Origin of the sequence: Aquabacterium parvum (genome assembly GCF_001447195.1) — a bacterium.
Classification (GTDB): Bacteria; Pseudomonadota; Gammaproteobacteria; order Burkholderiales; family Burkholderiaceae_C; genus Aquabacterium; species Aquabacterium parvum.
Map to the genome: position 1 here is coordinate 56557 of NZ_LFRI01000415.1, position 55944 is coordinate 112500.

Consider the following 55944-nt stretch of genomic DNA (forward strand, 5'->3'; position numbering starts at 1 on the left):
GACGGCCTTGGTGGTGGGCACCGGCACCTTGACCCGGCTGCGAAAGCGCAGGTCTATCGGATCGAGGAAGGGGATGCCCGCCACGCGGCCACGCAGGTGCCTGATGCGCGCCTCGAGTTGTTCGATCTCGATCGCGTGATCATGGTCGAGCGCGTCATCGCCCTCTTGTTTCTCCGCTCGCAGCGCAGCCATGCGCTCTTCCAGCTCTTCGATCTCGCGGCGGCTGCTGGCACCCAGCGCGATGCGCCGGCCCAGCGCACCCCGCATCGAGCGCACCACGTGCAGGTTGTTGGGCGTGCCGTCGTTGCTGAAGCCGGCGCGGTGGCTCTTCCACTCCGGCACCTCGGCCAGCGCGGTCTTGACCATGTTGGGCAAGGCCAGGTCCTCGAAGAAGACCTGCATGAACTCTTCCTTGCTCAGGCTGAAGACGAAGTCGTCCTCGCCTTCGCCGGAGTCGCTGGCATCGCCAGATCCGCTGCCCTGCCCGCCGCCGCCCTGGGGTTTTTCGATGCGGTCGCCGCGCACGTACTCGCGGTTGCCGGGGTGCACCACGTCACGCGTGCCACCGTCACCGTGGCGGAACACCGGCTCACCCAGGTCCCGTTTGGGGATGGCGATGTCCTCGCCCTTTTCGATGTCGCGGATGCTGCGGCCATTGATGGCCCGCTGCACGGCTTCGCGGACCTGGTCCTTGTGGCGGCGCAGGAAGCGCTCGCGGTTGCCGATGGATTTGTTCTTCCCCGCGAGGCGTCTGTCGATGATGTGTTGCCGTGTCATGTACGCAGTCCGCCGTTTTTATCCAAGCGGCCACCACGGATCCGGCTTCGCCGGGCCGCTGGTGGCGCCCCCTTGAGGGGGAGCGCCGGAAGGCGCTCGGGGGTGGGCCATCAGATCAAGAGCTCTTCCTCACGCGCAGGTACCACTCGCACAGCAGGCGAACCTGCTTGGCCGTGTAGCCCTTCTCGACCATGCGGTTGACGAAGTCCTCGTGCTTCTTGACCTCGTCGGCACTGGCCTTGGCGTTGAAGCTGATGACCGGCAACAGCTCTTCGGTGTTGCTGAACATCTTCTTCTCGATCACCGTGCGCAGCTTTTCATAGCTGGTCCACAGCGGGTTCTTGCCGCCGTTGTTGGCCCGCGCCCGCAACACGAAGTTGACGATCTCGTTGCGGAAGTCCTTCGGATTGGCGATGCCGGCGGGCTTTTCGATCTTCTCGAGCTCGGCGTTGAGCGAGCCGCGGTCGAAGATCTCGCCCGTGTCGGTGTCGCGGTACTCCTGGTCCTGGATCCAGTAGTCGGCGTAGGTCACGTAGCGGTCGAAGATGTTCTGACCGTACTCGGAGTAGCTCTCCAGGTAGGCCGTCTGGATCTCCTTGCCGATGAACTCCGCGTAGCGCGGCGCCAGCATCTCCTTGATGTAGGCGATGTACTTCTGCTCGGTCTCGGCCGGGAACTGCTCGCGCTCGATCTGCTGCTCCAGCACGTACATCAGGTGCACGGGGTTGGCCGCCACCTCGGTGCTGTCGAAGTTGAAGACCTTGGAGATGATCTTGAAGGCAAAGCGAGTGGAGATGCCGCTCATGCCCTCGTCGACGCCAGCATAGTCGCGGTACTCCTGGATGGACTTGGCCTTGGGGTCGGTGTCCTTGAGGCTCTCGCCGTCATAGACCTGCATCTTGCTGTAGATGCTCGAGTTCTCGGGCTCCTTGAGGCGGGTGAGGATCGCGAACTGCGACATCATCTTGAGCGTGCCCGGGGCGCACGGTGCCTGGCTCAGCGACGAACCCCTCACCAGCTTCTCGTAGATCTTGATTTCCTCGCTCACGCGCAGGCAATACGGCACCTTGACGATGTAGATCCGGTCGAGGAAGGCCTCGTTGTTCTTGTTGTTGCGGAAGGCCTTCCACTCGCTTTCGTTCGAGTGGGCCAGCACCACACCGTCGAAGGGGATGGCGCCGAAGCCTTCGGTGCCCTTGAAGTTACCTTCTTGTGTGGCCGTCAGCAGCGGGTGCAGCACCTTGATCGGCGCCTTGAACATTTCCACGAATTCAAGCAGGCCCTGGTTGGCCAGGCACAGGCCACCGGAGTAGCTGTAGGCGTCCGGGTCGTCCTGGGCGTAGGTTTCGAGCTTGCGGATGTCGACCTTGCCGACCAGCGAGCTGATGTCCTGGTTGTTCTCGTCACCCGGCTCGGTCTTGGCGATGCCGACCTGCTTGAGGATGCTCGGGTAGCGCATGACCACCTTGAACTGGCGGATGTCGCCACCGAATTCTTCCAGGCGCTTGACGGCCCAGGGGCTGAGGATGCGCTGCAGGTAACGGCGCGGGATGCCGTATTCCTTTTCCAGGATCGGGCCGTCTTCCGTCGGATCGAACAGGCCCAGCGGCGACTCGTTCACGGGCGAGCCCTTGATGGCGTAGAACGGCACCTTCTCGGCCAGCAGCTTGAGGCGCTCGGCGATCGACGACTTGCCGCCGCCCACCGGGCCCAGCAGGTAGAGGATCTGCTTCTTTTCTTCGAGGCCCTGCGCGGCATGGCGGAAGTAGCTCACCACCTGTTCGATGGCGTCTTCCATGCCGAAGAACTCTTCGAAGGCCGGGTAGATCTTGATGACCTTGTTGGTGAAGATGCGAGACAGGCGCGGGTCGTTGCGCGTGTCGATCATCTGGGGCTCACCGATGGCCAGGAGCATGCGCTCGGCGGCGGTGGCAAACGCGGTCTTGTCGCGTTTGCAGATGTCGAGGTACTCCTCGAGGGAGTATTCCTCTTCGCGGGTGCGCTCGTAGCGGGCGGCGAAATTGCTGATCACGTCCATGCTGACCTCCTCGTCAACGACCTGTCCGAATGACCTGTCTGTTCAACGCCTGAAGATCGGCCCGGTTTACCCGTCTGGTGACACCGGCGCGACCACTCAAGCATCGCCTTCACACCAAAGATCGTGGAAATCACACCTTCGAGGTGGGCAAAGAAAAGTGCCTTTTACCCACCAGACGGTGTGAACCCGTCGCCCCTATCTTGCACCTTTTTTCGGGTTTGCGTGCGGCAGCCCAACAACAAACGGTGACTGCGGGGCAACTTCAACGCATCGACTCAAGCGTTGCTGCTGGCGCGCACTTCTTCCATGCTCGTGAACCCGCACAGCACCTTCTCGATGCCGTCCTGGCGCAGCGTGCGCATGCCCTCGCGCAAAGCGTGAGCGAGCAGCATGTCGGGGCTGGCACCGGTCTGGATCAGGCGGCGTGTTTCGGCGTTGACCACCAACAGCTCGTGCAGCCCCAGGCGGCCTTTGTGCCCGGTGTGGCTGCAGTGGTCGCAACCGGGGCTGTGCCAATGCAGCAGACGCCCCTCCACCGCGAAACGTTCCTGCCATTCGGCACGCAGTGACTCGCGGGTGACGCCGGTGGGCTCCTGCCCGAAAACATGCATGTACTCGTCCAGCCATCCGTCGACCTGCTCTTCGCTGGCCGGCTCGCTGGTCTTGCAGGCCGGGCACAGGCGGCGCACCAGGCGCTGGGCCAGCACGCACAGCAGCGAGTCGGCAAAGCTGAAAGGGTCCATGCCCATGTCGAGCAGGCGGGTGACCGTTTCGGGCGCGCTGTTGGTGTGCAGGGTCGAGAGCACCAGGTGACCGGTCAGCGAGGCCTCGATGGCCGTGCGGGCCGTCTCGGTGTCCCGCATTTCGCCCACCATGATGACGTCCGGGTCAGCGCGCAGCAGCGCACGCAAGGCCTTGGCAAAGGTCCAGTCGATCTTGGGGTTGACCTGCACTTGTCGCAGGCCAGGCTGGGTGATCTCAACCGGATCTTCCGCCGTCCAGATCTTGCGCTCGGGGACGTTGATGAAGCTCAGCGCCGAGTGCAAGGTGGTGGTCTTGCCGGAGCCGGTCGGGCCCACGCACAGCACCATGCCGTAGGGGCGCTCCATGGCGGATTGCAGCCTACTCAGGTTGTTGGGGCTCAGGCCGATCTTGTCGAGCGGCATGGGGCGGGACGAGCCCAGGATGCGCATCACCACGTCTTCCAGGCCGTTGTTGGTCGGGATGGTGGCCACGCGCAACTCGATGCGGTACTGGGGCACGAAGCGCGCGAAGTTGATCTTGCCGTCCTGCGGCTTGCGGCGCTCGGAGATGTCGAGGTCGCACATGATCTTGATGCGAGCGATGACGGCGCTGCGGTAGGTGTGGGGCAGCTCCAGGTAGGGCACGAGCTGGCCGTCCTTGCGAAAGCGGATCTTGACCTTGTCGCGCCCGGCGTAGCCCTCGACGTGGATGTCGGAGACGCCCTGGTTGTGGGCCTCGACGATCATGGTGTTGATCAGGCGCACCAGGGAGTTGTCGCTCTGCTCGATGGAGCGGTCTTCCTGCAGGTCGCCATCCTGCTCACGCTCGAGGTCTTCGACCAGCCGGCCGGTGGCGGCGGAGTCGAGCTCGTAGGCCGGCAAGGTCAGCTCGTGGATGTTGAACGGCACGGCCGCCACGTCGGCACCCAGCTTGCCGTAGGCGTCGCGCAAGGCCCAATCGATCTGCGTGGACTGTGCCAGCACCGGCACGATGCGGCACTGGCTGGCGAACTCCAGCTCCGACAGCACGATGCGCTTGCTCGGGTCCTCGACGGCCACGATCAGGCTGCCATCGCGCCACATCAGGGGCACGGCGCTCACGCGCGCGGCCACAGAGAAAGGCACCTTGGTCAGCGCCTCCGGGTCGATGGGGAACTGCATCAGGTCGACCAGCGGGTAGCCCATCTTGCGGGCCAGCGCATCGATCAGGTCCTGACGGGTGATGAGGCCCAAACGGACCATCAGCTCACCCAGCGGCACGGTGCGGTCGCTTTGCTGCTGCCGCAGCGCGTCTTCGAGCTGTGCCTCGGTGATCAGGCCCAGGGCGATCAGCGCCTCGCCGATGCGGATCATGGGCATGCGGCTTTGCTGCTCGAGGGCGCCCAGCAACTGCTCCGGGCTGACGACCTGCTGGTTGAGCAGGATGTCACCCAGCTTGCGCTGGCGCATGGCGGCCTGCAGGGCCACAGCCTGGTCAACCTGCTCAAGCGTGAGCACCTCACCGGCCACCAGGGCCTCGCCCAAAGGCGGCCCCAGGTGGGTGGCCGAGATGGCTTCGCGGGGCACGAACATCCGGGTCACGCCCCCGGCCTCGTCTTCGGGCGGGAACAGGAACAGGCCGAAATTCGATTCGATCCAGCCGATGGTCTGGCCACGCAGCTCACCGCCGCCTTGCAGCTCGATGACGTACTCGGTGGCCGGGCGCTCGCTCAGCGCCTGGGTGTGCTCGCCAGCGCCCTCCAGGGGCTCGGCCAGGGGCAAGAGCGGCCGCTTGAGGCTCAGGCTGCGGAACTGACCGAAACGCAGCGGCATGGTCGTGCGAGCGGGCGGCACCTGGATGTGGGCGACCTGGTCCTCGGGCACGAACAGGTTGAGGCGCCCCTGCATGACGCGCCCGTTGAGCCCCACGATCTCGCAGGGCTCGTGGTCAAGCTGCGCCCGGGCCGTGGGGTAGCTGGCCAAGGGCGGCGTCGGCCAGCGAAACCCGACGGGTTCGGCGGCGATGGGGTCGAGGTCGTCGGACATGGTGACCCATCCTAGGCAAGCGCGAAACAGGCAAAGGATGGAACAGAGCGGGGTTTGGGGGCGTGCATTTCGGCACGGAAACCGGCAAGATCGAGGCCATGAAAGCGTCCACCGCCCTGTTGGCACGCCAGCCCGTCGGGCTCAGTTTGCGTGCACCGCACCTGGCTGACCTGCTGGGTTTGTCGCCCGCCCTGGGCTTCGTCGAGGTGCGCGCGAGCGACATCGGGGCCTTCGAAGGTGTGCCGCAGGACCGCCTGAAGGCGCTGGCTTCGCGTTGGCCCCTGGCGTTACAGGCCAGTGAAATCGGTTTGAGTGGGGAAGTCGGCCTGGTGGAGCGCCCGCTCGAGGAGCTCGACCGCCTGGCTGGCGTGCACCCCAGGCGCCTTAGCCTGCCCCTGACGCCTGAGCGAGACCCTGGGGCCCTGGCGGCGGTGGTGGAGGTGATCCAGTCGCGCCTGGGTCAGCCCGTGCTGCTGGAGCTGGGCCTGCACGCCGATGCCCTGGGCGACACCCTCAAGCTGGCGGACATCGCCCGCCAGACCCGCAGCCGCCTGACCCTGGAGCCCGACCGCCTGCTGGCCCAGGCGCTGGGCCGCGTTCGGGCCAGCCAAGGTGCACCCACCTCGGAGAGGCTCCTGTGGCAAAGGGCCACCGCTTTGGTGCTGGACACGGTCTGGTCCCTCTCGCCTTCGCAGGTCGGGCAGGTTCGCCTGGGTGGCTTCCGGGAAGGTGCTCAGCCTCAGCCGCCGTCGCACTCGCGTGTGGCCGATCGCAGCCAGCGCGTCTCGCCCTCGGGCTGGGCGCTGCTGCGGCAGGCGCTGGAACACCTGGGCCCCGTGCCGACGGTCATGGCCTGGGACTCCGACCTGCCCGGTCTGGCCGTGATGCTCGACGAGGTCAGGCTGGCTTCGGAGTTGATGGCCGAGGTGGGCGCGGACGGAGAGGAGACGCTGGAGTTGGACGACTGAGTTGATGCCTCAGAAGTCGTTCGGGCGGAACTCCAGCAACATGGGGGGCACCTTGCCGCGCTCGTCGAGCGGGAGCACCTCGGTGCGGTCGATCGCTCGCAGCACCGCCGCGTCCCAAGCCACCACACCTGACGAAGACACCAGCTTGACCGACATGATTCGCCCGTCGGGCGCACAACGCACCTCGACCTTGGCCACCGGGTTGCCCGGGATCAGTTGCTCGGTGAAAACGATGTTGGGTTTGATGCGCGCTTTGATTCGCCCCGCGTAAGCCGCGCTCGGGCCTGCGCTGGTGGCCGAGGGCACGCCCGCACCACCGGTGCCGCCGAGCTCGTTCATCATCCTGGCGATGTTGGCCTGGCGCTGCGCCTCGCGGTCGGCGGCGGCCTTGGCTTCGCGGGCCAGGCGCTCTTTTTCGGCCTTGGCTTTTTCCGCCTGCTCGGCCTTGGCCGCCTTCTCCCTGGCCAGCTTCTCGGCCTTGTCGTCTTTGACGGGTTCGGGCTTTTTCACCGGCTTGGGCGGCGTCGTGTCGAAGGTCTCCTTGGGCTGCTTGCGCGGCTTGTCTTCCTTCTTGGGCGTGCGCTCGGTGACGATGTCCGGCTTTTTGACCGGCTCGGGCTCGGCGCGCTCGACCACCTTGGGCGGAGGGGGCGGGGCCACAGGCTCGGGCTCGACCGCTTTGGGCGGGGGCGGCGGCGGGGCCACGCTTGGCGGCGCGCCACGGGGAATCTCGGACCACAACTCGGCTTCGACCGCAGGCTCGTCCTGGGTCAACTTCCAGCTCACGGAAAAGGCCAGGCCCAGCGCCAGCAGCGCGTGGGCAGCCACAGCCAGGCCCAAGCCCGGCCGCCAGCCATCGGCGTCGCGCGGGCGCCAGCCCCGGCCGCCCTTGATGAACATGGGCGCCAGCTCGTCGCCGGGCAAGGTGCCGGCCGCCGTGTGCGAACCGAATCCAGATGCCACCGGTCAACCCCCGTTGGTGCGCACAGACAGACCCACGCGCTGCACGCCGGCACGCTGCAACAGGTCCATCACCTGCACGACCGAGTCGTAGCGGATGTCCTTGCGGGCGCTGATGATGACGGGCGCGGTCGAGGGGCCTCCATCGGCCTGATCCTGGATGTCTTTCACCTGCGCGGCCATGGCGTGAACCGACACGCTCGACCAATCGCCACGGTTGACGCGGATGCGCACCTGCTCGTCGGTGTCCAGCACGACCTCGACCACCTTCTCAGGGGCCTGTTTGGCTTTGCCCATGGTGGGCAGGTCGACCACGCCGGAGGGCAGCAGCGGCGCGCTCACCATGAAGATGATCAACAGCACCAGCATCACGTCGATGAAGGGCACCATGTTGATCTCGTTGCGGGTGCGGCGCCTGCGCCCTCCCCCGCGTGCGTTGAGTTCGGCCATGCGTCAGCCTCCTCAGCGGATCTGTTGCGCGCCCAGGGCACCCGGCACGGTGGGCTGGCCAGCCGGTGCGGCGGCCAGCGGTGCGGCGTTGCGCGCCAGGATGTTGGAGAACTCTTCCATGAAGGACTCCATCTGGATGGCGATGCGGTCGATGTCGCGGGCGAAGCGGTTGTAGGCCAGCACCGCCGGGATGGCGGCGAACAGGCCGATGGCCGTGGCGACCAGGGCCTCGGCGATGCCGGGGGCCACGGTCGCCAGCGTCACCTGCTGCATGTTCGACAGGCCGGTGAAGGCGTGCATGATCCCCCAGACGGTGCCGAACAAGCCGATGTACGGGGACACAGAGCCCACCGAGCCCAGGAAGTCGAGCCGGGACTCGATGACGTCCATCTCGCGCTGGTAGCTGGCGCGCATGGCGCGGCGGGCGCCGTCGAGCAGCGTGGGCACGTCGGTGACGCGGCGCTCGCGCTGCTTCATGAACTCGCGCATGCCGGCGGCGAAGATGCGCTCTTGCGGCGAGGCCGGTCCGCCTTCGCGGCTGGCGTCCTGGAAGAGCTCCTGCAGGGTGCGACCAGCCCAGAAGGCCTGGTCGAAGTTGTCGTTGTCTTGGCGGATGCGCTTCAGACCAATCACCTTGCCAAAGATCACGCTCCAGCTGGCCAGCGAAACGCCCAGCAAGATGGCCATCACGAGCTGCACGACCACGCTGGCTTCGAGCACCAGGTGGAGGATGGACAGGTCTTGGTTCATGGGAACGGGTCTCCTTCAATCTTGCGGGGATGCCGCTGCGGGCCATGCCTCGGGCAGGCGGTCCAGGATGCGTTGGGGGATGCGGCCGGTTTTCAGGCGTGGCTCATCGCCAGGTTGTTCAGCGGGCACGGTCTGCACCCAGCCGATGCGGATGCGGCCTTCGTTGAGCAGGGTCTCGCCCCGCCAGACCTGCTGCTCGAAGGCCACCGAGGCGCGGCCGCGCTCGACCAGGGTCACGGTGACGGTGAGCACATCGTCCAGGCGGGCGGGCTGCAGGTACCGCAGCGAGGTTTCCGCCACGACGAACATGCCTTCGCCGTCTGCGCGAAGGCCTTCCTGGTCAAAGCCCAGCGAGCGCAGCCACTCGGTGCGGGCACGCTCCATGAACTTCAGGTAGTTGCCGTAGAACACGATGCCGCCGGCGTCGGTGTCTTCCCAATAGATGCGCACCGGGTGCCGGTGGTGGCACCTCACCCCGCGTGGCAGCACCAGGGCTTGCAGCGCGGTGGCGGTCGAAGTGGGCTCGGGGGCGTTCATGCCCCGGATTATCCCCGTAGATCGGACCGTCAACGGCCCTGAGGTCAGGCGAGGTCCGGCGGCACCACCGCGTGAAGCACCACCTGCTGCTGCCCATCGCGTTCGCGCGAACGCAGCCACCACACCGCCCCCTTGTGCACCGACCAAGGCTGCTCGTGCCCCGTGAGCAAGCGCGCGGCCAGCAAGCCCAGCGTGGGCTGGTGACCGATGATCAGCACAGGCTCGCGGGCGTCGGACCAACGAGCGGCCACGAGCAACTCGTCCACGCTGGCCAAGGGGTTGAGGGTGTCGACGGTGCGAAAGCGCCGCCCCAGGGCCTCTGCTGTTTGCTGCGTTCGCCGTGCCGGGCTGACCAGGATCCGGGTGGTGTCGGGCAGGCGTTGGTTGAGCCACTCGGCCATGCGGGCGGCCTGGCGCTCACCCTTGGGCGTGAGCGGGCGGGCCAGGTCACGCGCCAGGTCGAGGGCGACCGTGCCGCCGTCGTCTTCCAGCATCACCGCCTGGGCGTGGCGCCACAAGATCAGGTCCATCTCGCTGCCTCCGCCTGAAGTTGAGGGGTCAGTCCTGCGCCTGGTAGCGTGCCATCAGGGCCCGCTGGGCGCTGTGGCCACCCGGGCGATGGATGCGCTCGTAGCGCCCGTCCGAGAGCTGCTTCCAGGCATCGATGCCATCGAACAGGTAGGGCACCAGGCACTCGTCGATCACGCGCTGACGCAGGGCTGGGTCGCGCACCGGCCAGGCCACCTCGATGCGCCGTGTCATGTTGCGGTTCATCCAGTCGGCGCTGGACAGGTAGAGGGACTCTTCGTAGTCGGCCTCGCCCCAGCGGAAGTACAGCACCCGCGTGTGCTCGAGCATGCGCCCCACCACCGAGCGCACACGGATGCGGTCGGTCAAACCGGGCAGGCCCGGCGGCAGGATGCAGGCGCCGCGGATGATCAGGTCGATGTCCACGCCGGCCTCACCCGCGCTGATCAGGGCCTGAACCAGGGGCTCGTCGGTCAGCGCATTGCACTTGACGACGATGCGGGCCTTCTGCCCCGCCCTGGCCGCATCTGCACAGCGCCCGATCAGCCTGACCATGTGGTCCTGCAGGCTGAAGGGTGAGAGCTGCAGCAGGCGCGTCGACTTCATCTGCGTCATGCTCGAGAGCTGCTGGAAGACGCGGTCGACGTCGGCCGTCAGGTCGGGCTGGCTGGTGAGCACGCCCACGTCGGTGTACAGACGCGAGGTGCGCGGGTTGTAGTTGCCGGTGGAGATGTGGGCGTAGCGGCGCAGGCGGTTGCCTTCGCGGCGGGTCACCAGCATCATCTTGGCGTGGGTTTTCAGGCCCACGATGCCGTAGACCACCTGGGCGCCCAGGGCTTCGAGGCGCTCGGCCCAGTTGATGTTGGCCTCTTCGTCAAAGCGGGCCTTGAGCTCCACCACGGCCAGCACTTCCTTGCCACGGCGCACGGCTTCGAGCAGCAACTCCATCAGCACCGACTCGCTGCCGGTGCGGTAGATGGTCTGCTTGATGGCCAGCACGTCGGGGTCTTCCACGGCCTCGCGCAGGAACTGCACCACGGCGTCGAAGCTCTGGAAAGGGTGGTGCATCAAGCAGTCGTGCGAGCGCAGGTGCTCGAACAGGCCTTCGCGGGGCAGGTCAGCGGGCCAGCTGGGCTCGTAGGGCTCAAAGCGCAACTCGTCGGCATCGGCCTGGTCGATCAGTTGGGTCAGGCGCACCAGGTTGACGGGGCCGTTGACCTGGTAGAGCGCCTGCGGCGACAGGCCGAACTGCTCGAGCAGAAAATCGGCCAGGTCGGGTGGGCAGGAGCGCACCACCTCCAGGCGCACCGCCTGGCCGAACTGGCGCGTGCTCATCTTCGAGCGCAGCGCCTGGCGCAGGTCAGTCACGTCGTCTTCGTCAACGTCGAGGTCCGAGTCACGCGTGAGGCGGAACTGCGAGAAAGCCTTGATCTCGCGCCCGGGGAACAGCTCGTCGAGGTGAGCGCGGATGACGCTGGAAAGCAGCACGAAGCCCTGGTGCCCCGGCTCCATCAGCGAGGCGGGCAAGGCAATCACGCGCGGCAGCACGCGCGGGATGCGCACGATGGCGATGTCGTTGTCGCCGCCGAAGGCGTCGGTGCCTCCCAGGCGCACGATGAAGTTCAGCGTCTTGTTGGCGACCTGCGGGAAGGGGTGAGACGGGTCCAGCCCGATGGGCACCAGCAGCGGGCGCACCTGGCGGCGAAAGAAGTCGGCCACCCACTCGCGCTGGTCAGCCTGGCGGTCGGCGTGGTTGAGGATGTGGATGCCGGCTTGCTGCAGTGCTGGCGTGACCACCTCGTTGAAGATCTGGTATTGCTCTTCGACCAGGCGGTGGCACTCGCGAGCCACCTCGTGGATGTAGGCCGGCGTGATGCCGGTGCCTGGCGTGCGCGAGGCCTCCATCACGTCGGCGTAGCGCACTTCGAAGAACTCGTCGAGGTTGGACGAAACGATGCAGATGTAGCGAAGGCGCTCGATGAGCGGCACGTCTTCGCGCTGAGCCTGGGCCAGCACACGCCGGTTGAACTCCAGGATGGCCTGCTCACGGGGCAGGAGTTTGATGCGCGACGGGGAAGGAACCGGACGGAGGACGGTGTTTTTCATGCACTGATGCACCGGCACACAAACGCCGGTGTCTTCAGTTTAGAGGAGCACACCTCGCATCTTGATGACAATTGCGTGACGCGTTCGGCTCATGTTCGAACTTGCGACAGCCTCGTCAATGCGCCGCCTCCCAGTTCGGTCCAGCCCCCACCTCGGCCAGCAGCGGCACGCGCAGCGTGGCCACCGAAGCCATCAGGCGCGGCACCTCGGCACGCGCCCAGTCGAGCTCGGCCTCGGGCACCTCCAGCACCAGTTCATCGTGCACCTGCATGATGATTTTCGAGGCACGGCCTTCGGCATCCAAGGTGTCCTGCACGGCCACCATCGCCAGTTTGATCAGGTCGGCCGCCGTGCCCTGCATGGGCGCGTTGATGGCCGCGCGCTCGGCGCCGGCGCGGCTGGGGCCGTTGGGGCTGTTGATCTCGGGCAGCCACAAGCGGCGGCCGAACACGGTCTCCACATAGCCTTTTTCCTTGGCCTGCGCGCGGGTGTCGTCCATGTAGCGCTTGACGCCCGCGAAGCGGTGGAAATAGCGCTCGATGTAGGCGTTGGCCGCGCTGCGCTCGATGCCCAGGTTCTGCGCCAGGCCAAAGCCGCTCATGCCGTAGATCAGGCCGAAATTGATGACCTTGGCGTAGCGGCGCTGCTCGCTCGAGACCTCATCCACCGGCACACCGAACACCTCGCTGGCCGTGGCCTTGTGCACGTCCAGGCCCTCGGCGAAGGCGCGCAGCAGGTTCTCGTCCTGCGAGATGTGGGCCATGATGCGCAGCTCGATCTGCGAGTAGTCGGCGCTGACGATGACGTGGCCCGGCGGGGCGATGAAGGCCTCGCGGATGCGACGCCCTTCGGCCGTGCGCACGGGGATGTTCTGCAGGTTCGGGTCGTTGCTGGCCAGGCGGCCGGTCACGGCCACGGCCTGCGCGTAGTTGGTGTGCACCCGGCCCGTCTCGGGGTTGATCATCAGAGGCAGCTTGTCCGTGTAGGTGGACTTGAGCTTGGCCAGGCTGCGATGCTCCAGGATGCGGGCGGGCAGCGGGTGGTCTTCGGCGAGCTTTTCGAGCACCTCTTCGTTGGTGGAGGGCGCACCGGTGGCCGTCTTTTTGACGATGGGCAGCCCTTGTTTCACAAACAGGATCTCACCCAGCTGTTTGGGCGAAGCCAGGTTGAAAGGCTGTCCAGCCAGTTCATAGGCCTCTTGCTCCAGCGCCACGATGCGCTGAGCCAGCTCGTGACTCTGCTGCTGCAGCAGGGCCTTGTCGATCAGCACGCCATTGCGCTCGATGCGCTGCAGCACGCGCGAGGTGGGCATCTCGAAGCGCTCGTAGATGTCCTTGAGGCCCGGCTCGGCTTCGAGCTGGGGCCACAGGGCCTGGTGAACCGCCAGGGTCAGGTCACTGTCCTCACTGGAGTACAGCGCGGCGCGGTCAAGCGCCACCTGCGCGAAAGGGATCTGCTGCGCGCCCTTGCCCGCCACGTCTTCGTAGCTCAGGCCGCTGCGGCCGGTGTAGCGCAGCGCCAGGTCGCCCAGGTTGTGCTTGCGGTGCGCTTCGAGCACATAGCTCTCGAGCATGGTGTCGTGGCGGTAGCCTCTGATGGCGATGCCGTGGTTGGCCAGCACGTGGGTGTCGTACTTGATGTGCTGCCCGAGTTTGGCCTTGGCCGCGTTCTCGAACCAGGGTTTCAGGCGGGCCAGCACGTCTTCGAGCGGCAGCTGCTCTGGCGCATCCGGGCCTTCGTGGCGCAGCGGGATGTAGCAGGCCTCGCCCACCTGATCGCTGAACGACAGGCCGACGATGCGCGCGCGCATGGATTCGAGCGAATCGGTTTCGGTGTCGAAGGCCACGAGCTCGGCGGCCTCGATGCGGGCCAGCCAGCGGTCGAAGTCGGGCCAGGTGAGGATGGTGTCGTAACGGGTGTCGGGGGCCGCGGCTTCTGCTGCGACATCACCTGCGGCATCGGCCACGCCATTGGCATCACCCACGCCGTCTGCGACATCGCCCCCAAACAGGTCGCCCGTTGCGCGGTCTGCTGCCGGCTTGGCGGCCTTGGGCTTGCCCGCCTTCGCGGCAGGGCCCGCCGAAGCACTTGTGTCGGCCACCGAGGCCTTGCCCAGCAGGCGCTCCACCTCCACCTTCGCGGTGCGAAAACCATAGCGGGTGTAGAAATCAAGCAGCCCGGGCAGGTCAGGGGCCCTCATGGCCAGGGCATCGAGCACCGGCCACTCTGGCACGTGGCCAGCGAGGTCGCAGTCGAGCTTGACGGTGATGAGCTTGCGCCCCATGGGCAGCCAGTCCAGCGCCTTGCGAAGGTTCTCGCCCGCCACGCCTTTGATGCTGTCGGCCGCCGCCACGATGCCGTCGAGCGAGCCATGCTCGGCCAGCCACTTCACGGCGGTCTTGGGGCCCACCTTCTCGACACCGGGCACGTTGTCCACGGCGTCGCCGATCAGGGTCAGGTAGTCGATGATGCGCTCGGGCGGCACGCCAAACTTGGCCAGCACGCCTGGCACGTCGAGCACCTCGGGTGGCTTGGCCATGGTGTTGATCAGCGAGACCTGGTCGTTGACGAGCTGGGCCAGGTCCTTGTCGCCGGTGGAGACCACCACGCGGTGACCCGACTCGACGGCCACGCGTGCCAGGGTGCCGATGGCGTCGTCGGCCTCGATGCCGGGCACCTCGAGCACAGGCCAGCCCAGCAGCTTGACGACCTCGTGGATGGGCTCGATCTGGGTGCGCAGGTCGTCCGGCATGGAGGGCCTGTGCGCCTTGTACTCGGGGTACCACTCGTCGCGGAAGGTGGGGCCCTTGGCGTCGAACACACACACGGCGTGTTCGGCAGGGATGTGATCGCGGATCCAGCCCAGCATGTTGACCATGCCGTGCAGGGCCCCCGTCGGCGCGTTGCCCGGACCGCGCAGGTCGGGCATGGCGTGGAAGGCGCGGTAAAGGTAGCTGGAGCCGTCGATCAGCAGCAGCGTGGGTTTGGCCGATTCAGCGGCCGAAATGGAATCCGGGGCACTCATGCCCCGGATTGTGCCGCCTGCGGCCGACACTTCGGCCCAGGTTCAAGGAGGATCAGACCGAGTCGGCCCGATCAGAACTCGGCGCTGGCACCGATGCCGAACAGGTACATGCCTTCGTGACCGTTGATCACGAAGTCAGCCGACGACAGCAGCTTGATGTCGCGGTTCAAGCGGAAGGCGATGCCGGCACCAATGTAGGGCGCGTTGAGTCGGCGGTCAGCCTGCACCTCGACGTTGTTGCCGCTCAGCAGGCGCTTTTTCTGGTTGACGAAGGCCCAACCAACGCGGATCTGGTTGGTGAAGTCCTGGATGAGTTCGACTTCCCAGTTGATGCCGAGGGTGATCGCGCGGCTGCGAACGGTTTCCTTGGCGGTGCCGCCGGCGTTGATCGTGGCCTGGTTGTTGACACGCTCGGTTTCGCCGAACATGAGCAGGTTCACTTCAGCCGCCAGGCCAGGCGTCAGGCGCTTGCCGCCGAAAATCTTGCCGGCGAAGGTGTTGTTGCTGCAAGGCGCGGTGCACAAGCCGTTGGTGACCCCGATGCCGGCCGTTCCACCAGCGTATACGCCCAATTGAGGGGAGACAGGCTTGAGCTCCTGCGCCTGGGCAGAAGCACCCACCGTCATCAGCAACGCGGCGGCAGTGGAAACAAGGGCGAAGGGCAGGCGGGAGGCAGTCGCGTTCATGATGACAGTCGTTTCCTCGGTATCGGTTTGAAGGGCTGAGCCGCCCCCGCGAACGTCGATGCGGCGGGGATGACAGAATCTGCGTGAGTCTGCCACACGGACTCCTACAATCGCGGGCTTGGGCCAGCTGGAACCCTGAGGGTTTACGCCAAAGCCCCCCGGCTCCAAGGCCCCGTTTCATCGTCGCCAAAACACCCTTCTCATGGCCGTTTTCACCGAAGTCCCTCCCGACGAAGCCGCCGGTCTGCTCAAGCAGCTGAACCTGGGCACCCTGCAGTCGATGCAAGGCATCAACTCCGGCATCGAAAACACCAATTACTTCGTCAGCACCGAGCGCGGCGACTACGTGCTGACCCTGTTCGAGCGCCTGAGCTTCGAGCAACTGCCCTTCTACCTGAACCTGATGCGGCACCTGGCAGGACACGGCATCCCGGTGCCGGCGCCCCAGGCCGATGCGCAAGGCAACATCCTGCACACCGTGCAAGGCAAACCCGCTGCCGTGGTGACCCGCCTGAAGGGTCGCAACCAGCTGGCGCCCCAGGTGGCCGATTGCGCTCAGGTGGGCGCCATGCTGGCGCGCATGCACCTGGCCGGCCAGGACTTCGCCGAGCAACAGCCCAACCTGCGCGGCCTGACGTGGTGGGTGGAGACCGTGCCGGTGGTCAAGCCGCACCTCACGCCCGCGCAATCCGCGCTGATCGAGTCCGAACTGCGCTTTCAGCAGGACTTGGCGGCCAGCACCGAGTACCAGGCCCTTCCGAGCGGCCCGGTTCACGCCGACCTGTTCCGCGACAACGTGATGTTCGACGGCCCCACCCTGTCGGGCTTTTTCGACTTCTATTTCGCGGGCTGCGACACCTTCGGCTTTGACATCGCGGTGTGCCTGAACGACTGGTGCATCGACCTGTCCACGGGAGCCCTCGACGAGGCCCGCGCGCAGGCCTTCGTGAATGCCTACGACGCCGTGCGCCCGCTGACCGAGGTCGAGCAGCGCCTGCTGCCCTCGCTGCTGCGCTCGGCTGCCATGCGCTTTTGGTTGTCACGCCTGTGGGACTTCCACCTGCCGCGCGACGCCGCCATGCTTCAACCTCACGACCCCGCTCACTTCGAGCGCGTGCTGACGCTGCGCCGCAACCAGCCTTGGTCCTGGCAGCGAGCCGCCGCATGAAGCTGCGCATCAACCCCGCGTCGCAGGGATTCGCCTGGGCCCGCCAGGGCTGGCTGGTTTGTGCGCGCCAACCCATGGGTTATGCCGGCCTGGTCGGCATGGTGATCGCCGGGGCCTTGCTGGTGGCGGGACTGCCCTTGATCGGACCGATCCTCGTCGTCGCCCTGATGCCTCTGGCCTGGATGGGGTTCATGCTGGCCACGCGTCGCGTGATGCTCAAGGAACGCATCATGCCGGGCGTGCTGGTCGAAGCCGTGCGAACGCCAGACAGCCCACGGGCGGCCTTTGCCAAGCTGGGTGCAGCCTACGTGGCGGGCACCTTCGTGGTCATGCTGCTGGCCCAGCTGCTGGGCCCTGGCGCTGAAGCCCTCGCCGAGGCGCTGGAAAAGGCCCAGGACGCCGACGAGGTCATGGCCGACCCGCGCGTGGTGCAGGACATGGCCTGGCGACTGGGGCTGACCTGGCCGCTGTCGCTGCTGTTTTGGCACACCCCTGCGCTCACGTTGTGGGCTCGCATGCCCCTGGGCAAGGCCCTGTTTTTCAGTGCGGTGGCCTCCTGGCGCAACCTGGGCGCCTTCGTGGTGTTCGGGGCCACGTGGTTGCTGGCCGTGATCGCCCTGGCGGTGCTGACGCGCGTGGTGCAGCAGGTCATCCCCCTGCCCGCCCTGTCCAACATGCTGACCTTCGCCGGGGTGCTGTGGCTGGTCTCGTGCTTTTACGCCTCGCTGTACTTCAGCGTGGTCGATTGCTTCGAGGGTGCACAGCAAGAAGGCGCTGACGCCAGCCTGACGCCGGATCAAGCCGATCCATCGCCCTGAGCTTGCGGCGCCCTTGCGCCCTGGCTCAACGCGCCTCGGGCCTGGCGCGCGAGACACCGCACGCTCAGTGCGTCAAACGCTGCACCCCGGCCAGCGGACACGCGTAGATGGCGTTGCGCAAGGCGGCAATCGCTTCGTAACGCGTGAAGCTGCGGCGCCAGGCCAGCACCACCCGGCGAGTGGGCACCGGGTCCTCGAACGGGATGTACGCGATGTGAGGGTGCGGCTCGGGCGGCACCGACAACTGCGGCACCACCGTCACGCCCATGCCGGCGGCCACCATGTGCTTGATGGTCTCCAGCGACGAGCCTTCGAAACTCTTGCGGATGCCCTCGGCGTTGCTGGAAAAGCGTGCGAACTCGGGGCAGACCTCGAGCACGTGGTCGCGAAAACAATGCCCCGTGCCCAGCAACAGCATGGTTTCCTGCTTGAGCTCTTCGGCGTTGACGCGCCGGTGGCTGGCCATCGGGTGACTTCGCGGCACCGCCACCAGGAAGGGCTCGTCGTAGAGGGGCGCGACGGCAAGGTTGGTGTCCGGGAACGGTTCGGCCAGGATGGCGCAATCGAGCTCGCCAGAGCGCAGCATGTCGAGCAGGCGGGCGGTGAAGTTCTCCTGCAGCATCAGCGGCATCTGCGGCACCTGGTCGATGGCGTTGCGCACCAGGTCGGGCAGCAGGTAGGGGCCGATGGTGTAGATGACGCCCAGGCGCAGCGGACCGGCGAGCGGATCCTTGCCACGCTTGGCGATTTCCTTGATCGACTGGGCCTGCTCCAGCACCGACTGGGCCTGGCGGATGATTTCTTCGCCCAGGGGCGTGACGCTGACCTCGTTGCTGCCGCGCTCGAAGAGCTTGACGTCGAGTTCTTCTTCGAGCTTTTTGACGGCTACGGAGAGGGTCGGCTGGGACACGAAGCAGGCCTCGGCCGCACGCCCGAAATGGCGCTCGCGGGCCACGGCCACGATGTAGCGAAGTTCAGTCAACGTCATGGGGGCAGATTGTGACTCAGGCCTTGAGGTACTCGGCCTTCTGCCCCAGCCAGCGGTGGATGTGGCGCTGGGCGGCCTCGGGGTGGCGGGCCAGCAGCTGCTCGGCCACGGTGCGCACACGGCCCAGCAGGTCCTGGTCTTCGTTGAGGTCGGCGAAGCGCAACAGCGCCGCCCCCGACTGGCGCGAGCCCATGAACTCGCCCGGCCCGCGGATCTCGAGGTCGCGCCGCGAGATCTCGAAGCCGTCGGTGGTTTCGGCCATGGCGCGCAGGCGCTGTTTGCCCGAGTCGGACAAGGGCGATGCGTAAAGGAGCACGCACACGCTGGCCACGGCGCCCCGCCCCACCCGACCTCGCAACTGGTGCAACTGGCTCAGGCCGAAGCGCTCGGCGTGTTCGATCACCATCAGGCTGGCGTTGGGCACGTCCACGCCCACCTCGATGACGGTGGTGGCCACCAGGACCTGCAGCTCGGCGCTGGCGAACTGATCCATGACCGAGGCCTTCTCGGCCGCTGGCAAGCGGCCATGCAGCAGGCCGATGCCCACGCCCGGCAAGGCCTCGCTGAGGTCCTGGTGGGTCTGGGTGACGTTGCTCAGGTCGAGCGGCGGGCGCTTGGCGCTGTCGCGGCCGGCGATGGCGTCGGCCGTCTGGTCGCTGTCTTCGGTTTCGTCGATCAGCGGGCAGACCCAGTACACCTGACGGCCCCGCGCCACCTCGTCGCGGATGCGCTCGATCACCTCTTCGCGCCGGCTGTCGGCGAAGACCTTGGTGACGATGGGCGTGCGCCCCGGCGGCAGCTCGTCGATGGTGCTGACTTCGAGGTCGGCCAGGTAGGTCATGGCGAGGGTGCGCGGGATGGGCGTGGCGCTCATCATCAGCAGGTGAGGTTCGAGCTCGGTGCTCTCCAGCTTGCGGCGCAGCTGCAGGCGCTGCGCGACGCCGAAGCGGTGCTGTTCGTCGATGAGGGCCAGGCCCAGCTTGGCGAACTCGACCTGGTCCTGAATGACGGCGTGGGTGCCGACCACCAGCTGCGCCTCGCCCGACGCGACCATGGCGATCTGCTCGCGCTTGGCCTTGGGTTTGAGGCTGCCGGTCAGCCAAGCCACCTTCACGCCCAAAGGTTCGAGCCAACCCACCAGCTTGCGGAAATGCTGCTCGGCCAAGATCTCAGTGGGCGCCATCAGGGCGCATTGCCAACCCGCCTCGATGGCAATGGCCGCTGACAGCGCGGCAACCACCGTCTTGCCCGAACCCACGTCACCCTGGAGCAGGCGGTGCATGGGTTGCGGGCGCTGCAGGTCGATGGCGATCTCGCCGCACACGCGGCGCTGCGCAGCGGTGAGGTCGAACGGCAGCACGCCCAGCAAGCGCTCGTGCAAGCCGCCGGTCCTCAGGGGCAGCACCGGTGCCTTGAGGTGCGCGCGCTCGGCCTTGGACTGCAGGCGAGAGAGCTGCTGGGCCAGCAGTTCCTCGAACTTGAGCCTTTGCCAGGCCGGGTGCTGGTGCTCGGTCAGCGCTTGCAGCGAGGCATCGGGCGGTGGGTGATGCAGGAACTGCAGCGACTGCCGCAAGGTGGGCCAGCCAGCCGGCAAGGTGCCATGCGGCAGCACCTCTTCCAGCGGGGCCCGCTTGAGCGCCGCTTCGATGGCCTTGCGCAAGTAGGCCTGGGGCAGGCCCGCGCCGGTGGGGTAGACCGGCGTGAGCGAGGTGGCCAGCGGCGTGCCCTCGCTGACGATGCGCACGGTGGGGTGCACCATCTCGCGCCCGAAAAAACCGTGGCGCAACTCACCGCGCACGCGCAGCCGCACACCGGGCGCCCAGCTCTTTTGCTGCGAGCCGTAGAAGTTCAGAAAACGCAGCAGCACCTCGCCCGTGCCGTCGGCCAACTTGACGATGAGCTGCCGTCGGCCTCGCATTTCGATGCGGTTGTCGCGCACCTCGCCTTCGAGCTGCACGGTCTGCCCGTCGCGCGCCTGCCTGAGTTCGGTGACGACGGTCTCGTCCTCGTAGCGCAGGGGCAGGTGCAGGGCCAGGTCGATGTCGCGCGCCAGGCCCAGGCGATGCATGGCCTTCTGCGGGGCAGACAGGTTGGGCGCGGCATCGGCGGGTTTCGCAACGGTTTTCGCGGCGGCCTGGCGGGGCACGTCGGGGCTCCTGGCGTGGAGGGTGAAGGAAACGTCATTGTGCCCGTGCCGAACGGCTCTCTCGCCCACCCCTGCGAGCGACAACAGCGTCACGCAAGCTGGGTAAGGTGCGCAAAACCGAGGAGACACCCATGCCATCCAAACTCAGCTCGCTGCTGGCCCTTTCGGCAGCGTTGTTCATCGCCGCACCGGGCTTTGCGTCCGAAGCCGACCGGCTGGAGCGCACCGAATCCAGCAGCCGCCACGGCCAGCGCGCCGAGCCCCTGGTCATCGGCCACCGAGGCGCCTCGGGCTACCTGCCCGAGCACACGCTGGCGTCCTACGCCCTGGCCATCGAGCTGGGCGCCGACTACATCGAGCCCGACCTCGTGGCCACCAAGGACGGCCACCTGATCGCCCGCCACGAGCCCAACATCACGAACACGACCGATGTGGCGGATCGCCCCGAGTTCGCCTCGCGCCGCCGCACCATGGTGGTCGACGGCTTCGAGGAAGAAGGCTTCTTCGCCTCCGACTTCACCCTGGCCGAGATCAAAACCCTGCGCGCCAAACAAGCCTTCGGCGAGCGCCCGCAGCAGTTCAACGGCCAGTTCCAGGTGCCCACGCTGCAGGAGGTCATCGCGCTGGCCAAGCGCAAGACGCTGGAGAAGGGGCGCGTGATCGGCATCTACCCCGAGACCAAACACCCGACCTACCACCAGCGCCTGGGTCTGCCCCTGGAGGCTCGCCTGCTCAAGGCGCTGACGCAAGCGGGCTGGAACCACCGCCATGCGCCCGTTTTCATCCAGTCGTTCGAGCAGGGCAACCTCAAGGCGCTGAGCAAGCTGACCAAGGTGCGCCTGGTGCAACTGGTCGATGCCAACGACGTCAACCCCGATGGATCGCTGGACTTCACCGCGCCTTATGACCGCCCCTACGACTGGACCGTTTCCGGCAAGCCCGAACTGCTGGCCCGCACCTTCGCATGGCTGACCACGGACGAGGGCCTCAAGGATGTGGCCTCTTACGCGCATGGCATCGGCCCCTGGAAGCGCTACATCGTGCCCACGCTGGCCGACCCCGATGGCGCCGGCCCCGGCGAGGCCAAGCTGCAACTGGGCGAACCCACCGACCTGATCGAGCGCGCCCACGCCGCCGGCCTGAAGGTGCACACCTGGACCTTCCGCAACGAGCAGCGACGCCTGCCCGGTGACTACGCGGGCAACCCGGTCAACGAGTACCTGCAGTTCTACCAACTGGGCATCGATGGGGTGTTCTCGGACTTCCCTGACACGGCCGTGGTGGCGCGTGAGCTGGCGCGCCTGGAGCGCCGCATCGGTGCGCAGGGTGAGTGAAGCGCGGGGCAAGCTCGATGGGGGTCGAAGGCACGAAAGCCGAGTGGGTGGCATGGCCACGGCGCGCTAACCTGAGCGCATGCCTGACAACGCCCTGACCCCGCTTGACCTGTACTGCGAACGGCTCGGCCCCGGATTCTGGGCCGAGCCGCTCAACGCCATTTCCAACGGCGGGTTCATGGTGGCCGCCTGGCTGGCCTGGCGGCTGGCGGGCTCCCTGCCCGGCCGCACGCCCTGGACCACCCACCTGCTGACCGGGCTGCTGGCCACCATTGGCGTGGGCAGCTTCCTGTTCCACACCCTGGCGGTGACCTGGGCCATGTGGGCCGATGTCATCCCGATCTTCCTGTACCAGCTGCTGTTCCTGGTGCTGTACGTGGGGCGCGTGGCGCGGCTCAAGCCTTTGACTTGCGCGGGCTGGGTGTTCCTGTTCTTCGCGGCTTCATGGGGCTTCGCGGCGCTGCCGGTGCAGTGGCTCAACGGCTCGCTGTCGTATGGCTCGGCGTTCGTGTTCGTGGCGGGCATGGCCGCGTACCACTGGCGCAGCGGGCAGCGCGAGCCGCTTGGCCTCGTGCTGGCCACTTTGCTCTTCGCCTTGTCGCTCACCTGTCGGTCGCTGGACATGCAGGTGTGCGCCTGGCTGAGCACGGGCACGCACCCGCTGTGGCACCTGCTCAATGCGGGGGTGCTGTACCTGAGCACGCGGGCACTGGTGTTGAACGAGGACAGGCTTTGACCCCAAGCGGACGGCGGTCAGAGCGCTGGGGCCTCACTCGGGGTCGCGCCTCGGCCGGTGCCCTGGCCGCAAGGGCTGCAGCAGCCCCTTGAGCCCGTTGTGGTCGATCTCGTGCATCAGCTGGAGCAACCGGCCGATCTCACCCTTGGGAAAGCCCTCGCGGGCGAACCAGTTCAGGTAATTGCCCGGCAGGTCGGCCAGCAAGGTGCCCTGGTGCTTGCCAAAAGGCATGGGCAAGGTCACCAGCTTCTGCAGGTCTTCCGGTTTCACGGCCTGACGGGGTGCTCGTTGAACGACACTGGCTCAGCAGCGGCCAGAGCGGCGACTGCGCGGGTTGAGTTTGTCGAGCTCGGTGATTTGTTGCTTGAGCAGCATGATCAGCGTTCGAGCGTCATCGACCTCGATCGACAGGATGCTGGTGACGCGTTCGTCCTTGGCGGGGCGCGCCTGAACCAAAGCGTCGACGCTCACCTCGATCAGGCCCTTGTCGTGCCGGACGGCCTTGATGCGTTGCAGTTCGATGTCGTGGGTTTTCATGTTCGGGTCCGCAGCAAGAGTGTGAGGACGAGATTGTCGCCGCACTGGCGCCCCTCCCCGACAATGGCACCCGAACACCCAAGCCAGGAGACCCCGCCATGTCCCGCCACACCTACACCGCCGAAACCCTCTGGGAGAGGGGTGACCAACCCTTCACAGACAACCGCTACAGCCGCCGTCACTTGCTGCGTTTCGATGGTGGCATCACGGTGGCGGGCTCGTCCTCGCCGCACGTCGTGCCCGTGCCGCACTCGGACCCGGCTGCCATCGACCCCGAAGAGGCCCTGGTCTCTGCCCTGTCGAGCTGCCACATGCTCTGGTTCCTGGGCATCGCCGCGCGCAACGGTTTCGTCATCGACTCGTACCACGACGAAGCCTTTGGCGTCATGACGCCCAACGAACGCAAAAAGCTCTGGCTGTCATCGGTCACGCTGCAGCCGAAGGTCGTGTTCTCGGGCGCCTCGCTGCCCTCCCCCGCCGACATCGAGCGCATGCACCACGAGGCGCACGACGAGTGCTTCATTGCCAACTCCGTCAAAACCGACGTCCAGATCCGCCCGCACTGAGCCTTCGCCCTTCTCCCAGGCATCGCCATGAACACAAAATCACCCGACACCCTCCTGGCCGACATCCGCCTCATCAGCGAAGAACGCCACGACACCGTGCAGGCTGTGCGTGCGCTCGTGCGCCGGCTCTTCTCGCCTCTCACTGAGGAGGTGAAGTACGGCGGCATTCTGTTCACCAGCGGCGTGCAGTTCGGTGGCGTTTTCGCCTACAAAGAGCACGTGTCAGTCGAGTTCAGTTGCGGTGCCGACATCCATGACAACATGGGTTTGCTCGAGGGCAGCGGCAAACACCGGCGGCACCTCAAGTTGGGATCGCTGGAGGACATCGAGGGCAGGCGCCTGGCGCATTACCTGCCCCTGGCACTTGCGGCAGCCCAAGCCAGGCGGGCTTGAGCGACAATCACGCCTCCCGCTGTTCCTGGCACTTTGGCACGGGGCCCGTCCGCCCCTCAAAAGCATGTCTTCATTTACCAAGGCCGCCCCGGCCCGCGATTTCACCCTCGCCGACTTCGATTTCGAGCTCCCCGAGGCCCTGATCGCCCAACATCCCGCCCCCGAACGCAGCGCCTCTCGCCTGCTCGATGGCCGGGCTCCCGTCCCCACCGACCGCGTCTTCCGCGAGCTGCCAGACCTGCTGCAGCCTGGCGACCTGCTCGTCTTCAACAACACCCGCGTCATCAAGGCAAGGCTTTTCGGAGCCAAGTCCTCGGGCGGCGCGGTGGAGGCCCTGATCGAGCGCGTGCTGCCGGGCACGAACGAGGTCTGGGCGCACATGCGCGCCAGCAAATCGCCCAAACCTGGCGCCACGGTCCGCTTCGCTGGCGCCTTCAACGCCGAAGTGCTCGGCCGCTGCGGGCCGGACAACGGTCTGTTTCACCTGCGCTTTGAAGGCAACCCGTTTGATCTGCTGGAGCAGCACGGCCATGTGCCGCTGCCTCCTTACATCACCCACGCCGACGAAGAAGACGACGTGCGCCGCTATCAGACGGTGTTCGCCAAAGAACCTGGCGCCGTGGCCGCGCCCACCGCCGCCCTGCACTTCGACGAAGGCGTGCTGGCCGAGCTGGCTGCGCGGGGCATCGCCACCGCCGAAGTGACCCTGCACGTGGGCGCCGGCACCTTCCAGCCCGTGCGCACCGAGAACCTGGCCGAGCACAAGATGCACAGCGAGTGGTTCGAGGTGTCGCAGGCCACGGCAGACGCCATCCGCGCCACGCGGGCGGCCGGTGGGCGCATCGTTTCGGTCGGCACGACCACGCTGCGCGCACTGGAGTCGGCCGCGCTGCACGCATCTCGTGACGAGGTCGTGCAGGTCGGCAGCCGCGACACGGACATCTTCATCACCCCAGGCTTCGACTTCAAGGTGGTGGACGTGCTGGTCACCAACTTTCACCTGCCCAAGAGCACGCTGATGATGCTGGTCAGCGCCCTGGCCGGCTACGAGCACATCCGTGCGCTCTACGCCCACGCGATCGAACAACGCTACCGCTTCTTCAGCTACGGCGACGCCATGCTGATCCAGCGCCCCCACCTTTCAGCCCGCACCGCTGCCTGAGTCCAGGAGACCCTACCCATGCTGCAATTCGACCTCCTCAAGACCGAAGGCCACGCGCGCCGAGGCACCCTCACGCTCAACCACGGCGTGGTGCAAACCCCCATCTTCATGCCCGTGGGCACCTACGGCACCGTCAAGGGCGTGATGCCTCAGTCGCTGCACGACATGGGCGCGCAGATCATCCTGGGCAACACCTTCCACCTGTGGATGCGCCCGGGGCTGGACATCATGAAACAGTTCGGTGGCCTGCATCAGTTCGAGGCCTGGAACAAGCCCATCCTCACCGACTCGGGCGGCTTCCAGGTCTGGTCTCTGGGCGACATGCGCAAGATCAGCGAAGAAGGCGTGCGCTTTGCGTCACCCGTCAATGGCGACAAGCTCTTCCTCACGCCCGAGATCAGCATGCAGATCCAGACCATCCTGAACTCGGACATCGTCATGCAGTTCGACGAGTGCACGCCGTACTGGAAGGGCGACAAGAGCCTGGGCCACATCACCACCGAGAAGGAAGCGCGTGCCTCGATGGAACTCAGCCTGCGCTGGGCCAAGCGCTGCCAGACCGAGTTCGACAAGCTTGAGAACCCCAACGCGCTGTTCGGCATCGTGCAGGGCGGCATGTTCGAGCACCTGCGCGAAGAGTCGCTGGCCTCGCTGGCCGACATGAACCTGCCGGGCTACGCCATCGGCGGCGTGAGCGTGGGCGAGCCCAAGGACGAAATGATGCGGGTGATGAACCACATCAGCCCGAAGCTGCCGGCCAACAAGCCCCGCTACCTGATGGGCGTGGGCACCCCGGAAGACCTGGTGGCTGGCGTGGCCGCTGGCGTGGACATGTTCGACTGCGTCATGCCCACCCGCAACGCACGCAACGGCCACCTGTTCACGCGCTTTGGCGACCTGCGCCTGCGCAACAGTCGCAACAAGGCCGACGAGCGCCCGATCGACGAGACCTGCACCTGCTACACCTGCCGCAACTTCAGCCGCGCCTACCTGCACCATCTCGACCGCTGCGGCGAGATGCTCGGCCCCATGCTGACCACCATCCACAACCTGCACTACTACCTGAACCTGATGCAGGAAGTGCGCGATGCGCTGGACGCCGGCCGCTTCGCCGAGTTCCAGCGCCAGTTCGCAGCCGATCGCGCACGCGGAGTCTGAAAACGACGCAGGCGCCTGCCCTGCCCCCGAACCGAACCATCCGGGCTCGAGTGGCCTTCAGTGCCGGTGCAGGTACAGGTCGGCGATGACCGGGCGGTGCTGCGAAGCCAGCGTGCCGCCGGTGAAGGCGTCGGCCACCGCGATCTCCGGACTGACCAGGATGTGATCGATGCGCAGGAAGGACAGGCCCTTGAGCAGCGAATGCCCGTGCGTGAAACCGTAGCCCACGCTGGCTGACGAAAACGCGTCGCGCAAGCCCGTGTTGAGCAGCGTCTGCTCGACCAACGAAGGCTCGGTCGCGTTGAGGTCACCCGCCACGATGCGCGGACCCGGCGGCAGCTGGCGCAGGTATTCCGCCAACAAGCCCGCCTGGCGCATGCGCAGCAACATGTTGTCCTGCCATTCGTCCAGGCCCAGCCACCGAGACTGCCCCCGGTGCCTGGCGACCAGACCCTTGCGCGGCGTGATCAGGTGCACGGTGATCACCTGCAAGGTGGTGCCTTCCACGTCGATGTCGCAGTGCGCGAACACATGGGGCTCGTCTCCAACGGGGATCGCGCCATGTCGGCACTGGCGAATCGGCCAGCGACTGAGCAACACGTACTCGTCGTTGGCATGCGCGTGCTGCCAGCCACCGCCCACCACCCGCAGCAGGTCGGCTGACTTGACGTTGCCTTCGACGTCCACCAACTGCCCCGCATCCTGCATGACCAGGATGTCGGGCTGGTGTTCGATGATTTCATGCGCCAGCTCGTCCGTGCCGCCGGGCCGATTGAGCGCCAGGTAACTCTTGACGTTGTAGGTCATGAAGCGCACGCGGCCATGGCCCTCTTCGGGCGCACCCCAGCTCAGGCCCATGAGCAGTGTCAGGCTCGCCACCAAGGCCAGCACCGCCAGGCTTCGCCACACCCACCCCAACCAGATGAAGGCGACCAGGACCGCCGCCAGCGCGGGCACCAGGTAGGCCGGAAACGGCAGGTACTGAGACAGGGCCAGCAGAGCGGACTGCCCGGAGCCCTCGATGCGGCCGAACAACAGGCCAGCCACACCGGCCAGCACCAAGGTCACGAACAAGCGGGCGCACAACTTCATGCCAGCATCCAAACCATCACCAGAACGACCAATACCCGTTGAGGATCACCCAGCCACCCAGCACACCGTTGGTGACGGCATGCGCCAGAACCGGCGCCCACAAGGAGCCGGTCTTCTTGTAGAGCCAGGCGTAGGCCAGACCCGCCACGATGGCCCCCAGCCATTGGGTGTGGGCCAGCATGAAACACAGGGTGGACAAGGCGATGGCCTTGATCGTCACCGAGGCGGGGTCCACCTTCTCGAAATCCTGGTTGTCGACCCAGCGCATCAGGAAGCTGCGCCAGAACAGCTCCTCCATGACCGGCACCAGCAAGGCAGCGCCCACCCACCGAAAGGCGATCAGCGCCCACATCAGCTCACCGTCGTCGTCCACCGGGCGAAAGCCCGCCGAGGGCTCGCCCAGCATCATCCAGGGCGCGGTCAGCCGGGTCCACAGCACGAAAACCACGATGCCCACGGCGATGGACAGCAGCACCTGCTTGAAGTCCATTCCCCAGTGCCTGAGCTCGTCATAGCGACGCCAGAACCACGCCAGGCTGGCCGCCACCACCACCACCGACACCGCGTACAACCAGCGGGCGTCAAACGGCAACTGGCTGGCCTCGCCGTCCTCCGTGGAGAACTGCCCCCGCAAAGCGAGGAAGACCATGAACAGGACGAAAGGGATGACCCGGGCCCAGGCCGCGGGAGACAGGAAATTGCCCATGAATGGATGTGTGTGAGCCAGAGGGTGAGCGGATTGTGTCGTCACTCGACGCCACCGCTCCCCCCTCATTTGAGGAAGCCCCCGGGAAACTCAGGGCGAAGGCTCGTTCAGCAGTGCCTGCACCCTGGCTTGCAGCTTTTCCGGCGTGACGTCCTGAGGCGCAATCGGCTCGCCCACCACCAAGCCGATGCGGTTGAAAAGCCCGCGGCGCAAGGGCTTGGCCATGGCGGCCCCCTCGATGCGCGAGAAGGTCGAGCCCCAGAGGTTGTGCAGCGCCGACGGGATCACCGGCACCGGGTTGGTCTCCAGGATCTTCATGACACCTGCCTTGAAAGGCTGCAGCGTGCCATCCCGCGTGATGCCGCCCTCGGGGAACAGGCACAGCAGTTCACCCTCTTGCAGCACCTGGCGGGCCTTCTGGAAGGCCGCCTCATAGGCCTGCGGGTCTTCCTTCTGCGGTGCAATCGGGATGGCCTTGACCAGCTTGAAGAACCAGCCAATGCCCGGCGTCTTGAAAATGCGGTGGTCCATGATGAAGACCATCGGACGCGGGCTGATGACGCCCAGGATGACGGCGTCCACAAAACTGACGTGGTTGCACACCAGGATGGCGGCGCCATCGGTCGGGATGTTCAGGTCACCGCGCACACGCAGGCGGTAGACGATGCGCGTGACGAACAGCATCACCAGGCGCACGATGTACTCGGGCATCAGCCAGAACACATAACCCACCACCACCACGTTGAGCAGCGCCGTGGCGCCGAACACCTGCGGGATGGTGAAGCCAGCTGCCAGCATCGCCCCGGCCAGCAGGCTGCTGACGATCATGAACAGGGCGTTGAGGATGTTGTTGGCCGCGATGATGCGCGCGCGGTGGCTGGGTTGCGCACGCAGCTGAATCAGCGCGTACATGGGCACGCTGTACAGGCCCGCGCTGAAGGCCAGCAGGGCCAGGTCGGCCATCACCCGCCAGTGGGCATGCACAGCCAGGAACTCGCCCACCGTGTAGAGCGCGGCGCCGGGCGACTGCGGCAGCCCCGATGCCGCCAGGTACAGATCGAACGCGAACACCGTCATGCCCACCGCACCGATGGGCACCAGGCCGATTTCGACGTGCCGGTGCGAAAACGTCTCGCACAACAGCGAGCCGATGGCGATGCCCACCGAGAACACCACCAGCAGCAGCGAGGCCACCTGCTCGTTGCCATGCAGCACGTCCCGAGCGAAAGAGGGAAACTGCGACAGGAACACAGCGCCAAAGAACCACATCCACGAAATGCCCAGCAGCGAGCGGAACACGCTGGGGTACTGCCAGGCCAGCCGCAGGTTGCGCCAGGTCTCGGAGACCGGGTTCCAGTTGAGCTTCAGGTCCGGGTCGGATGATGGCGACGCCGGGATGGCGCGGGCCGTGAGCCAGCCCGCCAGGGCCACACCGAAGCACGAAGCGGCCACCCAGTGCGGCCCCACTTCGGGGATGCCCATGAGCAAACCACCCCCGACGTTGCCCAGCAAGATGGCCACGAAGGTGCCCATCTCGACCAGGCCGTTGCCACCGGTGAGTTCGTGCTCGCGCAGGTGCTGCGGCAGGTAGGCGTACTTCACGGGGCCGAAGAAGGTGGAGTGCAGCCCCATCAGGAAGACACAGCCCAGCAGCAGCGGCACCAACTGGAACCAGAAGCCCAGCCCGGCCAGCACCATGATGCCGACCTCCATGAGCTTGACGCTGCGCATGATGAAGGCCTTGTCGTACTTGTCGGCCCACTGCCCCGAGGTCGCCGACAGCAGCAAGAAGGGCAGGATGAACAGCGCACCGATCACCAGGCCGGCCACCTTGGGCTCCAGCCAGCTCACCTGCAACTGGTAGGTGACCAGCACCGTGAACGCGAACTTGAACAGGTTGTCGTTCGCAGCCCCCAGGAACTGGGCCAGGAAGAACGGCAAGAAGCGCCGCTGGCCAAGCAGGCTGAACTGACCACCTTGGGATGTCGACTCACTCACAGCACAGGTCCTCCATGGTTTGTGCACCGATTGGACATCAAAACCGCAGGCGCGTTCATTCAATGAACCACCCATTCCTCACGCGCCAGACCGCTTCGTTGCAGCCAGGCAAAGACCGAATCGACCGTGACCGTTCGGATGCGGCCGTTGAAGCGCAGCTCGTTGGGGTGATCGTCGAACGAAACGTTGGCCATGGTCATGCGTGCGCCCAATCGGGTCAGCATCGACAGGTGCAGCTCGGTGGGCTGGTAGCCCGTTGCCCTGAGCCAGCGCTGGGCAGCGGCCCGATCGACCACGTCCGAGCCCATGGCCGAGGCCACGAACTCGATGGCCCACTGGTTGCTCTGCTGAAAGCGCGTGGCCCAGGGGTAGGCCACCATGCTGTAGGCCCGTGTGTGCAGGAAGGCGCGGCTGCGAGCGTCTTTGAGCAAGGGCCACAGGCGCTCCTGCAGGGCCTGCTCCGGCACCACCACGCCGGCGAGGTACTCGTGCGGCGTGTCCAGGAAGAAGTCGCCCACGCCCTGTCGGTAGATGGCCGCGCGCTCGGTGCCGCATTCGTTGAGCTTGTGCAGCACCCGCCAGCCATCGGCGTCCTTGTAGGCAAGGCCCAGGTGCGAGTAGCGCAGCCCATGCTCGCGCAGGTCCTGGCCGGCGCGGGCCAGCACCACCACCTTCGCCCCGCTGGCGTCCAGGCGCCGCACGGTGCGATCAGCCAGGGCCAGGCCCTGCTGCACCGCCCCCACCGACAGGCGGGTGGGCTGACAGGGGCGCCCCGCTTGCGCTGGCGTGCAAGGCATGAGCGCCACGATCGCCGAGAACAACGCACCTGCCAGCCAGGCCGAGCGACGCAAAGTGGGGCCATCGGTCGAGCCTGGCGTTGAGCCACTCAGCAGCCCCTCGTGGCCCGTCTTGGCAACAGGGAAGCCGATCATCGCTGCACCTCCTCGTGGTGCAGCAGGGCCCGACCCAGCGTGTTGGGCACCAGAGCGATCACCTCACCAGCGGTGCTGAGCAACCAACCGGCCGACACCGCCGAGACGGTCACCACCGTGCCCACTGCCACCGAGGCCATGCCCACCGAGAGGCTGGCCCACTTGACCGAGATGCGGGCGCCATCGCTGGCCCGCTCCAGCACCCAGACCATGCCATCGGCCGTGGCCTGGATGGCGACCACGGACAGCGCCACCGTGCCGGACACCAACAAGGCCGGCGCGGTCACCGACACCGCCACCGGCAGCATCGACAAGGCGCTGGCCTCCGAGGCCTGATTCGGGTGAGCGAAGGCGCGCTGGGTGGCGCCCAGCAAGGCCAGGCCAGCGCAAGCGGCAACCAGCCAGCCCTTGAACCTGTTGTGGCCAGCGCATGACGCGCTCCCTGGTGTACACGCCATCATGGGTTTCATCGAGCTCATGAACGTTCTCCTCAGGCGATGTCGGATTCACGTGGGTGGGCAGCGGCCAAGCGGGTGGCGCCATGGGGGTGACGGCCCTCGTGCGCATCGCGCAGGGTCTTGGCCAGGGTGAAGGCCTGCGCCACCATGAACAGCCAGCACACCATCAGGTAGGCCTTGTAGTCGGGGCTGATCGGCATCTGCCACATGCCCCAACCGGTCAGCGCCAGCGCGGCACCAAAACCCGTCCACACCACCAGGCCCCACATCGGCGTTTGCGGCAGGCCATCGGCCTGGTCCCGCACGTGGCGCGACAACACGAACACCGACGACAGGCTGAACACATAGGCCATGACCATGAAGGCCCGCTCGATCAGGCTGCCAGGCAGCCAGTACAGGCCAGTGGCACTGAGGAAAGCGGCAAGCCCGAAGGAGACCCAAACCTGGATGACCCAGGCTCGGGTGTCACGGCGGGCGGTGGCGGGATGAGGCATCGAGTTCATGTGGCGAACCCCGTTGTTGAACATGGAGCGGATTCTTCCCGGCCGGGCCCGGCAGTTCAACAAAACAATACGAAGTGGCGGATCCGTGCACTTCTGGTATCGTTTTTCAATACTTCACGGAGACTCCCATGGGCAGCAGCGAGGCCTTGGTTCAGGCCATCAAGACCGAGTTGAAGACCGCCGGCATCACCTACGCCACGCTGGCAACCGACCTGGGGCTGGCCGAATCCAGCGTCAAACGCATGTTCGCCAAGGGCGACATGCCCCTGTCTCGCATCGACGAGATCTGCCGGGTGCTCAAGCTCGACTTCGCCGACCTGGCCCGCCGCGTGGCCGATGCCCAGCCGCTCAGGCGCGAGCTCACGCTGGCCCAGGAAAAGGCCGTGGTCAAGGACAAACGCCTGCTGCTGGTGGCCACTTGCTGTCTGAGCCAATGGACCTTTGAGCAGATGCTGAACACCTACCGGCTCACCGAAGCCGAGTGCATCGCTTGCCTGGCCCAGCTCGACCGCCTCGGCGTCATCCGCCTCAAACCCTTGAACCGCTACCAGCTGCAAGTGGCCAAGACCTTCCGCTGGCGCCCTCACGGGCCGGTGATGGCCTTTTTTCGCGAACAGGTGGCACCCGAGTATTTTTCAGGTGGCTTCGGGGGAGACGACGAGTTGATGCTGCTGGTGCATGGCTCTCTGGCCCCTGAGCACGCCCAGTCGCTGCTGGAGCGCCTGCAGCGCACCGCCGAAGAATTCTCGCGGCAACACGCCAGCGACCAACGACTGCCCGAGGCCCGCAAGCGCCCCTACACCCTGCTCATCGGCATGCGCTCGTGGTGGTACCAGGCCTTTGTGGACCTGCGCCGCACCTCGCCCGCCATCGGGCGTTGACGGCGGACTCGGCCTCAGCGCTTGAGTCGGGCCAACACCTCGTCGGTGTCCTCGCCCAGCGTGGGACCTCGCCGCTGGATGGCACCCGGCGTGCGCGACAGCTTGGGCACGACGCCAGGCACCTCCACCGTCAGGCCGTCGTGCGTGGTCACCGGCAGCACCATGTCGCGAGCGCGGTAGTGCGGGTCCTCGGCGATGTCCTGGGCGCTGTAGATGCGGCCTACCGGAACGCTGGCGGCGTTGAGCACGTCCAGCACCTGCTGCACTGGCCTGGCACCCGTCCAGGCGCCGATCGCCTCGTCGATCTCGCCCACGCGCTTGACGCGCCCCGGGTTGCTGGCGAGCTCCGGGTCGGTGGCCAGGTCGTCGCGACCGATGGCGATCATCAGGCGTTTGAAGATGGAGTCGCCATTGCCGCCGATCACCACCATGCCGTCGGCACAAGGGTAGGCGTTGCTGGGTGCGATGCCAGGCAAGGCCGAGCCCGCTGGCTGACGCACCACCCCGAAAGCACTGAACTCCGGCAGCAGGCTTTCCATGCAGTTGAAGACGGCTTCATAAAGGGCCACGTCCACCACCTGCCCCCGGCCCTTGGGTGCATCGGGCGCGATGGTGGCCTGGCGCGCCTGCAACGCCAGCAGCACGCCGATCACGCCATGCAGGCCGGCCAGGGTGTCGCCCAGGCTCACGCCCGCGCGCACCGGGATTCGGCCTGGCTCGGCGTTGAGGTAGCGCATGCCACCCATGGCCTCGGCCACCACGGCAAAACCGGGGCGCTCGCGGTAGGGGCCGCTTTGGCCATAGCCGCTGATGCGCAGCATGATCAAACCAGGGTTGCGGGCACTGAGCTGCTCATAGCCCAGGCCCCATTTCTCCATGGTGCCGGGCTTGAAGTTCTCGATGACGACATCGGCCTCGTCGATGAGCCGGGCCACGGTCTCGCGGCCTTCTTCGCTGCGCAGGTCGAGCACCACGCTCTTCTTGTTGCGGCTTTGAACCTGCCACCACACGCTGGTGCCGTTGTGCAGCATGCGCCACTGGCGCAATGGGTCACCGCCTGCTGCGCCCTCGGCTGCGGGCGGCTCGACCTTGATGACCTCGGCGCCAAAATCGGCCAGGGTCTTGCCAGCAAAAGGGCCAGCAATGAGCTGGCCCAATTCGACCACCCGCAAGCCAGCGAGGGCCTGGGGTGTGGACGGCGTGGTGAAGGCGGAGGCGTTCATGTCGATGCGGTCAATCGGGTTGCCGCATTTTCAATGAGAACGCCGATGGCGCGCCTCACTTGTGCATCGAGGGCCCACGGCGGCGGGCGCGCAGCGCCACCCCAACGAGGCCCAGCGCGGCAAGCAGGCCCACGTTGGGCTCGGGCACGACGGGGACCGGCGGCAGCGCCCCGAAGTCCACCGTCCAGTAAGTGCCAAAGCTGCCGCCCCTGACCAGGCCCACGCCGAAGGCGGTGAAGTCGCTGCCCAGGATCTGGGCGCGATGACCAGGGCTGTTCATCCAGGCATCGACCACGGAGGGGGCGTCCTTGAAGCCGGCAGCGATGATCTCGCCCATGGCGCCGCCACGCGGGTAGACGGCCAGGATGCGGTCAAAGGTGTTGGTGCCGTCGCAGCTGTCGTGCTGGAAGCAGCCGTTGGTGGCCATGTCGCTCGAGTGCTGGTCGGCGACGATGTTCAGGCGGTAATCAAAGCCCAGTTGCGACAAGCCGGCCAGCGAGCGCTGGGCGTTGATGAGCTCGGCAACCTGCGCCTCGACCGCGTCGATGGACTCGTCGGCGCGAGCCTGAGAGGTCGCCAGGGCGATGGCCACCGAGACCACGAGGGAAGCAAAACCGAAACGCTTGCGGGACATGGGACCTCACTGATTGGGTTGATGCACCGAGTCTAGTGAGGCTTCGCCAGACCCCGGGTCATCCCACCCCCCTGTCCCCGGGAGTTGGCAGCCCCATTTCAGCGCGCAGTCGTATCAGGCTGTGTCACCAGGCCGATTTTGCTCACACCGAGGCGCGCGGCATCGGCCAGGATCTCGGCCACGCGGCCATACGGGATGGTCTGGTCGACGCTGAACCGCACCGCAGGTGGATTCGGCTTGGCGCCCTCCACCGCAAAGCGGGCGGCAGCGTCTTGCCGACTCAGCGCTTCGCCATTCCAGTACAGGATGCCCTCGGCATTGAGGCTGAGCTGGATGGCGTCGGGCTGCGGTTGCGTGGGCTGGGCGCTGGCCTTGGGCAGGTCCAGCTTGACGGACTGGGTCAGCAGCGGGGCGGCCACGATGAAGATCACCAGCAGCACCAGCATCACGTCGATGAGCGGCACCATGTTGATCTCGGCCACCGGGGCACCGCCACGCTTGTCGTCGAAACTCGCGAAAGCCATGTTCTCGGCTCCTGATCAGCGGTGGGCTTGCAGCGGTCGCACGGTGGCGCTCGGGGCCGGCGGCTCCACGTCGCTGGTCTTGAGCGTCTGCCCGGTCGACAAGAAGGTGAACAGCTCGAAGGCGAAGGCGTCCAGGCGCGCACCCCAGACGCGGTTGCTGCGCGTGAGCCAGTTGTAGGCCACCACGGCCGGGATGGCCACGGCCAGGCCCACACCCGTCATGATCAGGGCCTCACCCACCGGGCCGGCCACCTTGTCGAGCGAGCCGGAGCCCGAAGCGCCGATGGCCAGCAGTGCGTGGTACACGCCCCAGACCGTGCCGAACAGGCCCACGAAGGGCGCCGTGGCGCCGATGGTGGCCAACGCGGTCAGGCCGCTTTCCATGCGCATGGTTTCTTCGTCGAGCACCTTCTTGATGGTGCGCGTGAGGAAGTCCTTGGCCGAGCCGGCCTCTTCCAGCTTGGCCGCACCGTAGCGAGCGTGGTGGGCCTGGGCGTGCATCGCATGCGCCGTCAGGTGCGCGAAGGGCTCCTTGACGCCGTGCGTGGCGATCTCGTGCTGCACGGCCTCCAGCGAGGTCGCGTTCCAGAAAAAGCTCAGGAAAGACTGGCTTCGGCGCTGGCGCAGGGCCAAGGCAAAGCCCTTGATCGCGATCAGGGCCCACGACAGCACCGACATCAGCACCAGGATCACGAACAAGCCTTGACCGATGGCGTCGGACTGGGCGATGAAGTGGCCGAAACCAGGGGTGGCAGAGGCGGCTGCCTCGGGCACGGCGGCCATCGCCGCAGAGGTGGCAGAAGCCGCAGGCGAGGCCGAAGCGGCCAAGGCGACGGGATCGATCAGGTTGCTCATGGTCAGTTGTCTTCGAGGATGAATGTCTGGGGTGTCCTGACCCACATCGGGCGGGCAACGCCGTCCTCGACGTGAGGTTTGAATCGGGCGGCGCGCATGGCCTGCACAGCCTGCTGGTCAAGCCTCGGGTAGCCGGAGGACTTCACCACCTGGATGTCGGTCGGACGGCCCCGCTCGTCCACCAGCACGCGCAGCAGCACACTGCCCTGCTCGCCCAGTTCGCGCGACACGCGGGGGTAGGTCAAGACGGGCGGCACCAGGTACGACACCGCCGATGCCTGGAACTCGCGGGGTGCCGGAGGCGGGGGCGCAGGGGCCGGCGCGGCGACTGCGGCAGGAGCCGCCTGGGTGGCAACAGGCGTGGCTGGGGCTGCCGCCACGGGGGCCGTGAGCGCCGCCGACTCGGCCCCGGTCTGGCTGCTCAAGATGGGCGGTGAGTTGCTGGTCTGCGCTGGCACCGGTGCTGGCGTGAGCCTGGGCTGAACACGTTCGGGCGGACGGGGCTGAACCGGTTGACGCACAGGCTCTGGCTGGGGCTCTTCGGCGGCATCCCGGGTCTGCGATTGGGCGTCGGTCACCAGGGAAACCTCGATGATTTCGCTGCTGCCCACGTTCACGGAGTCGGTCTTGGCGTGCCACCAGGCCCAACCCAAGGCCAGGTGCACCGCCACCACGGCCACGGTCAAGGCACGCCGCTGTCCGGCGGACAAATCGCTTGGCAACGTGGAAAACGTGAAGGCAGAGGCGGCAGAACTCATGCGAAGCATCTTAACACGATCGAGATATTGATACTCATTCTCATTCATGTTGACTGAAGTCGTCGGGTTACAAACGATCACGACCTCACCCGAGTCGGGGCCTGCATCCCGATGACAGCCGTGGGATGATGCGCCGCTCTGCGCACGCCCGCCAGGCAGGCATGCCCGGTAGCCGACGCCACAACCACAAAACACGATCAGGGACGCCATGGACACCGACCTCCTTGTGGCCCCTCTGCCAGGCACCCAGCCCGGCGGGGAAGACCTTTCTTTTTCTTCGGATTTCGACGAGATCGCCGAGATGCGGCGTGCCGACGACCCCACCCTGAAACAAGGCGAGTGGGTGACCCCGCTCAAACAAGCCGACTGGGCAGGCGCCGCCCGCCTGTGCGAAGCCCTCCTCGCATCCCGCACCAAGGACCTGCGCCTGGCCCTTTGGCTGACCGAAGCGCGCGCCATGACGCAGGGCTACGCTGGCCTGGCCAGCGGGCTGGGGCTGTGCACGGCCTTGTGTGAACAGCACTGGGACCACCTGCACCCCCTGCCCGATGGCAACGACGCCGAAGAGCGCATCGGCAACGTCGCCTGGATGCTGCAACGCCTGGTTGAGCTGGCCACCGCCCTGCCCGTGACCGCGGGCCGAAAAGGCGAGCAATACACCCTGAAAGACCTCAAGCACGCCCGCCAATGGCAAGCCCAGGCCGAGCGCGCAGGGTTGCCAGCCGACACCTTGCCCGCGGATCAACCGAACGCCATCACGGTCGCACAATTTCGCCAGGCCATGCAGAACACCCCAGCCGAGCGCCTGCGCGAGGCGGTGGACGCATTGCGCAGCACCAAGGCTCAGCTGCAAGCCTGGCAGGGCGTGATCGATGCCAAGCTGGGGCAGGACGGCCCGAGTTTCGTTTCGGCCCGCGAGGCCCTGGATCAGGCAGGCCATGAGCTTGAAAGGCTGGCCCGCGATGCTGGCGCGCTGAGCAGTGCCTCGCTCACGGGTGACACAGGCGTGGCCTCGGCAACGTCCAACGCACACACCGAAGCGGCGGAAAGCACCATGCCGATCTCGGCCGACCAGCTGGCACCTGCCGGCGCTGCGGGGCCACGAACCCGGGCCGAGGCGCTGCGGCAGCTTCAGGCGGTGGCCGACTTCTTCAGGCGCACGGAGCCTCACAGCCCTGTGGCTTACCTGGCCGACAAGGCCATCAAGTGGGGCGAGATGCCCCTGCACCGCTGGCTGGGCGAGGTCGTCAAGGACCCCTCCTCCATGGCCCACCTTCAGGAGCTGCTGGGCCTGACACCGGCTGATAACGCGGGCAACTGAGGCACTCAGGAACCGACCCGGAACTCGATTCGCCGGTTGCGCGCGCGCCCGGCCTCCGTGTCGTTGCTGGCCACTGGCTGATCGGGGCCCATGCCCGAGGTCTGCAGGCGTTCGGCGGCCAGGCCCTTGCCCACCAGGTAGCTTTTGACCGCCTGCGCGCGCGCCAAAGACAGGCTGATGTTGCCGGGCCGGTGTCCCAGCGAGTCGGTGTGGCCGATGACCTCGATGCGCTTGCCCTGCAGCTGACTCAGCGCCAGCGCCATCTCGTCGAGGATCTTCAGGCCCTCAGGCCGCAAGACCGCGCTGCCGGCCTCGAACTCCACGATGCGCTGAGCCAGGGCCTGATCGACCAAGGCCTGCTCACGCACCGCCACGCGCAGGCCGTTGCGCACGCTGTAGGTTGGGTTGAGCGCTTGCGCCACGTCGCTGACGAGTTGCTGGCGCTGGGCTTCGTTGGCCACCTCTCCGCGCAAGTCCACCGTCTGACCTTGCACGCTGAGTTGCCCGTGGCTGACCTGCTTGAGCGAAGGCGAGATCAGGCGCTGCACGTGCTGCCCCCAGTTGGGCGGCGCCACCACCGATCCCAGGCTGAGTTGATCGACCACGCGCTCGGCGCCGTAGACCTCCCGCAAACGGGTCAGCACGGCCACGCGGGTGGCTTCGTCAGGCACCACACCCGCCACAACCACTTTGCCGCTGGCGCTGGCCGACACCGGCATCGCCTGCGACGGATCGGCAGCTTGCCCTTGCGCCACCGCCCAGCCGGCGAAACCGGCGAGCAAAACCGCCAGGCAGGAGCTGGGCACGCGCGACGCCGTGGCTTTCAACAAACGAATCGGATGCGGTGCCATGACCTCATGCCCCCAGGAAAACTTCTTGAAATGTGCGGACGGCTTGCGTGAGCGACAGCGCCGGGTCCTGCAGGTAGGTTGACAGCTTGCGCAAACCCACATCGGCCTGGGCCTCGTCTTCGACCCAGTCGAGCTCGCCGAGGGTCACACCGTGACGCGATAGCACGCTTGGATCGATCACCGCCTCCAGGGAGGCCGCCGAAGCCCCCTGAAAGCCCAACAGCATCTGCGGCAAGCCCTCTCGAACCGGCAGGAAGATGCTGAACTCGACCACGTGCCGGGTGAAGAACCCCATGATCAGCATGAGCCACCACGATGCCACGCAGGCGCGCAAGGAAGGCTCCAAGGGCAGGGGCAGGCACAGCAGCTTGTTCATGCGCGCGCCGCCCTGAACCAAGGCTGGCCTCAGCAACAGCCCCAAGGCGAGCACGGCCTGACGGACCGACAGGCGGCGCCCGCCCGCGCTCAGGATCTGACCCAGCGAAGCCAGGCTGTGTGCATCGAGGAATGACTCGAGTCGGTCTCGGGCTTCTTCGAAATCAGGCACATGTTCAAGGGGAGCCTGCAAGCGCGCCTGGACATCGCCCAGGTCGGCCGCCCGCCTCGCGGCCTGCCCGCGCGTGGCCAACTGGTGCCACAGCGCATCCAGCGCGATCGGTGCCAGCACCGCAGACTGCTGCGGCTTGCGCAGGTCAAAGGCCCCGGCGGTGACGAAAGGAAAGCGCCTGCCTGATGTGTCCTGGCTGGCCAGCCAGTGCCCGGCGAGCGCCACGTGGCTGCCCGAGCCCAGGATGGCAAAAGCGAGGGCGGGCGCTTCGTCGTAAATGAGCTTCCAGCGCGGGTCGGTGGACATCCGCTCCAGGGTCTGGGCCTGCCAACGATCCAGCACCTCCAGCATCGCCGGGTGCTGCGCGCTTCGCACGAAGTCACCCCTGGAGGGCAGCTTGCCAAAGTAGAGGACGTCCACGGGCTTGCTTTCGGTGGTGATCATGCGCCCTCTCCTGCTGCCACGACTGCGCCCTGGCGGTTGGTCGGAGGGACCACCGGCGCGGCCGCGTTGGACGGCACCAAAGGCGATGCGGGAGCTGCGGGGGCCGTGGTGTCGTCACTGCCCGCCACCAGCGCTGGCAAGGCCCCGGGTCTGGCGCCGGGCTCGCTTGCTGGAGCAGGCTGCGCTGCGGGCGCGCTGTTGGACAGGATGCGCAACTGAACCGCCACTGCCACGTTGCCCTGAGGCCACTTCAACTCGAACACCTGCTCGTCGATGCGGCGACGCTGCGCAGAATTGATCATCTTCTCCAGGCCGAAGCGGCCCGGCTCATTGAAGAAGCTGACCTGCCGACCATCGAACGTCACGCCGCTGATGCGCACCCCCGGCGTGCCCGGGCCAGGCCACACGAAGGGCTGCCAAGTGGCGGCCCCCTGCCTGTACCTCAGCACCTGGCCATCGATCTCGACCGTGTACTCGGTCAGGCCAGGCGCCGGCTGAGGCAGGACCTGGAAGTTGGTCTGTGCGGCCTCGGTGCCGCCCCCCCCAGCAGACGCGCCCGCACCCTGGCCGCTGAGCGGGGCCACCCAGGCGCCCAAGCCGCCTGCGAAGGCCGGCCGCAGGCGCACGCCCATGTCGGCCCAGGTGCGTGGGGTGAGCTGGTCTCCCCGGCGCAGCACCAGCGCGCCCAAGGACTGCTCGAGGTACTTGGCGACCGCGCCTTCGGTGCCGAAGATGGCGGCGAGCTCGACCTGCGTTGCCTCCATGCGTGAGCTGCGGTCGAAGGGGTACTTGCTCGCCAAGGTGCGCTGGTAGGGCTCGAAAACTTGTGCATGCCAGACGCGATTGAGTTCCGCCTCGGTGGCCGGCACCAAGGCCGAGAAGGCCTGCATCAATGGCCGAACCAGGATGGGCCTGAGCGCCTGGCGTGCGCCCTCGTCCAGCCCGCTCAAGAGCTGCTCATCGACCAGTTTCAGGGCCTCGGCCAGCTCACCCGTGCCCTCGAGGGTCTGCTGCATGAACTGGCGCGCGCCCGGCCCGGGGTCACCCTGGGTCTTCATCTGGTTGAGGCGGGCCCGCACGCGCGCGAGCGAATCCAGGTAGACGCGGGTCAGCGTCTGCCCCCCGTCTCGCGGCAACATCAGGCGGTTGACGCCGGCAAAAGCCTTGCCGATCGGACCGGTGGGGACCTCGGCAGCGCGCAACTGCTCAGCGCTGAGCGTGACCTGCACCGGCGTCGGGTTCATGCCCAGCACCGTGTTCTTGAACCAGCCAATCAAGCCCTGCTGCCCTTTCGCCAAACGATCGTTGAGCATCGAGGGGTTGTCCCAGGCGGTCTGGTCCTGCAAGGTCTGCAACAGCCGGCCGATGGGCGATTGCACCGGGTCACCCAGGCGCTGCATGCGCTGCACGGCCACATCGAAGCCCTGGAAGTCCAGCACCGTGATGCCCTGGATGAACTTGCCCCACTGCTGCGCGTACTCGGACTTGTAGAGCTGGGTCAGCGACTTCTGGATCTGTTCGGGACTGCCTTCGAGGGTCAGGTCGTCGGACGTGGCCGTCTTGAGCACCCAATCGGTGGACTGCAGCGACTGGTGTGCCGCGTCCTTGATGGCATCACGCACGTAACCCTCCCAGGCCTCGCGGGTGAAAGCGCCCGAGACGACATGGCTGCCGGCGATGACCTGCCGATCGCCCTCGCCAACGATGCGAGCCACGGTGACCGGCGGGAATCGGGTGGCGGCACGGGCCTTGATTTCGCCGTAGACGCGTTCGCGCGCCGGCAGCCCCTTGACGACGCGGCGCAGGTTCTCGCGGGTGCGATCGAGCAGGGCCACATCGAGGTCCATCTGCGGGAACGCCGGGTTCGACATCTGGGTGAGCGCGAACGACAGGATGCGCTCGGCGCGGCGGATCATCTGCTCGCGTGGCATGGCGCCGCGGTTGGCCTCCAGCCACTCACGCCAGTAGCGGGTGAGCTGGTCTCCCAGGTGGCCGGGCTCCAGCCGCTCGCGATCGCCCAGCATGAGGTACGCCTTCAAGGCGTTGTAGGCCTCGGTGACGTCGCGGTTGGATGCCGCCTGATAAGGCGAGCCAGGAGCGCTGGACGAGTTGGACGAAGCGGCAAGGACCGCAGACGCGGAGACACCCGCCAGGGTCACACCGCCCGCCGCGTCCGACGCAGCACCCACGGGGGCCTCAAGCGCCGGTTGTGCGCCGCCCCCCGGCGTGACGCTGCGCCAATGGGCCGACTGCGCGTTGGCATCGCTCAGGTACGCCGAAAGAGCCTGCACGCTGGGCTTGAGCAGCACCGATTCGAGGCCATTGAAGTATTCCTCCAGCAACCGGTTCTCGATGCGCGCGTCTTGTGACAGCCCCAGCGACCAGGCGGCAGAGCGGCGATCACGTTGCACCTGCTCGAGGCGGTCCTGCAAGATCTCCAGGGCCTCCATGCGTGACGCCAGGTCCAGCTTCTGGTCCTGCACCTTCACGGCCTTGAGCAAGTCGGCCTCAACCCTGGCCACGCGATCGCGGTTGTCCGTGTAGGACCAGGTCCAGGCCGCCAGCAACGCCCCCAGCACGGCCATGCCGCCGAAGAATGCCGCTTGCCTCAGGCGAAGGCGCGTGCGACTGGTGTGCTGCCGCACCAGCTCGCGGTCAGCGAAGATGACCCTGGAGAACAGCTCCTTGAGGAAAAAGCCGCTCTGCGAGTAGACGGCCGCCGCCGTGCCGCTTTGCAGTTGCAAGCCGAACTGCTCGGCCACACGCTGACTGGCCCGGCTGGTGGACTGCCCCTCCTGCACCGCGCTGGTGAAGTAAAAGCCACGGAAGATGGGGCGGAACTGGTAGGGGTTGTCTTCGAAGAGCGTGTGCAGGAAGGTGCGCAACGATGGCTTGAGGGCCGCGAACTCCAGGGGAAAGGTCAGCACGCCCGGCGGCAATTGCTCGCCGCGATGCAGCGTCATGCGAGCCACCGAGGCCTCCTTGAGGCCCTGGTAGAGCACGTCCATGTGTTGATCGAACTGGGCTGCCGCATCAAGCTGCTGCCCGGTTTCGTAGGGCAGCGTGGCGCCCCAGACCCTGTCTCGCTCGCCGCGATCGCGGTCCTCGAAGAAATCGACGAAGCCTGCGATGAGGTCGGCCTTGGAGAAGACCACATAGACCGGCACGAAGACCTCGAGCTTTTCGGTCAGCTCCTGCACGCGCTGGCGCAACTTGCGGGCCAACTCGATGGTCAGGTCAGCCTTCTGATTGGCCAGCTCGGCGATGCTCACGGCAATGATCACGCCATTGAGCGGGGCCTTGGGCCGGTGCGTTTTCAGCAGCTTGAGAAAGCCCAGCCACTCGCGGTGGTCTTCTTCCTGCACCGAGTAGCGGCCAGCCGTGTCGAGCAGGATGCCCTCGGTGGTGAAGTACCAGTCGCAATGGCGCGTGCCGCCGATGCCCTGCACGATGGCATCGGTGTTCTCTGCAAACGGGAAGGTCAGGCCTGACTTGACGATGGCAGAAGACTTGCCGGCAGCCGGGTTGCCGATGATGGCGTACCAGGGCAGCTCATACAGCGCGGCGGCGCCGGATGTCTCACCCAGGCGCGACGTCTTGATGCGCTTGACCGCGTCGGCCATGCGCTCGCGCAGCGCAGCGACCTCATCGGCCTGGGCGCCCTTGCGCGCTTGACGAACCGCTTTCTCGGCATCTGCCGAAATGGCCTGCTCCAAGGCCAAGCCGGCACGCTGCGCCTGGCGCCGACGGTGCCACCAAATGCCGGCAGCCAGCACGCCCAGCAACAGCACCGCTCCTGCGGCCCACACCGCGCCCACCCTCAAGGCATCGGCCCCCAGGAACAGCAAACCGGCCAGCGCCAGGAGGCCGATGACGGCCAGCACACGGGGATCGAGCAGGAACAACCAGATTCTTTGCATGGTCTGCAGTGGCAACAGGAACGATCAAGCGGCCGTCAGGCGGCCAGCGGCTCGGCCACGGAAGCGGCCGCAGAGGTAGAAGGGGCGAGCGTTGCGTCCCCAGGCGGATGGAGGGCTGCCAAGGCCATTGGCACCAAGCTGGCTGGCCAGACAGGGATGGCCCAGCGCCGGTGGCTGCCTTGGGTGAGCCCCACCAGCGCCGGCGCAAGCTGCTCGGTCGCGTCGCCTGCAGGCTGTGCGCCGTGTCGCACCACGCTGGCAGCCAGTGCCACGGGCAGCAGGGCTCGGGCAATGCCCAGCTCGCCCCACACGTCACCCAGCCGCAGCACCGACTGCATGGCTTCAGCATCGGGCTGCAAAGCCTGAAAAGCCTCGAACAGCTCGCTGGCGCGACCTGGCCGGTGATCGGCATCCGACAGGCACCACCAGCGCCCCGCCCCGCTCGCGCCTGGCGCAGCCTGCACCCACGGCGAAAGCGCCTGCTGCATCACCGAAATGAGCTCATCCGACCCGGGCCGACCCGACCGATCTGCAGACCTCTGGCGACGAGCTGTGCACGGCATGCCCAACCACGGGTGCTGCGCCGGTGTGCAGCGCGCGACCATCGGGGCATTGGCCAGGAGCAAGCCAGCCGCTCCCTCGCCCGGCACCCGGCCGCCCTGGTGCTGGGTGGTGAACAGCTCGCCCCGCGCCTGCAATCCCGCCACGCAGCCCTCGTCGACCAGGCTTTGCGCCGCCAGCACCAGCAGCAGACGCGGCCGCGCGTCGGCGTGCAGCTCGCTCAGGCGCGGCAACAGGTGATCCCAACCCGCTTCAGGGCCATCGATCGACGCCACAGACCAGCGGGGCTCGACCGAGCCCGATGCACGGGCCCAGTCCAGCGCCATGCCCGACTGATGGCGCAACCAGTCGAGAAAGAGTGAACGGTGCTCGTCGGTCCAATCTGCTGGCACCCAGAGCTGGATGTCGAGCGACGGGGCCAGCTCTCGCCGGCGAAGAGCCTGGTCGCGACCACCCGACTGCCCCACCCCGGACAGAAAGGTTGCGCCGCCCTCGCCTCGCACCGATGAGCCGAGGTCGGTTTCGGTGCCAGCGCCAGCCCACTCAAGCCCATCGGGAGCGGGCAAGGCACAAAGCAGTTGATGCAGGGGAGCTTCGATCAGGGCCATCGCTCGCAACAGCGACTCTGGCAAGGGTGAAGCCGTGACTTCTGCGTGGGCATCGAGCCAGTCTTCTGTGGACAGCCCCGCCATCCGGGAGCTGAAAATCGGCATGCCGTCCGCGTCCTGAAGTTGCGGATCCAGGCCCGGGCGCAACTGCCCAGAACGCAACGTTGTCCACGCCGCCTGCGGGTCGTCGCCCTCGGGCAAGGTCAGGGCTTCGGCCAGGATGCACGCGAGCCCGAGAGGCATGCTTTGCACAGCGGCGCCCCCCTCGTTTTTTTGCGCCGGGTCAACCCCACCCACAGGCGTTGCGACAACAGCCGCCTCGACAGGCTTGGCCAGCCATTGGCGCAAACGAGCGGCGCCCCACCAGGCCAGCAAGGCAGCAAGCGTGAGCCCCACCGGCAACAAGATGAGTTGCGTGGCGACTTCCTCGCTGTTGAGCGGCTGCTGGCTGCGGTACCACTGCCACAACGTCACCACCCAGACGGTGACGAAAATGACGAGCCCCAACCCGGCTGCCTTGACTGCCTTGGACATGCCTTGCCGCACGGGCCAGATCGAGCCCGCACTCCCTGATTGATCGGTTTGATGATGTGTGTCGCCGACGGATGTCTCGCCGGAGCGGCCCGAGTCTAAGCGCTGGGCCATGGGGCCTTGCCCCCCTCACGAGGGGTGGGTCGTTACAAGCTGTGTCGCTTTGGGCAGGCGCAGACCGGGCTTGCGCCACTCGACATGCCCGAAATCCATCAGGCGCCATCGCCCACCCCAGGTGAGCCCGTGCTGCTCGGCCACCTGCCCGTAGAGCTCGTAGCCGCGCATGGCCCAAGGGTCTCGCTCGGAGATGACCAGGCGCCCATCGCGCAAGAAAGCGCAATCGGCTGCCAGCCCATGCTGGTGGTAGCTCTGCCCGGGCGCTGCACCCGTGACGCTCGGCCCGCGCGCCAGCAACACCGCCTGGCGCTCCGGACTGCGGTAGCCCTCCAGCAAGGCCATGTCGTAGCCGTGGACCTCTTTCATCACCTTGAAGACACGCAACAGCGCCTGCACGAAGTCCGCGTCCATGCGCTCCCACCGTCGGTCCGCGCTCGACAGCATGGGCCTGATCACCTCGACTTCTGCGGTGGCGAACAGCTCGGGCGGCGGTGGTGGCGGAGGCACGAGCTGTTCGCCTCGGAGCAGTTCGCTCACCTGGTGGTTGACCCCCAGGGCACTGTCGTCGAATGCATCCGCCTGTTGGGGGCGCCAGCCAAGCCAGGCCCACATCAGCAGGGCCGGCAAAAGCAGCAGCAAGACAGACAGCCACCACACCCGCGAGCGCCCAAGCAGCACGCGCGAAGCCGCACCCAGGCGGGCACCGCGCCCGCGCCACCACATCGGGAACACGAGCGCAGACAACAACAAGCTGCCCAGCGCGAACCAGGCCAGTACCCACCCCAGATGCATGATCCCTGTAACGATTGATTGCAAACCGGCCCCCAGGCGTTGGAGGCGGCAAGTCCGCTCTTTAGAATGCGGCGATTGTTCATCAAAAAAAGAATTCGGGAGCCCGTCGTGACACGCGACACCCACACCACCGGTTCGGCCCGCCAACCGGGACGACGACCCCTTCGCCCTGACGCAGGTCGACCCAGCCTCTTTGCGGACTTCGACCAGGAGTCGGTGGAAGACATCGACCCGCAACGCATCCGCCTGCTCTCCACCCTGGAGTCCCAACGCGGGGTGCGCAGGCGCCCGCAAGCCGGGCGCCTGCCGACTGGCCGCGCCCACCCATGGTTGACGCGCGCCCTCATGGCGGCGATGGGCCTGGGCATGCTGGTGATGCTGCTGAGCTTCATCCAGTTGCTCAGGCGGCCGCCCGCCCCGCCACCCGCCGTGCAAACTGCGTCGCTGCAGGCTCCGGCGAATGTCAGCACCACGGCGCGCCTGGCTGGTGGATCCGCAACCGATGCGGCAGAAATCATCGACCTGTCGCCCCCGGCTGGCGGCGTCACCCGAGATGCGATGCTCGCTCAGGCGCCAGCGGAGTCATCCGCGAACAGCGTCCACCCCGGCAGCAGCCCGGTGTCGGCCGCGCCTCAGAACCCGCCACCATCGCCTCCAACCAAGTCCGCTGCGCCATCGAACACCGAACCCGAGCGCCTCGCCAAATCAGCCAAACCGGGCGCTCAACGCACCAGCACCCATGGCAGCGCCAGCACCAACGCCAACACCAAACGCGAGCCCGTGACCTCGCAGGAGGACGTCGCGTTGGTCGAAGCCATGCTGGCCCACGCTGGCCCTCGCAAAGCACCGCCGTCGCCAACGCTGGCGCTGCAGCAGTGCGGCACTGGCACGTCCGCACAGACCTCGGTCTGTCGGGCCAAGGTCTGCGTGCAACACCCCTCCCTGCCAGCCTGTCACACCCCCTGATCAGCGGCGCTTGAACTGGTTTTGAACAGCGTTTGCCCTGCTTCGCATGCGGGCACACAGCCGGGCGTGTGCACAATGGGCCTGCAGTCGTTAGGATGCGCCCTCTCGCAACCGCAAGGCATCCACGCCGCGCGACCGCACCGCCAGGATTGCCCATGACCACGCCCACGCTCCGAGCCATCGACCCCCACGCCCAGTCCGCCGCTGCGCAGGACGACGATGGCGTGCCCGTGTCGGTGCGCATCCGCGAACGCATCAAGGCCGCTGAAAAGCGCTTTCACGCCAACGACAACATCTCCGAATTCATCGAACCCGGAGAGTTGGACAAACTGCTCGATGAAGTCGCGGGCAAGTTGGGTCGGGTGCTCGAGAGCCTGGTCATCGACACCGACAGCGACCACAACACCCAGGACACGGCCCGTCGGGTGGCCAAGATGTACCTGGGCGAGATCTTCAAGGGCCGCTATCAAGCCGTGCCCTCGGTGACTGAATTTCCCAATGTGGAACGCCTCAATGAGCTGATGATCGTTGGGCCCATCACCGTGCGCAGCGCCTGCTCGCACCACCTGTGCCCCATCATCGGCCGTGTCTGGATCGGCGTGATGCCCAACGAGCACTCCAACCTGATCGGTTTGTCCAAATACGCTCGCCTGATCGACTGGATCATGAGCCGCCCGCAGATCCAGGAAGAAGCCGTGACCCAGGTCGCCGAGCTGCTGCAAACGCGCATGAACCCGGACGGCCTGGCCGTGGTGATGGAAGCCGACCACTTCTGCATGCACTGGCGCGGCGTCAAGGACATGGATTCCAAGATGATCAACAGCGTGATGCGCGGCTCCTTCCTGAAGGACCCGAACCTGCGCCGCGAATTCCTCGCCCTCGTCAACCAACGCAAAGGCTGATCAAACATGTTGGTCCGATTGCTGTACGCGAGCCGCGCCAAGGAACCCCTCACGGCTGAGGTGATCGACGCGATCTTGCAGGCCTCTCGCAAGGGCAACCCGGCAGCGGGAGTCACGGGCTTGCTCTGCCACAGTGGTGATGTCTTCATGCAGGTGCTCGAAGGGGGGCGCGATGTGGTCAGCGCGCTCTACAACCGCATCGCCAATGACCCGCGCCACACCGACGTGATCCTGCTGCATTACGAGGAAATCACCGAGCGCCGGTTTGCGGGTTGGTCGATGGGCCAGGTCAACCTGGCACGCGTGAACCCGGCCATCTTGCTGAAGTACTCGACCAAGGCCGAGCTGGACCCCTACGCCAGCTGCGGTCAGGCCTCGATGGCCATGCTCGAAGAACTGATCGCCACGGCTTCCATTGCCAGCCGCACCTGCTGAGCCGGTGAGCCTGCCCGAGATCCTGCTGGGCCTGGACTTCAGTTGTGCGCCCAGCCCCCGCAAGCCCCTGACCCTGGCATGGGGCCGACGTGTCGGGGCGGTGATTCGCCTGGATCGGGTCGATGACGTGCTCAGCCACGACGCGTTGTCTGCCATCATCCAACCAGGTTCAACGGCCCTGCCCGGCGGTTTCGTCATGGGTTGCGACTTCCCCTTTGGCCTGCCCCGTGCCTTCGTGGAGGCCTTGCGGGTGCATGGCCCTGGTGAATTGCCCGAACGGCTCGCGACGCTGACTTGCTCGGCAGGTTCGTCAGGCGCGCCCGCCGCCCCATCATCCACCACGTCGCAAGCCGATGGCCTGATCCAGGCCCTGCACCGGCACTGCATTGACCGCGCCGGCTTCCAGCGCCTGGTCGATGGCTGGGGGCAGACCTGGCACACCGAGCGGCCAGAGGGCCCCAAGCTCTTGCATCGGCCCACCGACCAGGCCTCACCTGGGGTCTCCAGCACCAGCCCATTGCAGACCCGCTACGTGCCTGTGGGCAAGATGTACTTCGAAGGCATGAAGCGCCTGGTCGATGCCGACCTCAGCCTGCCAGGGCTGCGCAGCGGCCGCCCCGACGCCATCGCCCTGGAGGCCTACCCCGGCCTGCTCGCCCATGAACTGCTGGGCCGGCGAAGCTACAAAACCGACACCAAGGCCGATGTGGCCTCGCAGCAGGCGCGCCTGATCGCCCGCATGGACATGGTCGATGCGCTGGAGCAGGGCCGCTCCCGGCTGGGCCTGCGCCTCAAACTCAGCCCCGCGCAACGCGATCACCTGGTCAGCGATGCCAAAGGCGACCGCCTCGACGCGGTGCTCTGCCTGATGCAGGCGGCGTGGGCCCACGCACAACGTGAAGCAGGCCACACACGCTGGGGCCTGCCCGACGGCATCGACCCGGTCGAAGGATGGATACTCTCGGCATGAATCACACCGACAACCTGCCTGAAGAATTCGAAGTGACCGAGGTGCTGGGTCAGCCGGCCATCGTGCTCAAAGCGCCCGACGGCTCCCGCGCCACGGTGCTGCTGCATGGCGCCCACCTGGTCTCCTGGGTGCCCGCTGGCGCCGATGAGCAGCTCTACCTCTCGCCCCAGGCCGTCGCGGACCCGGGCATGTCCGTGCGCGGTGGCGTGCCAGTCGTCTTCCCGCAGTTCGAGCTCATGGGCCCGGACACCTCGCTGCCCCGCCACGGCCTGGCCCGCACCCGCACCTGGGCGATCGACGGCGGCCGCGTGGGCGAAGAACACGCCCAGGTGACGCTGGTCCTGAGCGACGACGACACCACGCGCGCCCTGTGGCCGCACGGTTTCCGCCTGGAGCTGACGATCTCGATCGAGGCCAACCGGCTCGACCTCGAGTTGCACGCCGAGAACACAGGCGAGACGGCCTGGTCCTTCGCTGCGGCCCTGCACACCTACCTGGCCGTGTCAGAGCTCTCCCAGGTGCGCCTGCAGGGCCTGATCGGTCGACGCTTCATCGACCGCATCAACGGTGGCGAGACCATCGAGGACCACCCCGAGAAGCGTTTCCACGGCGAAATCGACCGCATCTACGCCAACGTGCGGGAACACCTGCTGCTGCGCGACGGCCCTCGCCGCCTGCGCATCGACCAGCAGGAGATGCCGGATGTGGTGGTCTGGAACCCCGGTGCCGATGGGGCCTCACGCCTGGCCGACATGCCCGACGATGGCTGGCAGCACATGCTGTGCCTGGAGGCCGCCCGCATCCTCGAGCCGGTCAAGCTGGCGCCTGGGCAGGACTGGGACGGGCGTCAGAGCCTGACGCTGGAAGCGTTCTGATCAGGCGGCCTTGCCGAGCAACTGCCTCAGGTCGGCCGTGACCTTGTCAACACCCATGCCGTAGCGCACGAACAAGCGCACATGGCCTTCGGGGTCGAAGACGTAGGCACCGGCCGTGTGGTCCATGGTGTAGTTGCCCTCGCTGATGGGCACCTTCTGGTAGAAGACCTTGAACTCGCGGGCCGCGGCCTCGATCTGCTCGTTGGAGCCTGTCAGGCCCACGAAGCTCGGGTCCATCGCCTGCAGGTAGGCCTTGAGCACCTGGGGCGTGTCGCGCGCCGGGTCGATCGAGATGAAGATGCCCTGCACGCGATCGCCATCGGGGCCCAAGCGGCGGCGCACCTCTGCCAACTCGGCCATGGTGGTTGGGCACACGTCGGGGCACTGCGTGAAGCCGAAGAACACGAACAAGACCTTGCCCTTGAACTCGGCCAAGTCGCGCTGGCGCCCATCGACGTCTTTGAGCGAGAGCTTGCGCGCGTACTCGGCACCGGTGATGTCCACCGCGTTGAAGCTGAGCTTGGGCACCACCGGCTGACCGGCCTTGTCGCAGGCGCCCAGCAGCGGCAAAACCAGCCACGAGGCGGCTGCCGACCGCAGCAGGCTGCGGCGATTCAAATCGTTTCGGTTCATGTCAGGTCAAATCACCCAGTAGTGATCGACCAGCAAGGCCGCGAACATCAGCATCAGGTGGATGATGGAGAAGCGGAAGGTCTTGCGGGCCAGCTCGTCACTGTAACGCCGCCAGAGCCGAAAAGCGTAGGCCATGAACATCAGGCCCAGCACCAGCGCCGAGACCAGGTAGATCCAGCCGCTCATGCCGTAGATGAAGGGCAGCAAGCTGCCCGCCAACAGGATGATGGTGTAGAGGAACACGTGCAGGCGCGTGAACTCGTTGCCGTGCGTGACCGGCAGCATGGGCAGACCGGCGCGCGCGTAGTCCTCGACGCGGTACAGCGCCAGGGCCCAGAAGTGCGGCGGCGTCCACAGGAAGATGATGAGGCACAGCATGAGCGCCTCGGGGTCGACCGAACCCCGCATGGCCGCCCAGCCCAGCACCGGTGGCATGGCACCCGAGGCCCCACCGATGACGATGTTCTGCGGCGTCAGCGGCTTGAGCACCACGGTGTAGACGATGGCGTAGCCCACGAAGGTGGCCAGCGTGAGCCACATGGTCAAGAGGTTGACCCACAGGCCCAGGATGAGCATGCCTGCCGCGCACAGGGTGCCGCTGAAAACCAGTGTTTGGGTGCGGCTGAGCTCACCCCGTGCGGTGGGCCGCCAGGCGGTGCGCTTCATGCGCGCGTCGATGCCCTGCTCGATCAGGCAGTTGAAGGCGGCGGCCGAACCGGCCACCAGCCAGATGCCGATGCAGGCGGCCAGGGCCGTGAGCGCCTCGGCGGCCGTGGGCACACCGGGCACGGCCAGCAGCATGCCGATCACGGCACAAAAAACAATGAGCTGCACCACCCGCGGCTTGGTCAGCACGTGGTACTGGTGGAACTTGGACGGCAGGCGGGTGGCGGGCATGGCCACGGGGGCTGGGGGCGTCGCGACGGTGTCGGTCATGGTCGGTTCAGGTGGCTGCCGGGACTATGACGCACAAGCCCGCGAGGCTGTAGCGTGATGTCCCTGATGTCCAGAGGAAACGGAGCCTGGGTTGGCGTGCTGGCCGTCGAGCAAGGCCCGCCAGGCAGCCTGCTGGCGCGGCAGCACCAACAGGCGCGTGAGCCACCACACGAGCAGCGCCGCGCCAAAGGAGTGGGCCAGGGCGGCAGCCAACGGCCAGCCGAGCACCACGTTGCTCAGACCCGTGACGACCTGGGCCAGCAGCAGCAGCGCCAGCACCCGGGCCTCGCGGCGCCAAACAGGCTGGGAGCAGCCGGCCCCATCCACTCCGGGGCGCCAGCTGGACAGCCGCCAGGCGAAAAGCACCAAGGCCAGCGCCACCCCACCCGCCAGCAGTCGGTGCGCCATGTGGATGGCGGTCAGGCTGGCCATGGTGATGACGCCGCCTTGGCCGTCACCGCCCAGCGGACGCCACAGGTGAAACGCCCCCTCGAAATCCATCGGCGGCCACCACTGCCCCTGGCAGGTCGGGAACTCGGCGCAAGCCAGCACGGCGTAGTTGGTGCTGACCCAGGCGCCCGAGGCGATCTGCAGCGTCAGCAGGGCCAACACCACGAAACCCGCTCGGCGCAGGCCCGATCTCGCCCAAAGGGCGCGGCGTTCATCGCTGCCCTCGGCGCCACCCACCGGCGCGGGATCGAGCACTCGCGCCTGGGTGGTCAGCAGGGCCACACCGAGCAAAGCACCCAGCAGGTGCCCGGTGACGATCAGCGGTTGCAGCTTCATGGTGACCGTGAACGCCCCAAAAGCGCCTTGCACGCAAACCCACACGAACGTCCAGGTGGCCCACCACGGCGACAGCGCGCACGGCACGTCACGCTGACGCCAGGCCAGCACCATCAGCCCCGTGATCAGGGCGCCGACGGCCGTGGCCAGGTAGCGGTGGATCATCTCGATCCAGGCTTTCGTGGGCGAAACCGGCCCTGTGGGCGCCGACGTGTGCGCGACGTGGATGTCGTCGCGCGCATGGAAGGGGCTCATCTCGCCGTAACAGCCCGGCCAGTCCGGACAACCCAGACCGGAGTCGGTCAGGCGCGTGAAAGCGCCAAACGCCACCAGGTCCAGCGTCAAAAAGAGCGTGGCCACCGTCAGCACGCGTTGCCAGGCTGGCCAACCATGAACCCCCTGTCGGCGAGCGCGCCAGACCACCGCGGCCGCTGGCAACAAGGCCAGGCCCGCCCCGAGCAGCAGCAGCTCGATCAAGGGGGCCAGGTCGACGAGTTGTTGTCCCAAGGAAGCGGATGCCTGCATGCCCCTGTCCTCGCTCACTGACGACCCGCCTCGTCCCAGGCCTCGCTGGCCTTGAGCAGGCGGGTCAGGTCACGCTTGGCCTTGGTGAAATCGACGTTGGCCGGAAAACGCATCATCCAGTCGCCACGCGGGTCCACCAGGTAGAGGTGATCGGCAAGCTGACGGCCGGCCTCCGGCTCTAGCCAACGCGCCAGATCGGCCTGAGGAGCCCGCAACACGGTGGCCTGCTGCAGCGCAGGCAGCAGGGCCTCGCGCACCGGAGCGCCATCGCTCACCAGCCAGACGCGGTCAACGCGGTCCTTGTCCCGTCCCAGCGACTCGCGGAGCTGGCGTTGCAGGTAGAGCGTTTTCTCGCACGCCGCTTCGCAGGCCCCTCCGGCCACCGACACCAGCAACCACTGCCCCTTGAGCGAGGCGGGCAACACCGGCGAGCCTTGCAGGTTGAGCAGTGGCAATGCAGCGGACTCAGGCATCGCGCGCACCGGCTGGATCAACGCACCATGGTTGGTGCGTCCCTCGGGCCTGACCACGTAGTACATGAAGTAGGAGGCGACCACCGGGGCGGCGCACACCGCCCAGACCAACAGCATCTTGATGCGGCCCACGCGCGTGCGTTGGGTCTGGGCTTGGTCAGCAGCCGGCAGGCTGTGAACACTCAACTGGATCATCGGGTCGGTCGCCATCGGGTTCGGTTGCGCGGGGGCAGCAGAGCGTGTCATGAGGATTCAGGCAGCGACCGACCGCCGCGCGCGCCGCGGTCGGATCATCGAAAACCAGAGTGTGAGGCCGACCGCGAGCGCGGACAAGGCGAACCACTGCGCCGCGTAGGCGTGGTGCTTGTCGACGCCCAGGTCAGGTTGGGGCCAGTCGCGCCGCAGGTCAGGAAGGGCGACACCAGCCTGGGAATCAGACATCATGGTCTCAGGATGCCCTTGCAGCACCGCGCCGGGTAGCGGGGATTGCCCCAGCCACGCGCGCCAGAAGGCCTCATCGGCGTTCTGGCGCAGCACACGAACCGCCCCGCGCGGCGGTGGGCCCTCCTCACCCAGGGCGTAGGTCTGTGACACCTGGGCCATCACGACGCCACGCACCACCACCTCACCATCGGCCTCGGGCCACTCGGGCAGGCGTTGACGGTCCTGTGCATCGCGCGGCCACCAGCCACGCTGCACCAGCACGATGCCACCCGGACAGACCGAATCAGACAAGCGCAAGGGGGTGACCACGAAAAAACCAGGCTGACCACCCATGGGCCGGTTGTCCAGGAAGACCGTGTGTTGGCTCAGCCAGCGACCTCGCAGGGCGACAGGCTGCTGCGCGGGCAAGGCGGCGCTGACCTCCGCTCCCGACTTGCCAGAGCCTTGCTGCGTGTTGGGCTCTGCCGAAGGTGCCGGCGCACCCGACTTCAACCCTGTCCGACAAGGCCAGTCGCGCCCGCTCCAAGGCGCTGCGCTGGCGCGCTGCCGCTGAAAATCGGCCAGCGTGGCCTTCTCAGCAGCACGGTCGAGTTGCCACACACCCAGGCGTGCCGTCAGCATGGCAACGGTCACGCCCGCGGCCACCGCCAGCCAGCGCTTGTGCATCGGGTTCATCCTGTGGTCTCCGCAAAGCTCAGGCGGACATCATCCAGCGCATGAAGATCGTCTTTTTGCTGGCCCTGGTGGCCATTGTGGTGGCCCTGGCCTTTGCCGGTCGCGCCCTGTTGCAAGATGGCCGCGACGGCCAACCCAAGAGCAACCGGATGGTGCGTGCGCTGGCGCTGCGCGTGGGCCTGTCGATTGCGCTGTTCGCGTTCATCCTGATCGCCTACAAGATGGGCTGGATCCACCCAACTGGCGTGCCGCTGGGAGGCTGAATGGAAAAGGCGCTCCTTGGAGCGCCTTGCTGGTTCGGTGACGCCTGTTGCCAGCCCAAGCCGGCAAGAGGCATGGGCCTCACAACCAGTACACCACCACGTACAGGCCCAGCCAGACCACGTCCACAAAGTGCCAATACCAGGCAGCGCCTTCGAACCCGAAGTGGCGATCGGCCGTGAAGTGGCCCTTCTGCAGGCGCAGCGTG

General features: G+C 66.8%; 54 protein-coding genes (2 of these 54 cut by a window edge). 17 read left to right on the forward strand and 37 right to left on the reverse strand.

The features are described 5' to 3' along the window. From ABG80_RS16965 to ABG80_RS16975, 3 genes are all read right to left on the reverse strand, one after another. On the reverse strand, window positions 1-777 hold the 5' portion of the coding sequence (locus ABG80_RS16965) for a YeaH/YhbH family protein (protein WP_058088803.1). 525 nt of this gene lie to the left of the window's left edge; only the first 777 of its 1302 coding nucleotides appear in the window; its start codon is at window positions 775-777; its stop codon lies beyond the left edge, outside the window. 115 nt (window positions 778-892) lie between these two features. Further along, entirely contained in the window at window positions 893-2815 is a 1923-nt protein-coding gene (locus tag ABG80_RS16970) for a PrkA family serine protein kinase (RefSeq protein ID WP_058088804.1), read from the reverse strand. 275 nt (window positions 2816-3090) lie between these two features. Next, window positions 3091-5583, reverse strand: coding sequence for a GspE/PulE family protein (locus ABG80_RS16975; RefSeq protein ID WP_083506219.1), 2493 nt, complete (start codon window positions 5581-5583; stop codon window positions 3091-3093). Between the two features lie 98 nt (window positions 5584-5681). Between ABG80_RS16975 and ABG80_RS16980 the strand changes: the two genes are divergently transcribed. Beyond that, entirely contained in the window at window positions 5682-6551 is an 870-nt protein-coding gene (locus ABG80_RS16980) for a multinuclear nonheme iron-dependent oxidase (RefSeq protein WP_152987697.1), read from the forward strand. Between the two features lie 9 nt (window positions 6552-6560). Here ABG80_RS16980 and tolA read toward each other — a convergent pair whose 3' ends face one another. The 8 genes from tolA to ABG80_RS17020 all read right to left on the reverse strand — a co-directional run bounded on the left by tolA (window position 6561) and on the right by ABG80_RS17020 (window position 15593). After that, entirely contained in the window at window positions 6561-7514 is a 954-nt protein-coding gene (gene tolA / locus ABG80_RS16985; RefSeq protein WP_058088806.1) for a cell envelope integrity protein TolA, read from the reverse strand. Between the two features lie 3 nt (window positions 7515-7517). Continuing rightward, window positions 7518-7961, reverse strand: a complete 444-nt coding sequence (locus tag ABG80_RS16990; protein WP_058088807.1) for a biopolymer transporter ExbD — start codon at window positions 7959-7961, stop codon at window positions 7518-7520. A gap of 12 nt (window positions 7962-7973) precedes the next feature. Continuing rightward, entirely contained in the window at window positions 7974-8711 is a 738-nt protein-coding gene (gene tolQ, locus ABG80_RS16995) for a protein TolQ (protein ID WP_058088808.1), read from the reverse strand. A 15-nt stretch (window positions 8712-8726) separates the two neighbouring features. Next, window positions 8727-9248, reverse strand: a complete 522-nt coding sequence (gene ybgC / locus ABG80_RS17000) for a tol-pal system-associated acyl-CoA thioesterase (protein WP_083506220.1) — start codon at window positions 9246-9248, stop codon at window positions 8727-8729. Between the two features lie 44 nt (window positions 9249-9292). Next, the gene (locus tag ABG80_RS17005) at window positions 9293-9778 is read right to left on the reverse strand and encodes a SixA phosphatase family protein (protein WP_058088809.1); all 486 of its coding nucleotides are present in this window, start codon (window positions 9776-9778) and stop codon (window positions 9293-9295) included. 28 nt (window positions 9779-9806) lie between these two features. Further along, window positions 9807-11882, reverse strand: coding sequence for a polyphosphate kinase 1 (gene ppk1 / locus ABG80_RS17010; RefSeq protein WP_058088810.1), 2076 nt, complete (start codon window positions 11880-11882; stop codon window positions 9807-9809). 115 nt (window positions 11883-11997) lie between these two features. Beyond that, window positions 11998-14907 (reverse strand): DNA polymerase I, encoded by a 2910-nt coding sequence (gene polA, locus ABG80_RS17015; protein WP_058088811.1) that lies wholly within the window; start codon window positions 14905-14907, stop codon window positions 11998-12000. Between the two features lie 71 nt (window positions 14908-14978). Beyond that, a complete protein-coding gene (locus tag ABG80_RS17020) occupies window positions 14979-15593 on the reverse strand; it encodes an outer membrane beta-barrel protein (protein WP_058088812.1) in 615 nt (204 codons plus the stop codon). Between the two features lie 202 nt (window positions 15594-15795). On the opposite strand from ABG80_RS17020, the gene ABG80_RS17025 reads away from it, so the two are divergent. Further along, complete coding sequence (locus tag ABG80_RS17025) at window positions 15796-16761, forward strand: homoserine kinase (protein ID WP_058088813.1); 966 nt, start codon at window positions 15796-15798, stop codon at window positions 16759-16761. Further along, window positions 16758-17579: a BPSS1780 family membrane protein gene (locus tag ABG80_RS17030; protein WP_152987698.1), complete on the forward strand. Its 822-nt coding sequence runs from the start codon at window positions 16758-16760 to the stop codon at window positions 17577-17579. Before ABG80_RS17025 ends, ABG80_RS17030 begins: the two co-directional genes overlap by 4 nt. A gap of 64 nt (window positions 17580-17643) precedes the next feature. Here the strand turns inward: ABG80_RS17030 and ABG80_RS17035 are convergent, their stop codons facing one another. Together ABG80_RS17035 and recG are read right to left on the reverse strand one after the other, a co-directional pair. Next, window positions 17644-18567, reverse strand: a complete 924-nt coding sequence (locus ABG80_RS17035; protein ID WP_058088815.1) for a LysR substrate-binding domain-containing protein — start codon at window positions 18565-18567, stop codon at window positions 17644-17646. 16 nt (window positions 18568-18583) lie between these two features. Then, window positions 18584-20713, reverse strand: coding sequence for an ATP-dependent DNA helicase RecG (gene recG, locus ABG80_RS17040; RefSeq protein WP_083506221.1), 2130 nt, complete (start codon window positions 20711-20713; stop codon window positions 18584-18586). A gap of 131 nt (window positions 20714-20844) precedes the next feature. On the opposite strand from recG, the gene ABG80_RS17045 reads away from it, so the two are divergent. Both ABG80_RS17045 and ABG80_RS17050 read left to right on the forward strand, forming a co-directional pair. Beyond that, window positions 20845-22047 carry a glycerophosphodiester phosphodiesterase gene (locus ABG80_RS17045; RefSeq protein WP_058088816.1) on the forward strand — a complete coding sequence of 401 codons (1203 nt, stop codon included), beginning with the start codon at window positions 20845-20847 and terminating at the stop codon, window positions 22045-22047. A 79-nt stretch (window positions 22048-22126) separates the two neighbouring features. Then, entirely contained in the window at window positions 22127-22783 is a 657-nt protein-coding gene (locus ABG80_RS17050) for a ceramidase domain-containing protein (RefSeq protein WP_058088817.1), read from the forward strand. A 33-nt stretch (window positions 22784-22816) separates the two neighbouring features. On the opposite strand, the gene ABG80_RS17055 is transcribed toward ABG80_RS17050, so the two are convergent. Both ABG80_RS17055 and ABG80_RS17060 read right to left on the reverse strand, forming a co-directional pair. Further along, entirely contained in the window at window positions 22817-23053 is a 237-nt protein-coding gene (locus ABG80_RS17055; RefSeq protein WP_058088818.1) for a DUF3820 family protein, read from the reverse strand. A 33-nt stretch (window positions 23054-23086) separates the two neighbouring features. Further along, a complete protein-coding gene (locus tag ABG80_RS17060; protein ID WP_058088819.1) occupies window positions 23087-23320 on the reverse strand; it encodes a hypothetical protein in 234 nt (77 codons plus the stop codon). A gap of 98 nt (window positions 23321-23418) precedes the next feature. Between ABG80_RS17060 and ABG80_RS17065 the strand changes: the two genes are divergently transcribed. The 4 genes from ABG80_RS17065 (at window position 23419) to tgt (ending at window position 26599) form a co-directional block, all read left to right on the forward strand. Continuing rightward, window positions 23419-23886: an OsmC family protein gene (locus ABG80_RS17065; RefSeq protein WP_058088820.1), complete on the forward strand. Its 468-nt coding sequence runs from the start codon at window positions 23419-23421 to the stop codon at window positions 23884-23886. Window positions 23887-23913: 27 nt separating this feature from the next. Further along, a complete protein-coding gene (locus ABG80_RS17070; protein WP_058088821.1) occupies window positions 23914-24279 on the forward strand; it encodes a DUF1801 domain-containing protein in 366 nt (121 codons plus the stop codon). A 64-nt stretch (window positions 24280-24343) separates the two neighbouring features. Next, a complete protein-coding gene (queA, locus tag ABG80_RS17075; RefSeq protein ID WP_058088822.1) occupies window positions 24344-25441 on the forward strand; it encodes a tRNA preQ1(34) S-adenosylmethionine ribosyltransferase-isomerase QueA in 1098 nt (365 codons plus the stop codon). An 18-nt stretch (window positions 25442-25459) separates the two neighbouring features. Next, window positions 25460-26599, forward strand: a complete 1140-nt coding sequence (gene tgt, locus ABG80_RS17080) for a tRNA guanosine(34) transglycosylase Tgt (RefSeq protein WP_058088823.1) — start codon at window positions 25460-25462, stop codon at window positions 26597-26599. Window positions 26600-26656: 57 nt separating this feature from the next. On the opposite strand, the gene ABG80_RS17085 is transcribed toward tgt, so the two are convergent. From ABG80_RS17085 to ABG80_RS17110, 6 genes are all read right to left on the reverse strand, one after another. Beyond that, window positions 26657-27691: an endonuclease/exonuclease/phosphatase family protein gene (locus ABG80_RS17085; RefSeq protein WP_152987700.1), complete on the reverse strand. Its 1035-nt coding sequence runs from the start codon at window positions 27689-27691 to the stop codon at window positions 26657-26659. A 16-nt stretch (window positions 27692-27707) separates the two neighbouring features. Beyond that, a complete protein-coding gene (locus tag ABG80_RS17090) occupies window positions 27708-28397 on the reverse strand; it encodes a CAAX prenyl protease-related protein (RefSeq protein WP_058088825.1) in 690 nt (229 codons plus the stop codon). A gap of 90 nt (window positions 28398-28487) precedes the next feature. Then, window positions 28488-30470 (reverse strand): MFS transporter, encoded by a 1983-nt coding sequence (locus tag ABG80_RS17095; RefSeq protein WP_083506222.1) that lies wholly within the window; start codon window positions 30468-30470, stop codon window positions 28488-28490. After that, window positions 30455-31192, reverse strand: a complete 738-nt coding sequence (locus ABG80_RS17100) for a DUF2145 domain-containing protein (protein WP_058088876.1) — start codon at window positions 31190-31192, stop codon at window positions 30455-30457. Before ABG80_RS17100 ends, ABG80_RS17095 begins: the two co-directional genes overlap by 16 nt. Before the next feature lie 131 nt (window positions 31193-31323). Beyond that, a complete protein-coding gene (locus ABG80_RS17105) occupies window positions 31324-31806 on the reverse strand; it encodes a hypothetical protein (protein ID WP_235513915.1) in 483 nt (160 codons plus the stop codon). Between the two features lie 11 nt (window positions 31807-31817). Further along, window positions 31818-32312, reverse strand: a complete 495-nt coding sequence (locus ABG80_RS17110) for a YiaA/YiaB family inner membrane protein (RefSeq protein WP_083506224.1) — start codon at window positions 32310-32312, stop codon at window positions 31818-31820. Window positions 32313-32416: 104 nt separating this feature from the next. Here ABG80_RS17110 and ABG80_RS17115 point away from each other — a divergent pair, with 104 nt between their 5' ends. Beyond that, window positions 32417-33169: a helix-turn-helix domain-containing protein gene (locus ABG80_RS17115; protein ID WP_058088827.1), complete on the forward strand. Its 753-nt coding sequence runs from the start codon at window positions 32417-32419 to the stop codon at window positions 33167-33169. Between the two features lie 14 nt (window positions 33170-33183). Here ABG80_RS17115 and ABG80_RS17120 read toward each other — a convergent pair whose 3' ends face one another. The 5 genes from ABG80_RS17120 to ABG80_RS17140 all read right to left on the reverse strand — a co-directional run bounded on the left by ABG80_RS17120 (window position 33184) and on the right by ABG80_RS17140 (window position 37163). Continuing rightward, a complete protein-coding gene (locus ABG80_RS17120; RefSeq protein ID WP_058088828.1) occupies window positions 33184-34392 on the reverse strand; it encodes a CaiB/BaiF CoA transferase family protein in 1209 nt (402 codons plus the stop codon). 55 nt (window positions 34393-34447) lie between these two features. Further along, window positions 34448-35026: a CAP domain-containing protein gene (locus tag ABG80_RS17125; RefSeq protein WP_058088829.1), complete on the reverse strand. Its 579-nt coding sequence runs from the start codon at window positions 35024-35026 to the stop codon at window positions 34448-34450. Window positions 35027-35124: 98 nt separating this feature from the next. After that, window positions 35125-35550, reverse strand: coding sequence for an ExbD/TolR family protein (locus tag ABG80_RS17130; RefSeq protein ID WP_058088830.1), 426 nt, complete (start codon window positions 35548-35550; stop codon window positions 35125-35127). Between the two features lie 15 nt (window positions 35551-35565). Next, complete coding sequence (locus ABG80_RS17135) at window positions 35566-36405, reverse strand: MotA/TolQ/ExbB proton channel family protein (protein ID WP_083506225.1); 840 nt, start codon at window positions 36403-36405, stop codon at window positions 35566-35568. Window positions 36406-36407: 2 nt separating this feature from the next. Continuing rightward, window positions 36408-37163 carry an energy transducer TonB gene (locus ABG80_RS17140; RefSeq protein ID WP_160322580.1) on the reverse strand — a complete coding sequence of 252 codons (756 nt, stop codon included), beginning with the start codon at window positions 37161-37163 and terminating at the stop codon, window positions 36408-36410. Window positions 37164-37371: 208 nt separating this feature from the next. Between ABG80_RS17140 and tssA the strand changes: the two genes are divergently transcribed. Further along, on the forward strand, window positions 37372-38484 hold the full coding sequence (gene tssA / locus ABG80_RS17145) for a type VI secretion system protein TssA (RefSeq protein ID WP_058088832.1): 1113 nt from the start codon (window positions 37372-37374) through the stop codon (window positions 38482-38484). Window positions 38485-38489: 5 nt separating this feature from the next. On the opposite strand, the gene ABG80_RS17150 is transcribed toward tssA, so the two are convergent. The 5 genes from ABG80_RS17150 to ABG80_RS17170 form a co-directional block, all read right to left on the reverse strand. Then, window positions 38490-39335, reverse strand: a complete 846-nt coding sequence (locus ABG80_RS17150; RefSeq protein ID WP_083506227.1) for an OmpA family protein — start codon at window positions 39333-39335, stop codon at window positions 38490-38492. A gap of 4 nt (window positions 39336-39339) precedes the next feature. Beyond that, window positions 39340-40326: a type VI secretion system-associated protein TagF gene (gene tagF / locus ABG80_RS17155; RefSeq protein ID WP_058088833.1), complete on the reverse strand. Its 987-nt coding sequence runs from the start codon at window positions 40324-40326 to the stop codon at window positions 39340-39342. Beyond that, window positions 40323-44246: a type VI secretion system membrane subunit TssM gene (gene tssM / locus ABG80_RS17160; protein WP_058088834.1), complete on the reverse strand. Its 3924-nt coding sequence runs from the start codon at window positions 44244-44246 to the stop codon at window positions 40323-40325. Before tssM ends, tagF begins: the two co-directional genes overlap by 4 nt. A gap of 35 nt (window positions 44247-44281) precedes the next feature. Beyond that, a complete protein-coding gene (locus ABG80_RS17165; RefSeq protein WP_058088835.1) occupies window positions 44282-45949 on the reverse strand; it encodes a hypothetical protein in 1668 nt (555 codons plus the stop codon). Window positions 45950-46075: 126 nt separating this feature from the next. Further along, entirely contained in the window at window positions 46076-46855 is a 780-nt protein-coding gene (locus ABG80_RS17170; protein WP_058088836.1) for a M15 family metallopeptidase, read from the reverse strand. Between the two features lie 108 nt (window positions 46856-46963). Here ABG80_RS17170 and ABG80_RS17175 point away from each other — a divergent pair, with 108 nt between their 5' ends. From ABG80_RS17175 to ABG80_RS17195, 5 genes are all read left to right on the forward strand, one after another. Beyond that, window positions 46964-47821 carry a hypothetical protein gene (locus ABG80_RS17175; protein WP_058088837.1) on the forward strand — a complete coding sequence of 286 codons (858 nt, stop codon included), beginning with the start codon at window positions 46964-46966 and terminating at the stop codon, window positions 47819-47821. 155 nt (window positions 47822-47976) lie between these two features. After that, a complete protein-coding gene (folE, locus tag ABG80_RS17180; RefSeq protein ID WP_083506228.1) occupies window positions 47977-48723 on the forward strand; it encodes a GTP cyclohydrolase I in 747 nt (248 codons plus the stop codon). Between the two features lie 6 nt (window positions 48724-48729). Further along, a complete protein-coding gene (locus ABG80_RS17185) occupies window positions 48730-49158 on the forward strand; it encodes a BLUF domain-containing protein (protein WP_058088838.1) in 429 nt (142 codons plus the stop codon). A 4-nt stretch (window positions 49159-49162) separates the two neighbouring features. After that, window positions 49163-50128 (forward strand): DUF429 domain-containing protein, encoded by a 966-nt coding sequence (locus ABG80_RS17190; RefSeq protein ID WP_058088839.1) that lies wholly within the window; start codon window positions 49163-49165, stop codon window positions 50126-50128. Beyond that, window positions 50125-51003 (forward strand): D-hexose-6-phosphate mutarotase, encoded by an 879-nt coding sequence (locus ABG80_RS17195; RefSeq protein WP_058088840.1) that lies wholly within the window; start codon window positions 50125-50127, stop codon window positions 51001-51003. Before ABG80_RS17190 ends, ABG80_RS17195 begins: the two co-directional genes overlap by 4 nt. Here the strand turns inward: ABG80_RS17195 and ABG80_RS17200 are convergent, their stop codons facing one another. The 5 genes from ABG80_RS17200 to ABG80_RS17220 are packed head-to-tail and all read right to left on the reverse strand — an operon-like array spanning window position 51004 to window position 55466. After that, window positions 51004-51636 (reverse strand): SCO family protein, encoded by a 633-nt coding sequence (locus ABG80_RS17200; protein WP_083506229.1) that lies wholly within the window; start codon window positions 51634-51636, stop codon window positions 51004-51006. 6 nt (window positions 51637-51642) lie between these two features. Beyond that, the gene (gene cyoE, locus ABG80_RS17205) at window positions 51643-52572 is read right to left on the reverse strand and encodes a heme o synthase (protein WP_058088841.1); all 930 of its coding nucleotides are present in this window, start codon (window positions 52570-52572) and stop codon (window positions 51643-51645) included. A 24-nt stretch (window positions 52573-52596) separates the two neighbouring features. After that, on the reverse strand, window positions 52597-53883 hold the full coding sequence (locus ABG80_RS17210; RefSeq protein ID WP_083506233.1) for a COX15/CtaA family protein: 1287 nt from the start codon (window positions 53881-53883) through the stop codon (window positions 52597-52599). 14 nt (window positions 53884-53897) lie between these two features. After that, window positions 53898-54602 carry an SCO family protein gene (locus tag ABG80_RS17215; RefSeq protein WP_235513916.1) on the reverse strand — a complete coding sequence of 235 codons (705 nt, stop codon included), beginning with the start codon at window positions 54600-54602 and terminating at the stop codon, window positions 53898-53900. A 6-nt stretch (window positions 54603-54608) separates the two neighbouring features. Continuing rightward, a complete protein-coding gene (locus tag ABG80_RS17220; RefSeq protein ID WP_058088843.1) occupies window positions 54609-55466 on the reverse strand; it encodes an SURF1 family protein in 858 nt (285 codons plus the stop codon). A gap of 50 nt (window positions 55467-55516) precedes the next feature. On the opposite strand from ABG80_RS17220, the gene ABG80_RS17225 reads away from it, so the two are divergent. After that, window positions 55517-55738, forward strand: a complete 222-nt coding sequence (locus tag ABG80_RS17225; protein WP_058088844.1) for a twin transmembrane helix small protein — start codon at window positions 55517-55519, stop codon at window positions 55736-55738. 79 nt (window positions 55739-55817) lie between these two features. Here the strand turns inward: ABG80_RS17225 and ABG80_RS17230 are convergent, their stop codons facing one another. Then, window positions 55818-55944 carry the end of a cytochrome c oxidase subunit 3 gene (locus tag ABG80_RS17230; RefSeq protein ID WP_058088845.1) on the reverse strand. The gene runs 758 nt beyond the window's last position, so the window shows 127 of its 885 coding nt (coding positions 759-885); its start codon lies beyond the right edge, outside the window; its stop codon occupies window positions 55818-55820.

Excerpts from the sequence above, each read along its gene's own strand:
- tolQ (WP_058088808.1), bottom strand. The coding sequence starts at position 8,711 with ATGAACCAAGACCTGTCCATCCTCCACCTGGTGCTCGAAGCCAGCGTG.
- ABG80_RS16975 (WP_083506219.1), bottom strand. The coding sequence starts at position 5,583 with ATGTCCGACGACCTCGACCCCATCGCCGCCGAACCCGTCGGGTTTCGC.
- ABG80_RS17195 (WP_058088840.1), top strand. The coding sequence starts at position 50,125 with ATGAATCACACCGACAACCTGCCTGAAGAATTCGAAGTGACCGAGGTG.
- ABG80_RS17090 (WP_058088825.1), bottom strand. The coding sequence starts at position 28,397 with ATGGGCAATTTCCTGTCTCCCGCGGCCTGGGCCCGGGTCATCCCTTTC.
- ybgC (WP_083506220.1), bottom strand. The coding sequence starts at position 9,248 with ATGAACGCCCCCGAGCCCACTTCGACCGCCACCGCGCTGCAAGCCCTG.
- ABG80_RS17130 (WP_058088830.1), bottom strand. The coding sequence starts at position 35,550 with ATGGCTTTCGCGAGTTTCGACGACAAGCGTGGCGGTGCCCCGGTGGCC.
- ppk1 (WP_058088810.1), bottom strand. The coding sequence starts at position 11,882 with ATGAAAAACACCGTCCTCCGTCCGGTTCCTTCCCCGTCGCGCATCAAA.
- ABG80_RS17185 (WP_058088838.1), top strand. The coding sequence starts at position 48,730 with ATGTTGGTCCGATTGCTGTACGCGAGCCGCGCCAAGGAACCCCTCACG.
- ABG80_RS17215 (WP_235513916.1), bottom strand. The coding sequence starts at position 54,602 with ATGACACGCTCTGCTGCCCCCGCGCAACCGAACCCGATGGCGACCGAC.
- ABG80_RS17030 (WP_152987698.1), top strand. The coding sequence starts at position 16,758 with ATGAAGCTGCGCATCAACCCCGCGTCGCAGGGATTCGCCTGGGCCCGC.
- tgt (WP_058088823.1), top strand. The coding sequence starts at position 25,460 with ATGCTGCAATTCGACCTCCTCAAGACCGAAGGCCACGCGCGCCGAGGC.
- ABG80_RS17140 (WP_160322580.1), bottom strand. The coding sequence starts at position 37,163 with ATGAGTTCTGCCGCCTCTGCCTTCACGTTTTCCACGTTGCCAAGCGAT.
- tssA (WP_058088832.1), top strand. The coding sequence starts at position 37,372 with ATGGACACCGACCTCCTTGTGGCCCCTCTGCCAGGCACCCAGCCCGGC.
- ABG80_RS17045 (WP_058088816.1), top strand. The coding sequence starts at position 20,845 with ATGCCATCCAAACTCAGCTCGCTGCTGGCCCTTTCGGCAGCGTTGTTC.
- ABG80_RS17100 (WP_058088876.1), bottom strand. The coding sequence starts at position 31,192 with ATGCCTTGCACGCCAGCGCAAGCGGGGCGCCCCTGTCAGCCCACCCGC.
- ABG80_RS17025 (WP_058088813.1), top strand. The coding sequence starts at position 15,796 with ATGGCCGTTTTCACCGAAGTCCCTCCCGACGAAGCCGCCGGTCTGCTC.
- ABG80_RS17005 (WP_058088809.1), bottom strand. The coding sequence starts at position 9,778 with ATGGACCTGATCTTGTGGCGCCACGCCCAGGCGGTGATGCTGGAAGAC.
- ABG80_RS17060 (WP_058088819.1), bottom strand. The coding sequence starts at position 23,320 with ATGAAAACCCACGACATCGAACTGCAACGCATCAAGGCCGTCCGGCAC.
- ABG80_RS17125 (WP_058088829.1), bottom strand. The coding sequence starts at position 35,026 with ATGTCCCGCAAGCGTTTCGGTTTTGCTTCCCTCGTGGTCTCGGTGGCC.
- ABG80_RS16970 (WP_058088804.1), bottom strand. The coding sequence starts at position 2,815 with ATGGACGTGATCAGCAATTTCGCCGCCCGCTACGAGCGCACCCGCGAA.
- ABG80_RS17070 (WP_058088821.1), top strand. The coding sequence starts at position 23,914 with ATGAACACAAAATCACCCGACACCCTCCTGGCCGACATCCGCCTCATC.
- ABG80_RS17050 (WP_058088817.1), top strand. The coding sequence starts at position 22,127 with ATGCCTGACAACGCCCTGACCCCGCTTGACCTGTACTGCGAACGGCTC.
- folE (WP_083506228.1), top strand. The coding sequence starts at position 47,977 with ATGACCACGCCCACGCTCCGAGCCATCGACCCCCACGCCCAGTCCGCC.
- ABG80_RS17135 (WP_083506225.1), bottom strand. The coding sequence starts at position 36,405 with ATGAGCAACCTGATCGATCCCGTCGCCTTGGCCGCTTCGGCCTCGCCT.
- ABG80_RS17200 (WP_083506229.1), bottom strand. The coding sequence starts at position 51,636 with ATGAACCGAAACGATTTGAATCGCCGCAGCCTGCTGCGGTCGGCAGCC.
- ABG80_RS17020 (WP_058088812.1), bottom strand. The coding sequence starts at position 15,593 with ATGAACGCGACTGCCTCCCGCCTGCCCTTCGCCCTTGTTTCCACTGCC.
- ABG80_RS17110 (WP_083506224.1), bottom strand. The coding sequence starts at position 32,312 with ATGTTCAACAACGGGGTTCGCCACATGAACTCGATGCCTCATCCCGCC.
- ABG80_RS17095 (WP_083506222.1), bottom strand. The coding sequence starts at position 30,470 with ATGGGTGGTTCATTGAATGAACGCGCCTGCGGTTTTGATGTCCAATCG.
- tagF (WP_058088833.1), bottom strand. The coding sequence starts at position 40,326 with ATGATCACCACCGAAAGCAAGCCCGTGGACGTCCTCTACTTTGGCAAG.
- ABG80_RS17120 (WP_058088828.1), bottom strand. The coding sequence starts at position 34,392 with ATGAACGCCTCCGCCTTCACCACGCCGTCCACACCCCAGGCCCTCGCT.
- ABG80_RS17225 (WP_058088844.1), top strand. The coding sequence starts at position 55,517 with ATGAAGATCGTCTTTTTGCTGGCCCTGGTGGCCATTGTGGTGGCCCTG.
- ABG80_RS17165 (WP_058088835.1), bottom strand. The coding sequence starts at position 45,949 with ATGTCCAAGGCAGTCAAGGCAGCCGGGTTGGGGCTCGTCATTTTCGTC.
- queA (WP_058088822.1), top strand. The coding sequence starts at position 24,344 with ATGTCTTCATTTACCAAGGCCGCCCCGGCCCGCGATTTCACCCTCGCC.
- ABG80_RS17150 (WP_083506227.1), bottom strand. The coding sequence starts at position 39,335 with ATGGCACCGCATCCGATTCGTTTGTTGAAAGCCACGGCGTCGCGCGTG.
- tssM (WP_058088834.1), bottom strand. The coding sequence starts at position 44,246 with ATGCAAAGAATCTGGTTGTTCCTGCTCGATCCCCGTGTGCTGGCCGTC.
- ABG80_RS17220 (WP_058088843.1), bottom strand. The coding sequence starts at position 55,466 with ATGCACAAGCGCTGGCTGGCGGTGGCCGCGGGCGTGACCGTTGCCATG.
- ABG80_RS16990 (WP_058088807.1), bottom strand. The coding sequence starts at position 7,961 with ATGGCCGAACTCAACGCACGCGGGGGAGGGCGCAGGCGCCGCACCCGC.
- polA (WP_058088811.1), bottom strand. The coding sequence starts at position 14,907 with ATGAGTGCCCCGGATTCCATTTCGGCCGCTGAATCGGCCAAACCCACG.
- ABG80_RS17170 (WP_058088836.1), bottom strand. The coding sequence starts at position 46,855 with ATGCATCTGGGGTGGGTACTGGCCTGGTTCGCGCTGGGCAGCTTGTTG.
- ABG80_RS17035 (WP_058088815.1), bottom strand. The coding sequence starts at position 18,567 with ATGACGTTGACTGAACTTCGCTACATCGTGGCCGTGGCCCGCGAGCGC.
- ABG80_RS17085 (WP_152987700.1), bottom strand. The coding sequence starts at position 27,691 with ATGAAGTTGTGCGCCCGCTTGTTCGTGACCTTGGTGCTGGCCGGTGTG.
- ABG80_RS17105 (WP_235513915.1), bottom strand. The coding sequence starts at position 31,806 with ATGAGCTCGATGAAACCCATGATGGCGTGTACACCAGGGAGCGCGTCA.
- cyoE (WP_058088841.1), bottom strand. The coding sequence starts at position 52,572 with ATGACCGACACCGTCGCGACGCCCCCAGCCCCCGTGGCCATGCCCGCC.
- ABG80_RS16980 (WP_152987697.1), top strand. The coding sequence starts at position 5,682 with ATGAAAGCGTCCACCGCCCTGTTGGCACGCCAGCCCGTCGGGCTCAGT.
- ABG80_RS17115 (WP_058088827.1), top strand. The coding sequence starts at position 32,417 with ATGGGCAGCAGCGAGGCCTTGGTTCAGGCCATCAAGACCGAGTTGAAG.
- ABG80_RS17210 (WP_083506233.1), bottom strand. The coding sequence starts at position 53,883 with ATGCAGGCATCCGCTTCCTTGGGACAACAACTCGTCGACCTGGCCCCC.
- ABG80_RS17065 (WP_058088820.1), top strand. The coding sequence starts at position 23,419 with ATGTCCCGCCACACCTACACCGCCGAAACCCTCTGGGAGAGGGGTGAC.